This window comes from Bacteroides sp. RTP21281st1_H5_RTP21281_210402 (assembly GCF_040918965.1).
GTDB classification, from domain to species: Bacteria; Bacteroidota; Bacteroidia; order Bacteroidales; family Bacteroidaceae; genus Bacteroides; species Bacteroides congonensis.
This window is the reverse complement of sequence record NZ_JBCOWR010000018.1, coordinates 57,672-102,190: the sequence shown is the minus strand read 5'-3', so window position 1 is coordinate 102,190 and position 44,519 is coordinate 57,672. Positions and strand designations below refer to the sequence as shown.

The following is a 44,519-nucleotide window of genomic DNA, read 5'->3' as shown; positions in this document are numbered from 1 at the left end:
AAAAGCCAGACGAAGTACGTCTGGCTTTTGGCTTTATTATAGCTTGGAAAGAAACACGCACAAGGCCGAATGCTTACACTTGGAACTAACAGTTTCAAGGCATGAAACACTTTGTTCCAACGTTTGAAACATTCGACACCTAGCAATGTAAGAGTAGAAAGCCATAGTAAACCGGTCAATAGAAACATAGGGAATGGCATAAGCATCTCCGCGAAGGCAAAAAACGGGTGATAGGTGATAGATGCGGTGATAGGTTATAAACACAACCTATCACCAGGCAAAGCATTATAAATGAATGATTTGTAACATCAGGTGATAGGTTGAAAGAGAAAATGCATTTTTTACTATGGGAAAGAGGGAGAAGTATCCCAAAACAATAAAAAAAGAGCGAAAACATTTGTTTGGATTGAATAAAAACAGTACTTTTGTGCCCGATTATTCCGCAACGGGTTCGATAAAGAGCTCTTTAAGTGATTAAAGACCACCCGCCGGAGCTAACTTATACATTATATATAAGATGTACGCAATTGTAGAAATTAACGGTCAGCAGTTTAAAGCAGAAGCTGGTCAGAAATTGTTCGTTCACCACATTGAAGGTGCAGAAAACGGTTCAACAGTAGAATTTGAAAAAGTTCTTTTGGTAGACAAAGACGGAAACGTAACTGTAGGTGCTCCTACTGTAGAAGGCGCAAAAGTTGTTTGCCAGGTTGTATCAAACTTGGTTAAAGGCGACAAAGTTCTTGTTTTCCACAAGAAAAGAAGAAAAGGTTACAAAAAACTGAACGGTCACCGTCAACAGTTTACTGAATTAACAATTACAGAAGTAGTAGCTTAATCATTTTAAAAAGTAAGAAGAAATGGCACATAAGAAAGGTGTCGGTAGTTCTAAGAACGGCCGCGAATCACAAAGTAAGAGATTAGGCGTTAAGATATTTGGTGGCGAAACTTGCAAAGCAGGTAACATCATCGTTCGTCAAAGAGGTACTGAATTCCACCCGGGTGAAAACATGGGAATGGGCAAAGACCACACTCTTTTCGCTTTAGTAGATGGTACAGTTAACTTCAAAGTAGGCAAAGGAGACAAAAGATCTGTTTCTATCATTCCTGCAACTGAAGCATAATTGCACAACCGAAAATATTTAAGAGAAGGAGATGTAATCCAAAGGATTGCATCTCTTTTCTTTTTATACCAAATTCACTTCATTGTATCAGATAATACACATATACTTGCTCGATTATTCGTTTTTTCTTTATCTTTGTAGCCTTAAATAAGAAAGTTCATAAAAAGTATAGATATGCTTACCATTAAACAAATTACAGAAAACACAGAGGCGGTACTCCGCGGACTGGAAAAGAAGCATTTCAAGAATGCAAAAGAAACAATCGATCAAGTGATCGCTCTAAACGACAAGAGACGTAGCACACAAAATCTATTAGATAAAAACCTGGCAGAGGTTAACTCGCTTTCGCGCACTATCGGTCAATTCATGAAAGAAGGCAAGAAAGAAGAAGCTGAATCTGCACGCGCCCGCGTCGCCGAACTGAAAGAAGGCAACAAGGAACTGGATGCCGTCATGACACAGGCTGCAACTGATATGCAGAATATACTCTATACCATCCCTAACGTTCCTTATGATGAAGTGCCCGAAGGTGTAGGCGCCGAAGATAACGTCGTAGAAAAAATGGGTGGCATGGAAACCGAACTTCCCAAAGACGCACTTCCTCATTGGGAACTGGCCAAGAAATATGACTTAATCGACTTTGACCTGGGAGTTAAAATCACAGGTGCAGGTTTCCCCGTATATAAAGGTAAAGGCGCGCAACTTCAACGTGCACTTATCAATTTCTTCCTCGACGAAGCACGCAAATCAGGATATACTGAAATCATGCCACCGACAGTAGTCAACGCCGCTTCCGGTTATGGAACAGGACAGCTTCCCGACAAGGAAGGACAAATGTACCATTGCGAAGTAGATGATTTATATCTGATTCCTACGGCAGAAGTTCCTGTTACCAACATCTATCGTGATGTAATCCTGGAAGAAAAACAATTGCCGATCATGAACTGTGCATATACGCAATGTTTCCGTCGCGAAGCCGGTTCTTATGGCAAGGATGTACGTGGGCTGAATCGTCTGCACGAATTTTCTAAAGTTGAATTGGTACGCATTGACAAGCCGGAACACTCTAAGCAATCTCATCAGGAGATGCTGAATCACGTAGAAGGACTGTTGCAGAAACTGGAACTTCCATATCGTATTCTTCGCCTTTGTGGTGGTGACATGAGCTTTACCGCTGCGCTCTGCTTTGACTTCGAAGTATATTCCGAAGCACAGAAACGTTGGCTAGAAGTAAGTTCCGTTTCCAATTTCGATACGTATCAGGCGAACCGCCTGAAATGCCGTTATCGTAACGCAGACAAGAAAACCGAACTCTGCCACACATTGAACGGTTCGGCACTGGCATTGCCGCGTATCGTTGCCGCTTTACTCGAAAACAACCAGACTCCGGAAGGCATCAGAATTCCGAAAGCATTGGTTCCGTACTGCGGTTTCGACATCATAGACTAAACTTTCACCACAGATTACACGGATTTTCACAGATGAATTAAAAAGGCATCGTGCAAGTGTTTATTGAAAAATTTGTGAGAACCAGTGCAATCTGTGGTGAAAACATTATTTACATAACCTTTTAACACATTTACCCCCATGACAAAAAACACAAAAAGTTTTGTATTGCCTTTGACATTCATCGGCATCATGTTCTTCGCGATTGGTTTCGCACTAGGTATTAATTCATTGTTAGTTCCCGTACTCCAAAAATCTCTGGGAATCTCAAACACGGCATCTTACCTTATTATCGCTGCAACCTTTATCCCATTTCTGGTATTCGGTTATCCTGCCGGGCTTACTATCAAGGCGATTGGTTACAAACGTACCATGTCACTGTCTTTCTTCATTTTTGCTGTGGCATTTTACCTGTTTATCCTATCGGCATCACAGGAAAGCTTCACCTTATTCCTGTTGGCATCTTTCATTAGCGGAGCCGCCAATGCGTATCTGCAAGCATCTGTAAACCCTTATATCACCATCTTGGGACCATTGGACAGTGCCGCAAAACGTATCAGTATTATGGGTATCTGCAACAAATTGGCGTGGCCTATTCCTGCCATCTTCATTGTATGGTTACTGGGCAAAGATGTCAGCCTGATTGGCATTGAAGACTTGAGCAAGCCGTTTATCATCATCATTTGCGCTTTCGTCGCTTTGGGTGTTATGGCATTCTTCGCACCGCTGCCCGAAGTAAAAGCTGCCGGAGAAGATGAAAGCGAGGACGAAGCCGAAGCCTGTCCATATGCTGCAAGTAAAACTTCCGTTTTCCAGTTCCCGCACTTGCTGTTGGGTTGCCTTGCTTTGTTCCTTTATGTAGGCGTTGAGACAGTTTCACTCGGCACACTGGTCGATTATGCCAAAGAACTCGGCTTGGAAGGTGCTGCCAACTATGCATGGATTGCTCCTATCGGTATTGTCATCGGTTACATCTGCGGTATCATCTTTATCCCCAAATACCTCAGTCAGGCAACAGCCTTAAAGATTTGCTCCATTCTGGCAATTATCGGTTCACTGCTGGTTGTACTCACACCAAGTCATATTTCTATCTATTTCATCTCGTTTATGGCATTGGGATGCTCGCTGATGTGGCCGGCTTTGTGGCCGCTCGCTATGGCAGACCTCGGCAAGTTTACCAAAGCAGGCTCGTCATTACTCATCATGGCAATGTTCGGCGGAGCCGTTATCCCTACCCTCTACGGTTGGCTGAAAGACGTAGCCACCCCGCAACAGGCATACTGGCTGTGTCTCCCCTGCTTCCTGTTTATCCTATATTACGGAGTAGCCGGATACAAGATCAGAACGAAATAAACAGGGGATATCTACTCATATATGGAGAGCCACTCATCAAAAGAGTGGCTTTTCTTTTTGTTTTTCGTAAATAAGCCGTATCTTTGCCGAAATTTATAACATTCTGCTAGCAGTTACGTAATAAAACCAACAAATTAATTAGATAATGAACAAAATCATTAGCAAAGAACGTTTTTCGGAGAAAGTATTCAAATTTGAAATTGAAGCTCCTCTAATTGCTAAATCCCGCAAGGCCGGACACTTCGTCATTGTACGTGTAGGCGAAAAGGGAGAACGTATGCCTTTGACTATCGCTGGTTCCGATGTAAAGAAGGGCACTATCACTTTGGTTATACAGGAAGTCGGGCTGTCCTCTACCCGTCTTTGCGAACTGAACGAGGGTGACTATATTACTGACGTAGTAGGCCCGCTCGGACAAGCTACACACATTGAGAAGTTCGGGACAGTAGTCTGCGCCGGTGGTGGTGTAGGTGTAGCTCCGATGCTCCCTATCGTACAGGCTTTAAAGGCTGCCGGCAACCGTGTGATTACCGTACTGGCAGGACGCAACAAAGACCTTATCATCCTGGAGAAAGAAATGCGCGAAAGCTCTGACGAAGTTATCATTATGACAGATGACGGTTCATACGGTCGCAAAGGCTTGGTAACGGAAGGCGTGGAAGAAGTTATCAAACGCGAGAAGGTTGATAAATGTTTCGCCATCGGCCCTGCCATCATGATGAAATTCGTTTGTTTGCTGACTAAAAAATATGAGATTCCGACTGATGTTTCGTTAAATACCATCATGGTAGACGGAACAGGTATGTGCGGTGCCTGCCGTATCACCGTAGGCGGAAAGACTAGATTCGTTTGTGTAGACGGCCCTGAATTTGACGGTCACCAAGTGGATTTCGACGAAATGCTGAAACGCATGGGTGCGTTCAAGAAAATCGAACGCGAAGAAATGAACAAGTTACAGCCCGAATGTGAAGCTACCAAAGAAATCGACGAAAAGAGCCGCAACGCTGCCTGGAGACAGGAATTGCGTAAATCAATGAAAGCAAAGGAACGCACGGCTATTCCCCGTGTCGAGATGAACGAACTTGACGCGGAATACCGCTCACATAGCCGCAAAGAGGAAGTAAACCAAGGCTTGACAGCAGAGCAAGCGGTTACAGAATCTAAACGCTGCCTTGACTGCGCCAATCCGGGATGTATGGAAGGTTGCCCGGTAGGCATAGACATCCCCCGTTTCATCAAGAATATTGAACGTGGAGAATTCCTCGAAGCTGCCAGGACACTGAAAGAGACAAGTGCACTTCCGGCTGTTTGCGGTCGTGTTTGTCCGCAGGAAAAACAGTGTGAATCCAAATGTATCCATCTGAAGATGAACGAAAAGCCGGTAGCTATCGGTTACCTCGAACGCTTTGCAGCCGATTACGAACGGGAAAGCGGACAGATTTCCGTTCCTGTTATCGCAGATAAGAATGGCATCAAAATAGCTGTTATCGGTTCGGGGCCTGCCGGATTGGCATTTGCCGGTGATATGGCAAAGTTCGGATATGACGTAACCGTATTCGAAGCGCTGCACGAAATTGGCGGTGTATTGAAATATGGTATCCCTGAGTTCCGTTTGCCTAACAAGATTGTAGATGTGGAGATTGACAACCTTTCCAAGATGGGGGTCAACTTCGTCAAAGACTGCATCGTAGGAAAGACTATCAGTGTAGAAGACCTGAAAGAAGAAGGTTTCAAAGGTATATTCGTGGCTTCCGGCGCCGGTCTGCCCAACTTTATGAATATCCCCGGAGAAAACTCTATCAATATCATGTCTTCCAATGAATATCTGACCCGCGTCAACTTGATGGATGCTGCCAGCGAAGACTCTGACACTCCGGTAGCTTTCGGTAAGAACGTAGCTGTGATTGGTGGCGGTAATACCGCTATGGACTCCGTCCGTACAGCGAAACGTCTGGGAGCTGAACGTGCCATGATTATTTATCGCCGTTCGGAAGAAGAAATGCCCGCACGTATCGAAGAGGTGAAACATGCCAAGGAAGAGGGAGTGGAATTCCTGACACTGCACAACCCTATCGAATATATTGCTGACGAGCAGGGTTGCGTGAAGCAGGTAGTCCTGCAAAAGATGGAATTAGGCGAACCGGATGCTTCCGGACGTCGTAGCCCCGTAGCTATTCCCGGCGCGACGGAAACGATTGACATTGATTTGGCTATCGTAAGTGTCGGTGTATCTCCTAACCCAATTGTTCCAAGTTCCATCAAGGGACTGGAATTGGGACGAAAAGGGACGATTGCCGTTAATGAAAATATGGAATCTTCCATTCCTATGATTTACGCGGGTGGCGACATTGTTCGCGGTGGAGCTACTGTGATTCTTGCTATGGGAGACGGCCGCAAGGCTGCCGCTGCCATGAACGAGCAATTACAAGCGAAGTAAAGCAATACACGGGCTGAAATTCAGTCCAAAAACAGATAAGAAAATCCCCGTCTACATCGAGTAAACGGGGATTTTCTTATTATTAAAATATCAGAGATACTTTCTTATTTCACCACTTTGTTCGTCGCAGGATCCGGAAAGATAACAGCCGGCTTAAACGACTTGGCTTCCTCAAAATCCATCAATGCGTAAGACATGATGATGACAATATCATCCGGTTGCACCTTGCGGGCAGCAGCACCATTCAGGCAAATCTTGCCCGAACCGCGTTCACCTTTGATAATGTAGGTTTCAAAGCGTTCGCCATTATTATTATCAGCGATATACACTTTTTCTCCCGGAATCATGTTCGCAGCATCCAGCAAGTCTTCATCAATCGTGATGCTACCCATGTAGTTCAGATTCGCTTCCGTGACACGTGCGCAATGAATTTTCGACTTCAACACTTCAATCATCATAAGGTTTCGTCTTTTTAGTTATTCTTTATATTTAATGTTATCAATCAGCCGGACTTCTCCGCAGAATACCGTGATGCATCCTACTGCATAAGAGGTATCTTCCCAACTATCTATTTTCTGCAATGTATTTCCGTCTACGATTTCAAAATACTCCAAACGCAAGCCCGGAGCGGCTTCAATCGCATCTTCCACCATCTTCAGCGTTTCGCTCACTGTGTGAGTGGCTGCAAAGTTACGACTTTTAAATAATGTGCGTGAAATATTTAAAGCATTTTCACGTTCTTGCGCAGATAAACGCTTATTCCGGCTGCTCAATGCCAGTCCGTCCTCTTCGCGTACAATCGGACAGCCTACGATTTCCAACTTATATCCCAGTTGGCGCACCATCTCACGAATAATCGCCAGTTGCTGGAAATCTTTTTCTCCGAAGTAAGCCTTGTCAGGCTGCACAGCATCAAACAACTTGCTGACAATCTGGCAAACACCGTTGAAATGTCCCGGACGAAACGCACCTTCCATTACCGTATCCAACGGAGCATAGCTGAATTGGCGGGTATCCGGTTCGGGATACATTTCACTTACGGAAGGAGCAAATACAAATGCAGCCCCACATTCTTCCAATAAGCTGCAATCAGCATCCAACGTACGCGGATATTTCTCTAAGTCGTTCTTATCGTTAAACTGTGTGGGATTTACAAAAACACTCACTACAGTTACACCATTCTCACTTACGCTGCGCTTTACCAGAGATGCATGTCCCGCATGTAAAGCACCCATTGTAGGAACCAGTCCCACCGTTTCACCTTGGGCTCTCAGAGCAGTCAATTCCGCCTGTAAGTCCTTGATAGTGTGCACTATTTTCATTTTCGTCAATTGGTTTATGTTTTACTCGTTTGCAAAAACTCTGCAAAATAAACTAATATTTGCCACATAAAGAAAGAATATCTTATTTAATGTGTCTTTTTTTTCGTATCTTTGCAGAATATTATAGTGAACTATCGTTATTATGACAAAGGCGAATAAAGTTTTATTTATTACTCAAGAGATTACACCTTACGTTTCAGAATCCGAAATGGCCAATATAGGTAGAAACCTTCCACAGGCGATACAAGAAAAAGGCCGTGAAATCAGAACATTTATGCCCAAATGGGGAAACATCAACGAGCGCAGAAACCAACTGCACGAAGTGATCCGCCTCTCCGGTATGAACCTGATTATCGACGATACTGACCACCCACTGATTATAAAAGTCGCTTCCATCCAATCCGCACGCATGCAGGTATATTTCATCGACAACGATGATTATTTCCAGAACCGTATGCAGACAGCGGACGAAAATGGCGTGGAATACGACGATAATGACAGTCGTGCCATTTTCTATGCACGTGGCGTACTGGAAACAGTGAAGAAGCTTCGTTGGTGTCCGGATGTTATCCATTGCCATGGTTGGATGACGGCTTTGGCTCCTCTTTATATTAAGAAGGCCTACAAGGATGAACCTTCTTTCCGTGATGCCAAGGTAGTTTTCTCTGTTTATGAAGACGACTTCAAGAATACGCTTAGCGACGACTTTGCAACAAAGTTGATGCTGAAAGGTATTTCAAAGAAAGACTTGGGCGACTTGAAAGAACCGGTAGATTACGCTGCTCTTTGCAAACTTGCTGTTGATTATTCCGACGGAATAATTCAGAACAGTGAAAAAGTAGATGAATCCATCATTGAATACGCCCGCCAATCAGGCAAATTGGTGCTTGACTACCAAGATCCGGAAAACTATGCAGAAGCCTGCAATGAGTTCTACGATCAGGTATGGGAAGCCACTTCCAACAACGAAGAAGAAGAATAAAAAAATCAAGATACGACGATCATGAAAGCAAAATACGCCTTAATCGCTTTACTGGCAATCACTTTTTTCGGTTGTGATGATAACACAGCAGGATTGGGACTGGGAATGTTTCCGGGAAGCGACCAGAACATTAATGGACAACTGACGACATATGATGTTACAACGGAATCCGTTCCTGCAGGTCAGATTTATGCGAAAAGTAACATCGGCTATGTAGGAAAGTTTACTGATGAACTGTTTGGTACTTATCAGGCCGGATTTTTAGCTGAGTTGAATTGCGTGGAAGGAACGACATTTCCCGGAGCATATAATTATGAAAAGAATACATCTTTCAACAACAAAAACAAACCTACTCTAACGATGGTAGGGCCGGGCGGAAATGAAGCGGATAAAAAGGATATTACTTTTGTGAAGGATAAAGAAGGTAATATAATAGGTAATATCCACACAATTGAACTTTATTTATGGTACGACAGTTATTTCGGAGATTCATTGACCGCTTCCCGTTTAAGTGTTTACAAATTAGGTGACGCGGCAAAAGAGTTAGATGAGGGTAATGCGTATTATACTAATATTAAGCCTGAAGAATTTTACAATCCCAAAAACCTGTTAGGAACTAAAGCTTACACAGCGGTTGACCTGTCAGTTAAAGATTCTATTCGCAATCTTAGTTCGTATGTTCCTAGTGTACATGTATCTTTCAAAGAAGAAGCCGCAAAAGAAATAGGTGCAAAGATTATAAGAAAAGCCTATGAATCAGGAGCCAACTTTGATAGAAAAGCACTTAAAGAGGCTTTTGAAGGGATCTACGTAAAAAGCGATTATGGTGACGGTACAATACTCTATATAGATCAGGTTCAAATGAACGTAGTATATAAATGCTATGCTATAGACTCTATCAGTGGCAAAATATTACCCAAAAAGGCAGCAGTAGAAGAAGGGGAAAGCAAAGACTCCACATATTATGGATATCGCATGTTTAACTCCACCCGCGAAGTTATTCAAGCAAACAGTTTGGATAATGACCAAACTGCTATGGAGAACTGCATCAGCAATCCGGATTTGACTTATATAAAAAGCCCTGCAGGTATTTTCACTCAAGTAACTATTCCTGTTAGTGAAATAGCGGAAAAGCTACAAGGAGACACTCTGAATGCTGTAAAACTGGGAATTCCTATTTATAACGAAACAAGTGAGAAGAAATTTGGAATGACCAAACCGAGAAGTGTCTTATTGATACGCAAAAAGTATAAAGATACTTTCTTTGAAAAGAATCAACTTAGTGATGGTACAACTTCATCTTTGTTCAACTATGCAGATAATTCACTTAGCTTTACCCAATATACATTCAACAATATCACTCAAATGATAAATAATTGTTTGGCAGATAGGGAAGCAGCGAAGAATGCATTGCCGATGACATTTAAAGTCATTAATCCGGAAACTAATGTTGAAGAAACAAAAACAGCAACGACTATCGAAAAATGGGAAGAATATAGTGAGTGGAATAAGTTCGTACTTATCCCCGTACTTGTTACCAAAGATTCTTCTTCAAGTAATAGTTATTATGGAACTTCCGCTAATGTAATAAGCATACAACATGACTTAAAACCGGGATATGTACGCTTGAAAGGCGGTAGTAAAAAAGGTGCTGATGGTAAGCCGGATCCAAATAATGTATTAAAACTTGAAGTTGTTTCTACAAACTTTGGAACAAAATCGAAATAAGAAATAAATAGAGACACATCTATAAAATATCAGCGCGGATTACTTGAATGTAATTCGCGCTATTATTTTATAGAAATATTCAAAAGACAATGATACAATGAAAAAGCCGTGAACTTGACCTTCATCAGATTCACGGCTTTTTATATTAAGAGCGACTTATCTTATCCTTCTTTCTTTGCTGTAGTTTTCTTAGCTTTTGCAGCCGGTTTCTTTGGTTCAGCAGCCTTTTTAGCGGTAGCTTTCTTGGCGGCAGGTTTATCAGCTTTAGCAACAGACTCTTTTACTACAGGTTCAGCAGCAACCGCGGTTGCCTTCTTTGCAACAGTCTTTTTTGCGGCAGCTTCCTTTGCAACCTTTGCTTGCAATTTCTCAACTTCTTTCTGTAATCCGGTTATTTCATCACCTTGATTCTTAATCGTAGTCAATAAAGAATTAAGTTCTTCGCTATCCACATCCGAAGGATATAATGAATCCACCCGTTTGATGAAGTCAGCGAGAATATTCATATAGTTAGTGAAAGCATCATAAGGAGAATCATAAATACCACGGTTCAGCCAAATACCGGTATTTTTCGTAGTCATGAAACGGAAGTTGTTGCTAGCCTGCAAATAATCCCAGTCCTGCTTGATACGACGGTCGTCACTCAAGTGAACACGTTCTGCCACACTATACAACTTATTGAAAGCTTCACGCTGCATAACATTACCCAACCAGCAGCTAGTATCTCTCTCCTCATCTACCCATGACATCGGATAAGCGACATCAAGTTGGGATACGGATTTCAACTTCGTTACGATTTCAGTCGGTGTAGAGAAAGTTATACCTTTCGCTTTCGCACATTCCGGCAGAGCTTTCAGGAATTCGAGAATATTGGAAGACAAAGGTTGAGCCATACCAAGCGCACTCAATTCCATAAAGATATTGATAACTTGTTCTTCCTGTGGAAGTGCATCAATCCAACTGATATATTTGTCTGCAAACAAAGGATATTCCGCCCAATCCGAATTAGAGAAACGCAAACCTATATCATCCGACAATTTGAAGTCCCGCAACAAAAGTTTAAGGCTCGGAGCCTGATTGCAATGATATACATAGTGCGGACTCTTCCAACCCAATACATGCTTGGCACCTTCCGTCAACATTCCCTTGAATCCCAAAGAAGCTACCAAACCACCGATTTCATCTGAATAAATCAAACTGGAGTTACGGAACACTTTCGGTTCCTTGCCAAACATCTGCTTCATCTTATCACGCTGACGAATCACTTCTTCACGGAAGCAATCTTCATTAGCAAGTGAAGACAGACCATGCGAATAAGGCTCGCAAAGGAATTCACAACAGCCGGTATCATTCAGTTGATGCAACAAGTCGATCACTGCCGGAGCATGAATTTCCAGTTGCTCCAACGCCACGCCTGAAATAGAAAGCGCAACTTTGAAAGCACCGCCCGAATTCTTCACCATTTCAATCAGTGTACTGAGGGCAGGAATATATGAACGCTCGGCAACTTCATTCATACTCATTTCGTTCGCATAATCATCATAATAATAATGATCATTACCAATATCGAAGAAACGATAGCGTTTCAGATGTATAATTTGATGTATCTCAAAATAAAGACAGATAGTTCTCATTTTTGTATATTGTTTCGTTATTTACCATAGTTTCTTAACACATCCTCGTAAAGAGCACGGATTCTCAAGCCGACTTTTTCCCACGTAATTCCGTCAACCTCTCTCTTCCCTTCTTCCTGAAGATATTGGAAAAGAGACGGATTGGTACAAATGGAATAGATAGCGTCTGCCATCGCATGAATGTCCCAGTAATCGGTCTTGATCACCTTATCGAGAATTTCACCACAACCCGATTGCTTTGAAATGATGGAAGGCGTTCCACATTGCATAGCTTCCAACGGAGCGATACCGAAAGGCTCCGAGACAGAAGGCATGACAAATACATCACTATTCTTATAGACCTCATATACTTGCTTACCTTTCATAAAACCCGGGAAGTGGAAACGATCGGCAATGCCCCGCTCTGCCACCAGATTAATCATGGCATTCAGCATATCGCCCGAACCTGCCATCACAAAACGGATGTTACGGGTGCGTTTCAATACAAGTGCGGCAGCTTCCACAAAGTACTCCGGCCCCTTCTGCATGGTGATACGTCCGAGGAAAGTAACCACTTTCTCTTTAGAATGATCGGGACGCGGAATATCCAAAAGTTCCTGTGACAATGGATAAACGGCATTGTGCATGGCAAATACCTTTCTCGGGTCTTGATGATACTCGTTAATAACCGTGCGGCGAGTCAATTCGGACACACACATAATACAGTCGGCATGATCCATACCATTCTTCTCTATCGAATAAACAGTAGGATTGACTTTACCGCGGGAACGGTCGAAATCTGTTGCATGCACATGGATACAAAGCGGTTTGCCGCTTACCATCTTGGCATGTACACCGGCAGGATAAGTCAACCAGTCGTGTGCATGAATAATGTCAAATTCCTGCTGGCGGGCAACTACTCCGGCTATTATGGAGAAATTGTTGATTTCTTCATGCAAGTTTCCGGGGTAACCACCGGCAAACTCCATACATCCCAAATCATTGACATGCATATAAGAAAAATCGGCATAGATATGATCACGGAAAGAGTAATACTCTTCTGGCGACATCTCCAGCAAACGGGATTTCAAGTAGTCATAATTGACATCACGCCACACGATAGGCACTTGATTCATACCGATGATTTTCAAGAACTTTTCTTCTTCTCCACAAGGCTTGGGCATACAGAAAATTGTTTCCATATCACCTTGCAAACTCAATCCTTTAGTTATTCCGTAAGAAGCAACTGCAAGACCACCATATATTTTTGGGGGGAATTCCCAACCAAACATTAAAACTTTCATCTTCGTTCCTCCTTTCTTTAATAATATTTAGACAGCAGCTTCAAAACACGCAGGATTTCTGCCGTATTCATCGCAAATGACACAGCGCCACGTCCCCTGAAAGGTGGATTCCCGTCAAACAGTTCGGCTATGGAACCAATACAATGGCTCGTCATCTCATCATCATAACCAATCAACTGGCGTTCGACAAATGACAGTCCACTCATCTTATAAATCCGAAGATAAGCTTCCAGATAGAATCCCATCAGCCAAGGCCATGCCGTTCCCTGATGATATGCATAGTCACGCTGTACCTGCGGGCCTACATAATTCGGATTATATCCCCCGCTCTTCGGACTCAAAGAACGGATTCCTTTAGGAGTCAGCAATTCTTTAGTCACAATATCAAGCACTTGTTTCTTTTGCGCCCGGTCTAACGGAGAGTAATCAAATGCTGCGGCAAATATCATATTGGGGCGTACACTCCAATCCATCATATTACCATCCACATAGTCGAGCAGATATCCGTATTCGTTACGGAATACATCGACAAATGACTTTCCTGTCACTTCTGCCTGTGCATCAAGCGCATCTGCCAGATATACATCACCGCCTTCACGTACCAAATCGGCCACAAAACGCAGTGCATTATACCACAAAGCATTAAATTCAACAATATATCCTGTACGCGGAATCACCGGATGGCCATTCACAGTAGAATTCATCCATGTAATCGCTTTTTCCGTACCATTCGCATAAAGCAGTCCGTTTTCATGCAAGAAAAGATTATCATGTTTCCGTTGACGGATAAATTCCATGATATCTTTCAGGAGTTCTCCATATTTCTGACGGCATTGTTCGCGGGAAGTCTCCTTTGTATACTGCTGCAAAGCCCAGACAGCCCAAAGCAACACATCAGGATGCTCCATTTCATAAATCTTGTACCCGACAGGCTCTTCGTTAATGAAGTTACGGATTGCCTTTTCCGCCGTTTTCATCACGTCTTCAAACTCGTCGACCTCATCAAGAGCGAGTGTCAGTCCCGGCAAAGCTATAAACATATCACGTGCACGACATTTGAACCAGGGATAACCGGCAAGAATATAATGCTCACCTTCCTGTTTGTTATGGAATTGATGGGCAGAGTTCTTCAGACAGTGGTAGAAACTGTCACGCGGCGTACGGTCGGCCACTTCCGCCTCAAAGGTTTGTTTCAGTTTACGCGGAGTTGTTTCTGAAATTCCGGCAGAGAATACGATACTCTCTCCTTTCTTGATATCCACCTCGAAATATCCCGGAACGTACAGGTCCTCATTGAAGTCGTACCCGCGTTCCTGCTCTTTCGGATATTCAATGCCGCGATACCAATCGGGCTGGAAATGGAATTCGCACTTTTTGTTCAACTGCATATAAAGTTCCGGATAGCCGGGATACATGCAAGTCTTTATACCATTTTCCACAAGTTGATACTCACGGCTTGCCTGTGCATTCTCGTGGGTATACTCGCGTACGCTTCTGAAAGCGAGGAACGGACGGAAGCGCAAAGTCGTTGCCGAGTGCGCGTCAAGTAAAGTATAACGAATCAGGATTCTGTTTTCATGATGTACAAAGATTTTTTCTTTGCGGAGAACCACACCTCCAACACGGTAAGTTGTCGCCGGGATATGCTCACAATCAAACTCACGGATATACTTGTGCCCATTCGGACTAAAGTTGTTTCCTTGATATTTATGCAATCCCAGGTTAAACTCTGCACCGTGTTGAATTACCGTTTCATCAAGAGAAGATAGCAGCACATGATTTTCATCGTCGAGATTGGGAACCGGAATTACCAACAGTCCGTGATATTTGCGTGTGTTACAATCAACAATCGTTGTACAATGATAAGCTCCTGCCTTGTTCGTCCGGAGAATTTCTCTCTGAAGAGATTCTTCCAGATTCGTCATGAGGGTCTTGTCAAATCGTAAATAACTCATAGTTGTGCATTATTTAAAGGTTAATTATTGGTCATTATATCGCACCTGTATTTATCGCCACATTGTATACCGAATAGCTGTAGCACCATACATAACAGGTATAACGCCCAAATGTACAAATTATAGATAAAAACAAAAATAAAAAGGCTTTTTATTTTCAGTTTTTGTGCAAATATTCGTAGTATTGCGTAAAATATCTAAAGAAAAGAATGTCATGAAGCAAGATATTCAGCGTATCATGGTGGCTGCAGCAAAGCCTTTGTTTCTAATTTTTATCTTATATATACTCAAGTTCCTGGAAGTCGGGATGGGCTGGGACTTCTCTCACGCGGGGGTATACCCTATGGAGAAGCGAGGTTTAACCGGCATTTTAACTCATCCGTTGATACACAGCGGGTTCAGTCATTTACTGGCAAATACACTTCCTTTATTCTTTCTTTCCTGGTGTCTTTTTTACTTTTACCGGGGAATAGCTGGTAAGATTTTTATTCTGATATGGCTTGGCAGCGGCATGCTTACTTTCCTTATCGGAAAACCGGGATGGCACATCGGTGCCAGCGGACTTGTCTACGGACTTGCCTTTTTTCTCTTTTTCAGTGGTATTCTCCGTAAATATGTCCCGCTTATTGCCATTTCCCTACTTGTCACCTTTTTATATGGTGGAATTATATGGCATATGTTTCCCTACTTCTCGCCTGCGAATATGTCATGGGAAGGGCATCTAAGCGGCGGAATCATGGGTACGCTCTGTGCTTTTACTTTCATAAACCACGGGCCGCAACGACCGGAACCTTTTGCGGATGAACAGGAAGAAGACGAGAAAGAAGAAGAATCTGAAATCTTGAAAGAAGAAAAGGAAATTATACAAGAAGAACAAACCATATCTTAAAATAAATCCGGTATCAATGGAATCCTGTTCCACTCATACCGGAATAATCGACTGCAAAATATAGTTTTCTATCTATAAATACATAAATTCAGACTAATTCTTTGTGGACAATATCTCTTTTATGGCATTCTCCAACTTATAATCATGCAAATTACGGACCGCAATCTTACCTTTCCGATCAATAACAAGGATAAAAGGAATCGCACTTATAGCATAATCTTTGGTTATCGTACCCTTCCAGCCTTTTAAATCGGAGATTTGCGGCCAAGGGATCTGGTGTTTTTTCACAGCAGCTTCCCATGCACTTTTCTTGGTATCCAAAGAAACACTCACAATATCCAATCCCTCCTCATGATAAGTTTGGTACAGAGATTTCAGGAAAGAAAGTTCCTGTACACATGGCACACACCAGGATGCCCAAAAATCAACCAAAGTCACACGACCCGGGTGAATATAATCCGAAAGGTTCACATCCTTCCCCTCTATATCCATGCAGGCAAAGTCGCGATAAGGATAGCCGACCTCTGTTATTTTCACAGATTCCTTCCAATGTGCAGCAGCCTCTTTTTCCTTTTCTTTCTTCAATTCCGATTTGTGACGATAACCCTCATCTACCGATGCTAATAGTTTCGCATATATCTCAGCCGGGTAATAGCTCTCCGGATAATAAAAGAAAAAGAAAGCTCCCACTTCAGTCCCGATATAATCAGAAACAAAACAGATATGAGCCGGTTGCAACTCTTTATACAACGCACCGATACGTTGATTATAGGTATCCATTTCCTCTATACTCAAAGTGCGTAGTTTACCCAAAGAATCTCTTTCGGCCACAATGTTATTATTCCTTTTCTTGATTTCCCGAGTCTTGGCCAATATCCGGTTATCATATTGCTGATTCAGGACTCCCCCTTTCAATTGTGTCCCCAAAGGAGTATAGTCCAGTTTCACATTCCCTTCCTCCACAATACAATAACAATCCGGCAAACCATACATAAAATGATCATCCTTGAGTGGAAGTGCCAATGTTGCCACAAATGGTTCACCGGTAACGTGATATTCAAAGCTAAAATGTCCATCACGTATCAACGCACTATCCACTTTCAGGTCATCCTCTCTCGAAACGACATCTGTATGAGTGAGATAAATATACAACCCGTCATACTCATTCGTATGCACATCCGCCTCCAATTTAAAAATTGAAGACTGTCCGCATGAGGACAGACAAGCACATACCATAAGAATATTCATTACTATACATTTCATATCAATTATTCTCTTTTAAAATCATCCGATAATCTTCTGAAGTATTCATTATTTCACACGCTTTTTGCACAAACGGGTCCGCAAAGTTCAATATGCGATAGTAATATTCATTTTCATTGAACAATTCGCGCGCAACCAAGGCTTTCACTTGTACCTGCAAAAAGTTTTTTGACCTTTCATATTCTTCTTCAGAAAAAACAATATTCGCTTCTTCCGCTACCCGACATATTTCCTGCAACAGTGCACCGCCATCAAAGTTTTTCCGAAAAGCTTCGAATGTTTTATACTTTTTCAGCAACTCCGACCGGCAACCTACAACATAGTCGCGTGTTACCTGCTTTTGTACACCACTATACACCAACATATTATACCATCTCGTAAAATGTACTGTATCGGCAGATACAAAAATATCCGGCACAATTCCTCCCTCACTCTTCAAAACACGATGAGTACGCAAAGACTCATAGGCCTTGCCGGATTGAGCAGACAACTGCCCACTCCCATAAGGTTTTTGAATAGACCGTCCGCTTGGTGTGAAATAACGCGCCACCGTCAACCTAAGCGCCGAGCCATCTTCAAAAGGAAAGGTGTCCTGAATCATTCCTTTTCCGAAAGTAGAACTTCCTACCAGCACACCGCGGTCCCAATCTTGCAACGCACCCGCCAAAATCTCCGCTGCCGACTTTGTCTGCCCGTTTACCAATACCACCAAACGACCTTGTTCAAACAGTCCTTTGACAGATGCCTGAAACGTCATCCTTTCCATATGGATGCCATCCGCATAAACTATCGGTTTGTTACCGTCTAATAATTCGTCTGCTATCGCTACTGCCTCATCAAAAAGACCACCTTCGTTCTTCCGGATATCCAGAATCAGATTTTTCATTCCCCGCCGAAGTAAGTTCTGAAGCTGTTTACGAAAATCTTCCGCTACATTCTTCGAAAAGACAGAGATTGAAAGATAGCCAGTTTCACTATCTATCATATAAGCAGATTTCACACCGGAAGATGGTATATAAGTACGAACTATCTTCCGTTCAAAAGGCGGCTTTTTTCCACGCTTGATTTGCAAATTGACCACACTCCCCTCTTCACCATTCAATAAACGGAAAATCTGTCCATTCTGCAATTGTTCCACTGCTTTCCCATCTACTGACAGGATTTCATCTCCGGCACGGATACCTTGCCCCCAAGCACTTCCCTTCTTTTCCACAAAAGACACATAAAAATGCCCGTCTTTCCAGGCCCCTTCCATTCCGACTCCCGCAAAAGCTGCCATACCACCCAATGCCTGCTCATTACCTTTTAACTCCACAGGAGGCAAATATTCAGAAAAGGGATCCAGTTTTCCCACCATTTCCGCAATGGTATGGTTGATATACGCCTCTTTCGGAATAGAATCTACATAAAGATTGGTAATCGCATACAATGTCTGCATCAGCTTCTCCTCTGGGGTAGACTGTGCCTTCAGGTTACAGCAAACTCCCCCCAACAGTATTCCAAACAATATTGCTCTCATACTTTATTATCCTACTTATTATTATCCCCTTTCATCCATTCCGGCATAGGCGCATCTTTCAGATAGTAATCAAAAAAGCCGATTAACCGCTGCATAAAATCACGGCACTCAACATCTCCGCCCATCTGATGTCCTACATCCCGATAATTCAGCAACCAGGCAGGACGTCCCAACCGACGCATTGCAAAATAGAGAGCCATGCCTTGATATATGCGTACACTTGTGTCTTTCTCACCATGGAATATCAACAAAGGAGTATGAATCTTATCGGCATGCATAACCGGAGAATTCTCAAGATAAAGTTCCCGGTCTTCCCAAAGTGTTTTGCCCAAACGGCCTTGTGCATCCTCTTCAAAATACATATTAGGCTGACCGGTTCCGCGAAGCATCAGATAATCTGCCACCTGATCCGTAACCGCAGAACAAGGAGAAGCACATTTGAATATATCAGTACGCGTCACCAACCAGGCAGTCTGCGAACCGCCCCAGCTATGACCATTGATTCCGATGCGTTCCTTATCGGCAATTCCATCTTTAACTAGCTGTTCCACACCACTTATCACCGCATTATAACAACTCTCGTAAGGAGCACCGATACGATAGCTGATATCCGGACAGAAAATGATATATCCATTACTTACGAACCATGGAATATCAATCGTCGCGCTACTATACTCCGGTAAACGATAACTATTAAGCCCCTGTGACATCTTCTCATAGAATAGTACGATGACAGGATAACTTTGACCTTCCCGGTAATTCTCCGGCAAAAACAGAATTCCTTCATTTTTCTTGCCTTCCAGATTCGTCCAAGTATAAAGCCGGGTAGTTCCCCAGTTAATATCTTTCACCTGAGGATTGGAGTCCGTCACCCGCTTCGGATTTCGCAGAGTCAGATCAGAAACCCAAAAATCTCTTTCTCCGTAATTTTCCTTTGTCCAAAGTACTACTTTACCATTGTCCGTATTAGCTTTTACAACCAGATTCGATTGAGAATCAACAGCCATGTCACGCAGGTTCTTACCCGCCAGCAGGTACAATCCTTTCGTTTTACTTTTCTCATCAAATCCTTCGAGATACAATTTATCTCTTGAAGAAACCGGATGCTCAGCCTTGCGGAATGTTATCCGCTCTTCTCTACCCTTTCCTTGTGTCAGACAAACAGGAGCTTTCCCGCCTTTCAAATCCAGACTCCACAAATCATATCGGTCGTATATGACCACAGTGTAATTGTCCGGATTCCAATGTGCCACTCCATAAGGTGCAGCATCAAAAGAATAGTCATGATCTTCTTCATATACCGGATAAGGCATTTTTCCCGTAGTCAAGTCACGGTCACTCCCCGTAGCCATATCAATCAGCCGCCATGCTTTCAGGGCAGGATCGTATAACAAAGCTTTGGTTCCATCGGGACTCCAACTTAAGCCATATTTTCCATGACTTGCCAGCTTCTTCTTCTCGCCATTCATTCCGATATAATAAATATCGTCATTGGGAGACATCGTCCAGTCGGATTCCTTATACCAGGGAGTAGCGTCGAAGGCAATACATCCTTTGACCTCTTCTCCCTGCGGAAAAGCCAAGGAAGACAAACCTTTTGTAGGCAAAGTAAAACACTTCCCGGCAGCAATATCATAGACATACTTGTCATACTGAGACGCATCAAAACCTGAGCGTTTGAAAGACCGGCGAGGAGAAATGTTCTCGTCCCACACCCATAGTTCCAAGTTTACCTGATCTGTTTCCCTTTTCACCTGCGGATAAGCTACCGGCTCCAAATCAATCAACAACTGAGTCTTATTATTTATCAATCGAGACATAGAAGAAACTTTCGTCCCCTCAGGCAGACCTGTTATATCCCGATAGGACAACAGTTTCGAACAAATACGTTTATTCAAATCATATGTATAGATAGAGGTTACATCAAAACGAGTATCATAAGTAGAAGCACATGATAAAGTTCCACGTCCTTTGGCATCCGGATTAGCGATACTTGCAATATAACCGGGAACTTCTCCTATTTGCGTTTTTCTCCCTTTCTCCCACAGATACAAAGTCGATTTCAAACTGTCCGCCACACTATAAAGCAACCTGCCTGCCTCTACCTGCCCGAAGTTATTGATATCCGCAATGTACTGTTCCTCTCCCGTCAGCAAATTTACAAAAGTAAAGTCTGTCTTTCCGGTTGGCTTATATTGTACATAATAAGCCATGTCTGTTCCTGCTATAGGGACCAAAAAGATATTCTTAGCCCATTGTTTCTCTTGCTGCGTAAGCAAATTTAATGTATAAACAGATGGGCGTCCCGAATTATCTCCTTCTTCCTTCTTTTCATATTTCAGCAACTTGCCGTTAGCCATAAACGAAAAGTTAGAAAGCCCGGCTTTACAAGTCGTTTCTCCCGTCTGTACATTATATATATAAGTTGTATCAAGGTCCTGACGGTACAAGGCACGATAGTTGTAAACGACCCATTTCCCGTCTGCCGATAATTGTATCTGATCTACCGAACGCCACAATTTACAGTCGTCCAGTTTCATCGGACGTTTCTGAGAAAATGCTCCCTCTGCACCCAGCAGGAGAAGCAATGTCAAATAAACATATTTCTTCATTTATTTCTTCCGAATTAATTCGACTGCATAACTAATCTCATCAGCCAATTGTGAGGGACTTCCAGAATATCCTTCAGCCGTATAAAGCATCCTACCGTTCTTTAAAATTACTTTACGAGGAATACCGGATGAATTGAATTGACGGGAGAAAATACTGAAAGCCTTGTTATACCCTTTGGTTCCTTCCTTTAAAGTATCGAACAATACTTTAAAATGTGAGTATCCATTATTATTCAAATACTTCTCGACTGCCGGTTTTCCCTTAATTCCGAAATCCATGGTATTTACGAAATAGAAAACAACCTCCGGATCGTTCGTATATGCGTCTACTGCAAGTTTCATTCCCTCAAACGCACGTTTACAAGGCGCGCACCAGTTTGCCCAAAAATCAATCACTACAATCTTATCTTTGAAACTGTCACTGCTCACAACATTCCCGTCCATATCCAGCAATTCGAAAGTAGGGATTTCGACATCTGTCATATGAGATTTCACTTCCTCATATAACGCCTCTTTCAGTGCCGCACCTTTCAATTTATCAAGATAGACTTTGAACTCGGCATCAGATGCAGGTTTCACTTCCTCACGCAGAGCAGTCATCATATCAGTGGTAATCGTATTATATTTCACCGATTTTTTCAAAAGCTCCAATGCTTGTTCTTTCTTTCCGGCAGCTGACAAAATCTCATAACGTGCCTGGTTGACTGTAGCATCCGCATAAGACAATACATCATCCTTATAATAAGAAAACCATGTCAAAGCCTCGTCATTCTTATTCAAATCCTTTAATAATTGCAGATAAATTCCCAAACGTTCGTAAAACTGAATATCAAGTAATTCCTGTGCTTCTTTCGGAGTGTATCTTAATTCTTCCATATTATTAGAAAGGTCATTCCGTTTTTGCACCATTTGTTCCATCAAGGCTTTCGCCACCGGATAGACTGCGTCATTCTTTGCCAACCGCAATTTATAGGCACGGAATATATTCCACCGGAACACTTCACTCAAAGTCACAAAGTTCATTGACGGCAAGGCAGCAATAAGTTTGTCATAATGTTTTCCGTCAAACAGAAAAGAAGCATAGGGGCGGGTCAGATTATAATACATATAAGCTTGTTTACGGGAGAACGGATCTTCTATACATTTGTCATATGGATACATTCTAAAAAATTCTTCAGTCTTACTTATCCGTTCTTCGCCCACCTGCATAGCCTCCACCTGGTGAAACATTTGTGCACGAGCAGAAAAACCGTGAGGATATTGTTTTAACATAATACTCTTTATCGAGTCTGCCTTTGCCTGATCCTGTAACTTGAAACGATAAATATTCTCAAACGTAGAGTAGATGAACTCGGTCATAGCAAACTCTTTATTGATTTTCTGAAAGAAGAAATCAACAGCTTTCCGATTCTTTTCTCCCATACGTAAAGCTACCATATTCATATAAACATTTACGAACTTCGGCAAATTTGCAGCATAATGCTCCATCTCCTTAGTTGTCCACATCTCTACCGCCTCATCCTGAATATCAAACTTTTGGAAATAACTTCCAATATGGAAACAAGAAGGTTTGCGGAATGTCCCCCACCCCAAATAACCACCGGGTAACATTTTCCCCTGTGCATCTAGTGTCGTAAACACATATCCTCCGTTCTCGTCATTATTATCTATCGTACGATTCCATGCTTCACCAGCTAAAAATGACAAAGCGAACAAGGCACAATTATCAGCCAACTGATAATTTCCTTTCCACTGATTCTTTTCACTACGGATTAAAATCACATCGTCCATCCTCCATAAATAATCCTCATAGAGATAGATCGTACAAGATAATGTATCCCGGTTTTCCAATGGTCCTCCTGATGCCTGATAATTAAATGAGATCAAAGAACCTGCCTGTGGCTTTTCAATACCGGACAAACGAGACTGTGCATAAGTGCTTATAAAGTACGCACAGAAAACAAACAATATAAATAATTTCTTCATTTAGTTTTATATCTTATTCTTCTACATTTCAATTATTGTAATTGAGAAATTCTGGCGCCAATCTCATGAAGATCAATACCTAAAGTATTTTTAAAATACTCTATCACTGCTTCATATTTATTACGTATCGGATAACCCTTTATAGGATTCCAAGAGGCATCATACTGGATTCCGCAATCAAATTCTTCGGTCAAAAACTTATTCTCAAATTCTTCCTTACTCATCATAACCAAGTATTTTACGAATAATCCAAAATCATAATAATAATCCATTCCACCATCACGATACTCCAGACAACCTCCGCCATTATATCCCCATTCACCTTCATAATCACCTCCACTATGATCTATATACTCGTCATGGTATGTCTGAAACTTTTCAGGAACTTCCATCTTACCTTTTGAAGTAGCATAACCAGTAATAGCAAAAGCAACCTCGCCAATCAGTTCCTTTTTTTCCGCAACAGAAAGGGAAGACAAGCTACTATTCACTGCACCAAAAGTCAGATGGTTAAGACCATACATCGCTTCTTTAGGAATCTTTTGATAGATTTTATTTCCCTCATCATCATACTGATACGTATCCTTTAAACTATAAATTTCGGAAGCTAACAGGATTCTATATGGCATATATTTTCTCAGAAAATCGTCACTCCAGATAGACAAACAATTCTCTTTCAGGAAGTTCCATCCTTCACCTATAGAGGAAGTTTCGGCTTCTACTGCATGGTAAGGTATATATTCTGTAATATTCCAACGGAAATCAGCCTCGGCAAACCTATACAGTACCTGCACCCCATATGTATTATAGAATTCAACTATTTCACGGTCATATGAAGCATTTCCTTGAGGAAACTCTCCGAAACTCATCGGTTCGGAAGGTGTCAAAGCATCTTCCCCACATGAGCATACTCCAACCAAGAGCAAACAAGATATTAAATATATAAACTTCTTCATATTACTATTCTATTTTATTGTTCCATATTTACTATTTAATTTACCTCGCCTACACGCTCCGGAGCCAATTCATTTTGTTTTAAAGCTGAATTTGTATCCATTGCATCTTGCGGAATAGGTAATACATAACCCAAATCTTTCTCCTTCAATGTATATACGGTACGGTTTCCTGATGCATCATACCATGTATGTTCAATAGAAGGCATACCATAACGACGGAGATCAAACCAGCGATGTGATTCAAAACAAAGTTCACGGCGACGTTCTTCATGACAAAATTCCATCAGAGCTGCAGGCGTGGTTAACGTATAAGCCACAAAATTCGACAAACGTTTACTGCGAAGAGCATCCAAGTCATCGACAGCCTTTTGTCCACAAGAGTTATCTCCTGCCATATATTTAGCTGCATAAGCTTCCGCACGATTTAAATAAAGTTCTGCAGTACGCCATACAAACCCCTGTTCCTGAGTTCCACGTTTAGCCATCCAATATTTATAATACAAAAAACTCATATCACTAAAAAATATATTTCGACGGGCATCCGAAGAATCATATAGTCTCAATAAAGCATTCGAACCGCTGTCAGACACCCTGATCAACGTACCTTCTGTTTTTATATGTCTGGCCATACCTCCAATAAATACAACTTCCGGAAAATTCCTGGAAATAATATTATTAGTGGCATACTGCGGTGAAGCTGCATTACTCAGTTGATATGTAGTCAGATCAACTAATGCCGGAGCACCAGTCAAAGCTGCATCAGCATGTTCTATCACCTTATCCCAATTTTCCATATATAAATAAATCCGTGAAGCTAAAAGATGAGCTGCTACATTATTAATACGGAACAATCCGATCGTGTTACCTGTTTTTCCATCCAGCAAACTACAGGCTTCTTCAATATCCTTACATATTTGAGTATACACTTCTGCAACTGTATTACGTGCAATTCCCTCATCCCTAATTTCCGGTTTAATAACTAGAGGTACTCCCAAAAGACTCTCCGGAGTAGTTCCTGCACAATTATAGGGCATAGCATATAAATTCACCAATAAGAAATAATAATAAGCGCGTAGCGACAATGCCTCACCTCTTGTCTGCGTTTTTTCATCTTCTGTTCCGTCCGCAGTCGTCAGCCCGTCTACAACCAGATTACAAGCCATAATGCATTTATAGAGATTCTGATATGTGTGTAAGAGATTAGTCATATTGTAATCACTCAACAACAAATACATATTAGATTGCCACGTATAGACTGCGCGATGAGCCAAGTTTTCATCTGTGTAATTATAAGATTGTCCCTGGGCTCCTTCTACATCATCAGTCAATATATCTGTAATAGGATCGAAACAAATGGTAGTTGAATATCCCTCTCCATTCAACAATTCTTGAAAAGCAGAAGCTGTTTTCGGTTCAAACTCATCTTGCGAAACTTCTTTCAGAAAATCACTGCAAGAGGAACATATACACATTATGTATATAGAGAATAATATCAATATATATTTACTATTCATAATCTACAAAAGATTTTTAAGAATTAAAAATTAAGACTTACCGAGAACGAATAAGTTCGTGTAATAGGCAATGCAACACTTCCGGTAGAAGCTACCTCCGGATCTTGTCCATTAAATCTTGAGCTACACAATGTGAAAAGATTGGTCACATTAAACGAACAGGACATACCTGCGATATTTAACGGTTGAAGCCATTTATCCGGCAAAGTATAAGTCAACATCAGATTACGGCAACGAAAGAAATCGGCTTTTACTACACGTACATCCGAATAATTATACATATCGTACGTATTCTGTTGAGTTGCATTTGCAATCGGAGTATAGACATAATAATTCTGTGCCTCACCAAAAGCAATACCCGGAATATCAGTATGCTCCTCATCGCCCGGTTCTCGCCAGCAATGCAAGAAATCTGTCGTCAGATTTGTTTGCGGAGTAGGCATCTTCATTGTTCCGCTGAAAAGGAAATTCAAACGTTTCACATGCCCGAAAGCATAAGCAAACTGAGCATTCAATATAAAATTCTTATAACGTAACGAAGTTGAAAGTCCCCCGTTAAACTTCGGATCAGTCGAACCACAATATTTCAGGTAACTTTTCGGATCATTACTTTTCTCTACTTCTGATTCATTTGTCGAACAATGTTCAAACATTGCACGGCCTGTTTCATGATCTAACCCTTTGAACTCCCAGGCATACAATGCATTTACAGGCTTTCCATTTTCAAAAGCATTACCAGCCAGATAATCCAGATAAGTATAATCCTGCTTGGTAGTATTGCTTATGTTATTGGTGTTTTTCGAATAAATCGGAGTTAGCGTCCAAGTAAAGTCACGTGTTTGAACAGGAATAAAAGTCAACCCCACTTCAATACCATAATTTTTCATACTGGCACCATTACGGAAAGTTTGAGTCGTTCCATACTCACTGGCTACCGGCAAACTAAAAATCAAGTCTTTACCTTTACGTACATAATAATCGACAGTACCCGAGATTCTGCCGTTCAACAAAGAAAAATCCAATCCATAATTAGTTGTAACCGTCTTTTCCCAACGCAAATCAGGATAAGGCAGACGTTTAATTCCCAATTGGTAGTTCCCTGAAAAACGGTTAACCGCAAGCGCCATGTATTGTGCTACAAGATTTGGTCCTACAGAAGTAGGAATATTACCCTGTTGACCATAAGAAAAACGTATACTGAAATCATCCAAAGCTTTCCAGTCTCTAAACCAACTTTCATCATTTATCTTCCACCTTGCTGCCAAACTCCATACAGGAAGAAATTTATGATTTGTGTATTGTCCAAAACGATTGGAAGCATCCCCACGCAAATTAGCATTAAAAATATAGCGGTTCTTCAACGCATAAACCAAAGTCGCATAAGCAGACACTGCATTATTTTTCGTATTCTTACGAGACACAGTATGTTTTTCCAATGAAGAATTATTCAGGACCGAGCTTCCGGCACTTTCCTTATCATATTCATAACTGACAGCCATCCCACGATCCGGATAATATCCATATTCTACATCATTAAAACCGTCATATTGATTGGAGGTTGCCTCATAGCCAATCATACCATTAATGGCATGTTGCTGCATCTCTCCAAAGGTGGTAGCATACGAAAGTTGAGCACGAGCTGTATAACCCACATTATTCACCGAATTATAATTTAAAATTCCTCCATGAGGCAATTTACTTTTCTTTTCTTCTTCACCGTTGGGAATCACCGTACCATAATCATATCCACGAATGCCTGCAATATAATAAGAACGTTCGTCCGCCCACTGATAATTAGTAGAGTTAACATAACGTAGACCAAAAAGCGTCTGAAGCGTCAATCCTTTCCATATTTTCACATCAATGCCTACATTACCACTGAAATTACGGGATTTTGCCTCATTACCGGTATGTGCCAGCTCATTAAATATATTATATGTCAACGGATAATTATTGGATAACCCATCAATAGTATTAATCTGAGTCGTGTAATATTCATCAGGGCCAATAGCACGAGTAGTTTGCAACGCATAAGTATAAGGGTTCGTGGTATAAAAACCATCACTTTTCTGCTCTGAGAAACTTAAACGAGTATAAGCTCTGACTTTTTTAGTCAGATAGGCTGAGATATTAGAAGTCAAACTATAACTGGTTGAGTTATCTCCTTTAGTAGTTCCCTTGGAATTATTATATCCGATAGATGTATAATAATTGACTCTCTCGTTACCTCCTGAAATACTGGCACTATAATCTTGATTGAAAGCGTTCCGACAAAGAAGCTTGAACCAGTCGGTATTCATAGTTTCATATTTAGCCACTTGCTCGTCAAATTCGCTTTTTGTAATTTTCATGTTATAAAAATCAAACAAAGCACCTTCGAAACCGGTAGCATAGGGCATATAATCATATAAATATCCTTTCTCTGCCACTTCTCTTGAAATGCCTACACGCTCTTTCGAATTCATCAGATTATACTGTGAATAGCGAGGACGTCCTGTAAATCCTAAAGATGCGGAAAAACTAATTGCAGGTTTCCCTATTTTACCTTTCTTGGTAGTCAGCACAATCACCCCATTGGCAGCACGTGTACCATATATAGCTGTGGCTGAAGCATCTTTCAAAAACGTAATAGATTCAATATCATTGGGATTTACCCCTGCTATCGCATTGCCTAACAAACTGCGAGTAGCATTTTGATTCACCTGATCAAGCATATCGCTTCCCATCAACACATTATTGAGTTCGTCATTAGACAAATCAATAGGATCTTCATAAACAATCCCATCTACCACCCACAACGGAGAAGCATTACCGTAAATCGTCGAGGAACCACGCATACGGATACGTGGAGTTGCATTAGGAGAACCGGAACTGTTTTGCACCATCAATCCCGGTATAGTACCTTGCAACATCTTATCTACAGAATTGATAGTCGGTATCTTTATGTCATCCATCTTCACCGTAGAGGTAGCACTTGCCATCAAACGCTTGTCCATCACTTGATAACCGGTAACCACCACCTCATCAACTGCGTTCACCATTTCTTCCAGTTTCACCTGTACTCCCCAACCGTCATTCACCATTTTTTCCACTGTCTTTTTGCCTATAAAAGAAAAAGTCAGCATAGCACTCTGTCCTTCCTTTACGGGGATAGAAAAACAGCCATTCAAATCCGTCAGTGTACCTGTAGAACGACCATTCTTCACCCTGACAGACACACCGGGCAGCGGTTCATCATTTTCATCCACTACCTGCCCTCTTAATAATCCTTTCTCTAAAGCTTCCTTTTTATCTTTTTTTAGAAACACATGGATATATCTGCCATCAACCGAACTTTTAACTGGCTGACCGGCAATGAGTTTTTTCACAGCTTCCGGAGCTGTCAACTCCTGAATAGAAGCATTAACACGAATGGAGTGGAGTTCATTGTAACTAAATACAATTTTGTAACTAGATTGCTTTTCTACCCTTTTTAAAGCATCTGTCAACTTCTCATTCACGCATTTCATCGTGACCTTTTTCTCTTTCTCCTGCGCTGCCAATCCTGTAACAAAGGCAAACATTAACAGGAAACCGACCAGATACTTCCAACTCTGTATACACGGTCTTTCTCTACGCTCTTCATTCAATCGTTTCATCATATACTATTTGCTAATTTAAATGTAAAGTCACAAATAATACGTAATCAACGATAATCGGGTACCAAGTTTTAAAAGAAAAACATCAAAAAGTTAACAGATGATAGATTTTACTGAATTATTATTCGGTTTCCATCCAAAGTTACATAAAATATACCGAGTGCATTCAAGTTACGGACTGCATACATCAGACTTTCCGTACGACTGGCCACAAAATGCATTTTATAATCGAGCATCTCATCATTCTCAAATACCACATCTACATTGTACCAACGTCCCAACTCCTGCATTATCTCTACAAGCGACACATTGTCAAAATAGAAATAGCCGTTCTGCCATTCCAGATAGGGGTAAATGTCTACCGCTTGTTTTCTTAACATCCCATCTTCCGTCAGCGACGCTTGTTCTTCCGGCTGTAAAGTCAACGCAGGCGCCATATCGTTGGCAACAGTCACTTTACCTTCCAATAAAGTAACATGAGCATCAAGTTTAGAGTAGGAACGCACATTGAACTTTGTTCCGAGAACTACCGTTTCAAAATAGTCCGTTTTTACAATAAAAGGATGTTCTTTATCAGGAGCTACATCAAAATAGGCTTCTCCTTTCAAATAGACAATGCGCTGTTCTTTCACAAAAACATCCGGAAAAATCAATTGACTGGCAGCATTAAGCAAAACAGTAGTCCCGTCGGAAAGAGTAACCGTATAATCCTGCCCGCAAGGAGTGGTCAACGTTTGTAATTGCTCTTCAATAGGCAAGGTTGCAGCTTTCTTTGTACTCAAATCAATAGATTTACGGGTAGCAATTATTCCATGAGCATATAACTCTTGGTCCGGTGTTTCTTCCTTAATTATATAAGTAATATCTCCAAAATTCAACTTTGGATCCACTGCCGATTTATCGGCAGCAAATACTTGAACCTGCACTACAGAAGGATGATAAAAGAAGACACCTAAAAATAATCCGAGAAAAAGTACAGCCGCTACCGATGCAACAATACACCAGCGTTTCAAACGTAACATCTTAATATTTACGTTCTGTTGCATTTCATGGGAGGAGGGACGCACTTGTTTTTGCTTCTCCCAAAAACGCTTCCGCTCCTCTTCCATATCAGGAAGAGGAACCTTATCCATAGCCATGGCCCGTTTATAATCTAATATCAGGCGAATATCTTCTTTATCATTTATATCTTCTATCATATTACTACAACTGTCTTTTATATTTATACGGAGTCGATCCTTTTTGAGGTACTTTTTTTACGGTTTTATAACAGATAAACGTTCACGAAGTATAGCCAGCGCCTTCATAATATGTTTCTTTACCGCACTCGAAGTGACATCGAGAATTTCTGCTACTTCCCTATATTTTTTATTATTAAAATAACACTGTTCCAAAACAAAACGCGTACGAGGCGGTAATTCCGATATAATCTGTTTCACATTGTTCATTCGTTCCTCGTATTCCTCCGGAGTCAATCCTTCTTCATCTTCTACTGCCTCTTGCAAATATTCCGCATACTGCCGGGCAGCCTGGTCATGTCTCAAATAATCAATACATTTATTCCGTACGCACGAATACAGGAAACTACCTACAGTAGCATTTTCCAAACGCTCTACATTTTCCCATGCCTGACCGAACACATCTGATACAATATCACGACAGATCTCTGAGTCTTCCACAAAACCATAGGCATAGTAAAAGAGTTGAGGATAATATTTATCATATATCCTGTCAAATTCATCCATCGTAATCTTCGAACTATCTTTATGCGTCTTCATCTGCGAATGATTTGGTGGTTTATTTTTTCGAGTTAATTACTTTCAAGAAAATACCGTGACTTTATACTGCTTCACCGATTTCTTGATAACTCAACGTCCTCACTTCAGTGAGAGTTCGAGTAAAACCGCCAAATATATAAAAAGAACAAGTAAAAAGCAAAAAAGAGGGAAAATAATACTTAGGATTTATGTAACGCTTCAATCAGCAACGTTATATTTGCCGTAAACAGCCTCACTGAAATAGCCAGCAGGATAATACCGAAGAATTTACGGATAAGATAGATACCGCCTTTTCCGAGAAAACGTTCCACACGCCCGGTCATACTAACGACGAAATACACCCAAATCATATTCAAAACCAATGCAATGATGATATTAATACTGGCATATTCCGCCCGAAGAGAAAGCAATGTAGTGAAAGCTCCGGCACCTGCCAGCAAAGGAAAGACAAGCGGTACTAGAGTGGCTTCTTTGATAGGTCCTTGATTCTTGAAAATTTCAACGTCCAGAATCATTTCCAAAGACATGAGGAAAATAACAAACGCACCGGCAACGGCAAAAGATTCAATATCTACATGGAAGAGTTTCAGCATCATATCTCCCGCATAGAAAAATCCTATCAAGAGGGCAAAAGAGATGACAGTAGCTTTCGTTGCATTCACATCCTTCCCTTTTTCCTTTAGGTTTATTATAATAGGTATGGAGCCAATAATATCTATTACCGCAAAAAGTACAATAAATGCACTGACCATCTGCTGCCAATCAAAACCTGCAAACATAATTTCCTCCTTTTTTCTGCAAATATACTCTATTTTTATGCATTCAAACAATAAAAAAAACAAAAAGAAAAGGTATATATTGACAGTAGTATTGTATTATGAGTAAATTTGTACGATTAACAAGAGATTACGACGTATGGAAACAATGTTCGACACTTTGCTCCAATTGCCTTTATTCCAAGGTCTTTGTCATGAAGATTTCACCAGTATACTGGATAAGGTAAAGCTACACTTTATCAAGCATAGAGCGGGAGAAACTATCATTGAAAGTGGTACTCCTTGTACACAACTCCGCTTTCTGCTAAAAGGCGAGGTTTCAATTGTCACCAATTCTAAAGAAAACATTTACACTGTCATTGAACAAATGGAAGCGCCCTACCTGATAGAGCCGCAGTCGTTATTCGGAATGAATACGAATTATAATTCTTCTTATATAGCGCACACGGAAGCACATACAGTAAGCATCAGCAAAGTGTTTGTACTCAGCGACCTGTTCAAATACGAGATTTTCCGGCTCAACTACATGAATATTGTCAGCAACCGGGCACAAAATCTTTATTCACGCTTATGGGAAGAGCCTACACAGGATTTAAAGGATAAAATCATTCGCTTTTTCCTGCTACATTGCGAGAAGCCACAGGGAGAAAAGATATTCAAAGTAAAGATGGACGACCTTGCCCGTTATTTGGATGATACGCGGTTGAATACTTCCAAAGCGCTTAATGAATTACAAGATAGTGGTTTGCTTGAATTACGCCGGAAAGAGATTCTTATTCCGGATGCACAAAAGTTGACAAGCGAATAAGTTCAGGCACGGATTTCACGGTATTCATTTAATCAGAACCGTGTTATCCGTGAAATCCGTGCCCAAATAAAAAAATCAAAAGGAAGCTTTGAAGCTTCCTTTTTCTATAACCGGTATTTGTTATTCCCATTCAATGGTTGCAGGCGGTTTGGAACTGATATCATAGGTTACACGGTTCACGCCTTTCACCTTATTAATAATATCATTCGAAACTTTACCCAAAAATTCATAAGGCAAATGCGCCCAGTCGGCAGTCATGGCATCCGTAGATGTCACGGCACGCAAGGCGACCGCCCTTTCATAAGTACGTTCATCCCCCATTACACCGACAGACTGCACCGGCAACAGGATAACTCCTGCCTGCCAGACCTTATCATACAATCCCCAGTCACGCAATCCCTGAATGAAGATATCGTCAGCATCTTGTACGATACGCACTTTCTCCGGAGTAATATCACCCAAAATACGTACAGCCAGACCCGGCCCGGGGAACGGATGGCGGGTAATCAGATGTTCAGGCATACCTAATTCGCGACCTACACGGCGAACTTCATCCTTGAACAACAAACGAAGCGGCTCACACAACTTCAGATTCATCTTTTCGGGAAGACCACCTACATTGTGATGGCTCTTAATCACCGTACCTGTGATAGACAATGACTCGATACAGTCCGGATAAATCGTACCTTGAGCCAGCCATTTCACATCTTTTATCTTGTGAGCTTCTACATCGAACACGTCAATAAAGCCCTTACCTATAATCTTGCGCTTTTTCTCCGGTTCAGCCACACCAGCCAATTCCGAAAAGAATTTCTCACTGGCATCCACCCCGATTACGTTCAGACCGAGACATTCGTAATCAGTCATCACATTCTTGAATTCATTCTTACGCAGCATGCCATGGTCTACGAAGATACAAGTCAGGTTCTTACCGATAGCCTTGTTCAGCAATACCGCAGCTACGGAAGAATCAACTCCACCGCTCAAACCGAGTACTACCTTATCGTCACCCAACTGCTCTTTCAATTCAGCTACTGTGCTTTCAATGAAAGAAGCCGGCGACCAGTCCTGCTTGCAACCGCAAACATTCACCACAAAGTTCTTCAGAATTTGTGTCCCATCTTCACTATGGAACACTTCCGGATGGAATTGCACGCCCCACACATTTTCACCCTCTATCTGATAGGCCGCAATCTCCACTTTATCCGTCGAAGCTATTTTCTTGAAATTATCAGGGATAGCAGTAATCGTATCCCCATGACTCATCCATACCTGCGAACCCTCACGAACTCCTTTCAACAACACATTATCCTTGCAAAAAGAAGCCAGATGTGCACGTCCGTACTCACGTGTACCGGCCGGTTCAACTTTTCCGCCATTGGTGTACGACAGATACTGCGCACCATAACAGATACCTAATATGGGATATTTGCCACGAATTTCACTTAAATCGACTTTAAAAGCATCTTTATCATAGACTGAAAAAGGACTTCCGGAAAGAATGACTCCCTTAACCGAGATGTCATCTTTAGGAAATTTGTTGTAAGGAACTATTTCACAATACGTATCCAATTCGCGGACACGACGGCCTATAAGCTGTGTCGTCTGCGAGCCGAAATCAAGAATTATTATCTTTTCCTGCATATTAATGGTTGGATTTTAAATAAATTGGTTTGCAAAAGTAGAAAAAAGTGCGCAATCTATATTAATAATGAAGAGAAAAATAAGGAGATTCACAAGATAACACTTGGAATCTCCTTATTTTATTAGGTTCAACTATTCTTTTCTTTCAGTAAATCGCGAATCTCCGTCAGCAATATTTCCTCTTTCGTCGGCACAGGAGGAGCGGGAGGTGCTGCCGCAGCTTCTTCTTTTTTCTTCGTTGTCAGCTTAGTCAGCAAACGTATAAATAAGAATATAGCAAAAGCAATGATAAGGAAATCAAAAGTAGCCTGCAAGAACTGACCGTAATCCAAAGATACCGCCGGCGCAATCTCCTTGCCGTCGGCTCCTACCTCAGCCGCTTTCATTACCCATTTCAAATCCGTAAAGTTCACACCACCAACCAATAAACCGATCGGGGGCATGATTACGTTAGCCACCAATGACGATACGATTTTTCCAAACGCACCACCAATAACTACACCGACAGCCATGTCGATAACGTTGCCTTTCATTGCAAACGCCTTAAAGTCCTGTAAAAATGTACTCTTTCCCATCTTTTTCAATATTTAATGTGAATTTAATGTGCGAATATAAAAACATTTTTGTAATTTTGCACCGCATTTGAAAATAAAACAAGTGCGGAGGCTGAGAGATATTTGAACAAATATTATAAAACCCTTAAAAGTTTAAACAAAATGATTAAAGTAGGTATTAATGGATTCGGACGTATCGGACGTTTCGTTTTCCGCGCTGCAATGAAAAGAAACGATATTCAAATCGTAGGTATCAATGACCTTTGCCCGGTTGATTACTTGGCTTATATGCTGAAATATGATACAATGCACGGTCAGTTCGATGGTACTATCGAAGCAGATGTTGAAAACAGTAAATTGATTGTTAACGGTCAAGCTATCCGTATCACAGCTGAAAGAAATCCGGCTGACTTGAAATGGAATGAAGTAGAAGCTGAATACGTTGTTGAATCTACAGGTTTATTCTTGAGCAAAGACAAAGCTCAGGCTCACATCGAAGCTGGTGCAAAATACGTTGTAATGTCAGCTCCTTCTAAAGATGATACTCCGATGTTCGTTTGCGGTGTAAACGAAAAAACATACGTGAAAGGTACTCAATTCGTATCTAACGCTTCTTGTACTACTAACTGTCTGGCTCCTATCGCTAAAGTATTGAACGACAAGTTCGGTATCCTTGACGGTTTGATGACTACAGTTCACTCTACAACTGCTACTCAGAAAACAGTTGACGGTCCTTCTATGAAAGACTGGAGAGGTGGTCGTGCTGCTTCTGGCAACATCATCCCTTCTTCTACTGGTGCTGCTAAGGCTGTAGGTAAAGTTATCCCTGCATTGAACGGCAAACTGACTGGTATGTCTATGCGTGTTCCGACTTTGGATGTATCTGTAGTTGACTTGACAGTTAACTTGGCTAAACCTGCTAGCTACGCTGAAATCTGCGCTGCTATGAAAGAAGCTTCTGAAGGCGAATTGAAAGGTATCCTGGGTTACACTGAAGATGCAGTAGTTTCTTCTGACTTCTTGGGTGACGCTCGTACTTCTATCTTCGATGCTAAAGCTGGTATCGCTTTGACTGATACATTCGTTAAAGTTGTATCTTGGTATGACAACGAAATCGGTTACTCTAACAAAGTTCTTGACTTGATCGCTCACATGGCATCAGTTAACGCTTAATTAGAAGATTAACATATAAGAAACCGCTGCGGGTAACCGTGGCGGTTTTTTTGTATTCATTTTATATATTGTTAAAAAGCAAGCGGTTATCCGTTGAATCAGCCACAATTTTAGTAGTTTTGTATTTCTATGGAGAGATTATTAATAACATTGATACTAGTTTGCACCATGAACAATATAACAAATGCCCAGAATCCTTTCTTCGGGCAATACCAGACACCGCACGGAACCGTGCCCTTTGACCGGATAAAAACCGAACACTATGAACCTGCCATCCTTGAAGGAATCAAGCAGCAGAATGCAGAAATAGATGCTATCATACAGAATCCGGAAAAAGCGACTTTCAGCAATACAATAGAAGCTTTCGAAAATTCGGGAGATTTATTGGATAGAGTGGCAGCCGTTTTCGGGAATATGCTCAGCGCAGAGACAAACGATGACCTGCAGGAACTGGCTCAAAAAATCATGCCGTTACTTAGCGAGCATAGTAACAACATCACGCTGAACGAAAAGCTTTTCGCACGCGTGAAAGAAGTGTATAACCAAAAAGAAAACTTAAAACTTACACAGGAGCAAAGCAAGCTACTGGAAAATGCCTATAACAGTTTCGTCCGCCACGGTGCCAATCTGGAAGGCGAAGCACGGGAAGAATACCGCCGGCTGACAACGGAATTGAGCAAACTGACGCTTGACTTCAGCGAAAACAACCTGAAAGAGACGAACCGTTACCAGATGTTGTTGACAAAAAAGGAAAGTCTTGCCGGATTACCCGACATTATCGTAGAAGCCGCTGCTGAAACAGCGAAAAACGAAGATAAGGAAGGATGGGCGTTCACGCTTCATGCACCAAGCTATGTCCCTTTTATGACATATGCAGATAACCGCGACTTACGCCAAAGACTGTATATGGCTTTTAATACTAAATGTACGCACGATAATGAGTTCAACAACATCGAAATCGTGAAGAAGATAGCCAATACACGCATGAAGATAGCCCAACTGTTGGGATATAAAGATTATGCGGAATATATGCTCGTGAAAAGGATGGCTGAAAACAGTGAATCTGTATATAAGCTACTCAATCAACTTTTGGAAGCATATACCCCCACCGCACAGCAGGAATACAAAGAAGTACAGGAACTGGCCCGTCAGGAGCAAGGAGACGATTTTGTGGTAATGCCTTGGGACTGGAGCTATTATTCCAACAAGCTGAAAGACAAAAAATTCAATATCAACGAAGAAATGCTCCGCCCCTACTTTGAACTCGAACAAGTAAAGAAAGGGGTATTCGGACTGGCGGAAAAGCTGTATGGAATCACATTCCGGAAGAATACGGAAATTCCTGTTTACCATAAAGATGTAGAAGCTTTCGAAGTATTCGATAAAGACGGAAAATTCCTGGCTGTCTTATATACAGACTTCCATCCACGTCTCGGAAAACGTTCGGGTGCCTGGATGACAAGTTACAAAGACCAATGGATAAATCAACAGACGGGTGAGAACAGCCGTCCGCATGTATCTGTAGTAATGAACTTCACCAAGCCGACCGAGAACAAACCTGCCCTGTTGACATTCAACGAAGTGGAAACATTCCTGCATGAATTCGGGCATAGCCTGCATGGCATGTTTGCCAACTCTACCTATAAGAGTTTAAGCGGTACAAATGTATATTGGGACTTTGTAGAACTTCCTTCACAGATTATGGAGAATTTCGCCATTGAGAAGGACTTTCTGAATACTTTCGCCCGTCATTATCAGACTGGAGAAATCTTGCCGGATGAATTAATCAAGCGTCTGGTAGACGCTTCGAATTTCAATATTGCATACGCCTGCCTGAGACAGTTAAGTTTCGGACTGCTTGATATGGCATGGTACACTCGCACTACCCCTTTTGAGGGAGATGTGAAAGCCTATGAACAGGAAGCATGGAAAAAGACGCAGATACTGCCGATAGTACAAGAAGCTTGTATGAGCACTCAATTCTCACATATCTTTGCAGGTGGATATGCCGCAGGATATTACAGCTACAAATGGGCGGAAGTACTGGATGCTGATGCTTTTTCACTATTCAAGCAAAAAGGGATATTCAATCAGGAAGTTGCTGACTCGTTCCGCACCAATATCCTGTCTAAAGGGGGTACGGAGCATCCGATGACGCTTTACAAACGCTTCCGCGGGCAGGAACCGACTATTGACGCTTTATTAATCAGAAACGGAATTAAGAAATAAGTATCAAGTATTAAATATTAGGTATGAAGAAGAATATATTTCAAATAGTAGGTTTATTCCTATTGCTTCCCTTATTTGCAGGGTGCAACGATACAGATGATGTAGCTGCCATCTTTACAGGAAAAACGTGGAAATTGAACTATATCACAGTGGATGGTGGTCACGAAATGTTCGGTTTTTGGGAGAATGAAGCGGAAAAAAAGAAAAGTATTGAAGAGCTTAATAAAAATGGAACATACAATGTCATATTTGAAGGCGTAGCTGAAGGAGATCTCATCAGTGGAAAAATAAGAGGAACTGTAGTCGCTTCTTATTCCCTTGCAGGAACCTGGAGCGCAAACGGCAAAAACAATGACTTCAACGCCAATATCACCGAAGGAAATGATGGTGGAGACAAACTAGCCAAAAGCTTCATACAAGGCCTCAACAATGCGACATCGTATGAAGGGGATAATAAAAACTTATACCTTTTATATAAGCCTGCCGGAAGCCAACAAACTTTCCGTATGGTTTTCCGTGTAGTAAATAACTAATCAGCAAAACGACATGGACTCAGAAAAGAAACAATTAGAACTTGACAAACGTTATATACGTATGGCTAGCATTTGGGCTGAAAATTCCTATTGTCAACGCCGTAAAGTAGGAGCCTTAATCGTTAAGGATAAAATGATTATCTCCGACGGGTATAACGGAACGCCTTCCGGCTTCGAGAACGTATGCGAAGATGAAAACAACTTGACAAAGCCATACGTCCTGCATGCGGAAGCAAACGCCATTACTAAAATAGCACGTTCAAACAACAGTAGTGACGGAGCCACGATGTATGTCACGGCTTCCCCCTGCATCGAATGTGCAAAGTTAATCATACAGGCAGGAATCAAGCGGGTAGTTTACTCCGAGCATTATCGCCTGGAAGATGGAATAGAGTTATTAAAACGGGCAGGAATTGAGGTCATCTACACAGAACCGGATGATAATTCTGCTTCGAACAAATAATAAGACGAACGTTTTAAAAAAGGAATAGACATGAGTACAAAAAACTCTTCACGTTTCACACCTGTCATCATAGCAGTCAGCGTGGTTCTCGGGATTCTTATCGGCACATTTTATGCCAAGCATTTCGCCGGCAACCGCCTGGGTATCATCAACGGCTCTTCCAACAAGCTGAATGCGTTGCTGCGAATTGTAGATGACCAGTATGTAGACACTGTTAACATGACCGATCTCGTAGAAAAAGCGATGCCACAGATTTTGGCCGAACTTGATCCGCATTCAACTTACATCCCGGCCCAGAATCTTGAAGAAGTCAACTCAGAACTGGAAGGCAGCTTTAGCGGAATCGGAATTCAATTCACCATACAGAATGACACCATCCATGTAAATGCGGTCATTCAGGGCGGCCCTTCCGAAAAAGTAGGACTGATGGCGGGCGACCGTATCGTCATGGTAGACGACAGTCTCTTTGTCGGTAAAAAGGTGACTAATGAACGGGCGATGCGTACCCTTAAAGGGCCTAAAGGTTCCCAAGTGAAGCTAGGAGTCAAGCGTATGGGAGAGAAAGATCTATTGAACTTTAGTATCACCCGTGGAGACATTCCTCAAAATACGGTTGATGCAGCCTATATGGTAAACGATGATATCGGCTACGTAAAAGTCAGCAAATTCGGCCGTACCACTCATGTAGAACTGCTCAATGCATTGGCTCAACTCAACCATAAGAAATGTAAAGGGCTGATTATCGACCTGCGCGGTAATACCGGTGGATATATGGAAGCCGCTATCCGCATGGTTAATGAGTTCCTGCCTGAAGGAAAACTGATTGTATATACTCAAGGCCGCAAATATCCGCGTGCGGAAGAATTTGCCAACGGCACAGGTAGCTGTCAGAAGATGCCGCTCGTCGTATTGATTGACGAAGGTTCTGCCTCTGCCAGTGAAATCTTCACCGGAGCTATTCAGGACAACGACCGGGGTACAGTAGTAGGACGCCGCTCCTTTGGCAAGGGACTGGTTCAACAACCTATCGACTTCAGCGATGGTTCGGCTATCCGCCTGACGATTGCCCGCTACTACACTCCATCCGGACGCTGCATCCAACGTCCTTACGAAAGTGGAAAAGACCGTAACTACGAACTCGACTTATACAACCGTTACGAACATGGTGAGTTCTTCTCTCGCGACAGCATCAAGCAAAATGAGAAAGAACGTTATAACACGAGCCTGGGACGTACTGTATATGGCGGCGGCGGCATCATGCCCGATATATTCGTGCCACAAGACACGACAGGAGTCACTTCCTATCTTTCTACAGTCATCAACCGTGGGCTGACTATTCAGTTTACATTCCAATATACGGATAATAACCGGAAAAAACTCAGCCAATACGAGACTGAAGAAGAGTTACTGAACTATCTCCGTCATCAGGGTCTGGTTGAACAGTTTGTCCGTTTTGCCGACAGCAAGGGAGTGAAAAGAAGAAACATTCTTATCCAGAAATCCTACAAGCTACTGGAAAAGAATATCTATGGCAACATCATCTACAATATGCTAGGGTTGGAAGCCTATCTCCAATACTTCAACAAGACAGACGCCACTGTCAATAAAGGTATCGAGATACTCGAAAAAGGAGAAGCCTTCCCTAAAGCTCCGGTAGCAGTGGAAGAGGAAGAAGTGACAAAGGACAAGAAAGATGGAAAGAAAAAAAGAACTGCGCAAGTATATAGCATCACTGAAGACCCGTCACGAGGGTTCAGCTATGCTGAAGTTGCAATCAGCTAAAGTACTTGCCGCCCTCGAAGCCCATCCGGCTTTCAGGGCGGCAAATACTATATTGCTCTATCATTCGTTGAAAGACGAAGTAGACACACACACGTTTATCCGGAGATGGAGTAATGAAAAACGGATTCTGCTTCCGGTAGTCGTAGGCGATGATTTGGAATTACGCATATATAGCAGCCCTGAAGACATGGCAACCGGTAGTTACGGAATAGAAGAACCTACCGGAGAAGTATTCACAGACTATGCCAGTATAGACTTTATTGCCGTTCCCGGAGTTGCTTTTGATGCCAAAGGTAACCGGTTGGGACGGGGAAAGGGATATTATGACCGCCTTCTGCCACGTATTCCGTCAGCCTATAAAGCAGGTATTTGTTTTCCGTTTCAATTAGTAGAAGAAGTTCCTGCGGATTCATACGATGTACGCATGGACATAATCATAACAAACAATGAGGACGAATTATCACACCCATACCACCCGCTGCCATCATGCGACAGGGAGTGACGAAGAATTTGTTTTAAGCGCCATCAAAGGCGGTTATCAGGAATTAGGATTCTCTGACCATACCCCGTGGAAATACAATACCAATTATGTATCCGACATCCGCATGACTCCCGAAGAACTGCCGGAGTATGTAGAAAGCCTCCGTTCGCTGCGGGAAAAGTACAAAGAACAAATCAGCATAAAAATAGGGCTGGAATGTGAATATTTCCCGGATTACCTGTACTGGTTGAAAGGAGTCGTCAAGGAATATCAATTGGATTACATCATCTTCGGAAATCACCATTTTCATACAGATGAAAAATTCCCCTACTTCGGTCGGCATACAGATACAGTAGACATGCTCGAACTTTACGAAGAGAGTGCCATTGAAGGGATGGAAAGCGGATTATTCGCTTACTTGGCACACCCGGATTTATTCATGCGTTCCTATCCCCGATTCGACCGTCACTGCAAATTAGTCAGCAGACATATCTGCCGGACAGCGGCACGGTTAAACCTTCCGTTGGAATATAACCTCGGCTATGAAGATTACAATGACGAACATGGAATTACCACCATTCCCCACCCTGATTTCTGGGAAATAGCCGCTCACGAAGGCTGTACTGCCATTATCGGAGTAGACGCACATAATAATCAGTATTTGGAAACACCATTCTATTATGACCGTGCAGTCGAAACACTCAAGAAGTCGGGAATAAAGGTAACAGACACGATACCTTTCCTCACCGGAAAATGATATTTGTAATAACCGTAGCCCCCACTTTTTCATTGAGTGCACGTACCAGCATTTCGCGTCCCATCATCAATTCCTGACGAAGAGCTGCGGAAGTGAGATGCACATATAAAGTCTGGTTACGAATATAAAGATTGTTGGTATAAGCCGCCGCAGGTCCCAGGATTTTGGGCCAGGCATCCAGCAATCTTTGTTCGTTCAACGGAGATTCCAAACTCTCCTGACGAAGAAACTGCTGAATCAGTTTTCCTATTGGTTCTGCATCGTTACGTTTCATTATTCAGCTTCCATTTCGTGAATTACTCCTGCTTCCACACGGAAAATCTTAAAATCACTGCCTACCTTATGCAAGATGCGATCCAAATGTTCCCGGTTCGTATCCGTTATAAATATCTGCCCGAAGTTATCTCCCGCAACCAATTTAACGATCTGTTCCACACGCGAAGCGTCCAGTTTATCGAAAATATCATCCAACAATAATAAAGGAACAGTCCTTCCGGTACGTTTCAAAAAGTCAAACTGTGCCAATTTCAATGCCACCAAATACGTTTTATTCTGGCCCTGCGACCCTTCCTTCTTTATTGGAAACTCGCCCAGCATCATATTCAGCTCATCTTTATGAATCCCCCGCAAGGAGAATCCCATAATCTTGTCCCGTTCCCTGCTTTGCTTCAGCACTTCCATCAAAGAAGCATCCCGTGCATGAGACTCATAAGACAATCCGACCTGTTCCTTATCCTGTGAAATGAAAGAATAGAAAGACTGGAAGATGGGAATAAACTCTTTGATAAACGCCTCACGTTTCCTGAATACGACTTCACCCGCCTGCGCCATCATTTCTTCCCATACCAGAAACAATTCTTCTTCCACAGGGAACTCACTTTTCAATAAAGTGTTGCGTTGTGTCAATGCTTTGTTATACCGTATCAACGCATCCAGATACTCCTTATCATACTGGGAAATCACGACATCCATAAACCGACGACGTTCATCACTTCCCCCGGCTATCAATTCAGAGTCGGCAGGCGACACCATCACCAAAGGCAGAAAACCGATGTGATCGGAAAAACGGCTATACTCCTTCTTGTTACGCTTGAACTGCTTCTTTGAACGACGCTTCATCCCGCAATATATCTCCTCAGGAGTTCCGTCCTCAGCTTCATAAAAACCCTGGATAACAAAGAAGTCCTGTTCGTGACGAATATTCTGTGAATCAATCGGATTGCCGGAACTTTTGCAGAAAGACAAAAAATACACTGCATCCAGCAGATTCGTCTTTCCCATCCCATTCTGCCCGAAAAAACAATTCAGTTTGGCAGAGAATCCCAACTCCACCTCTTCCAAATTCTTATAGTTTAATATGGATATTCGTTTCAGTATCATTATGTACGCGTTAATTTGCTCACAAAAGTAGCAAGATTTTCGTGGTTTTCGGGTGTAAAACAAAAAAAGATGGCTCTAAATTTCATTTGTAGATATAAAAAAACTAATTTTGCGAGTCGAAATATCAAACCGTGAATAATAACAAAAAGAATCATATAAAATGGCAGAACAGAAAAATCAGAATGAACATCTGAACGTAGAAGATGCACTGACACAATCGGAAGCATTTCTTATCAAGTACAAAAACGCAATCATCGGCGGTGTTGTTGCTGTAATCATTATTGTAGCAGGTATTATCATGTACAAGAACCTCTATGCTGAACCACGTGAAGAAAAAGCACAGGCAGCCCTCTTCAAAGGACAGGAATACTTTGAGCAGGATGCTTTCGAGCAAGCACTGAACGGTGACAGCATCGGTTTCGTCGGTTTCCTGAAAGTAGCTGACGACTACAGCGGAACAAAAGCAGCTAACCTGGCAAAAGCATACGCAGGTATTTGCTATGCACAACTCGGCAAATACGAA

Annotated in this window: 36 protein-coding genes (1 of these 36 only partly in view); 17 read left to right on the top strand and 19 right to left on the bottom strand. The window is 41.8% G+C overall.

Translation table 11 applies throughout. From position 1 onward, the window contains the following. Window positions 1-517: 517 nt before the first annotated feature. The 5 genes from rplU to AB5443_RS21125 all read left to right on the top strand — a co-directional run bounded on the left by rplU (window position 518) and on the right by AB5443_RS21125 (window position 6,357). On the top strand, window positions 518-835 hold the full coding sequence (gene rplU / locus AB5443_RS21145; protein WP_277135373.1) for a 50S ribosomal protein L21: 318 nt from the start codon (window positions 518-520) through the stop codon (window positions 833-835). A 22-nt stretch (window positions 836-857) separates the two neighbouring features. Continuing rightward, window positions 858-1,121 (top strand): 50S ribosomal protein L27, encoded by a 264-nt coding sequence (gene rpmA, locus AB5443_RS21140; RefSeq protein WP_044657263.1) that lies wholly within the window; start codon window positions 858-860, stop codon window positions 1,119-1,121. 174 nt (window positions 1,122-1,295) lie between these two features. Continuing rightward, window positions 1,296-2,570, top strand: a complete 1,275-nt coding sequence (gene serS / locus AB5443_RS21135; protein WP_073347785.1) for a serine--tRNA ligase — start codon at window positions 1,296-1,298, stop codon at window positions 2,568-2,570. Window positions 2,571-2,708: 138 nt separating this feature from the next. Continuing rightward, window positions 2,709-3,920 (top strand): glucose/galactose MFS transporter, encoded by a 1,212-nt coding sequence (gene gluP, locus AB5443_RS21130; RefSeq protein ID WP_022136460.1) that lies wholly within the window; start codon window positions 2,709-2,711, stop codon window positions 3,918-3,920. A gap of 145 nt (window positions 3,921-4,065) precedes the next feature. Next, window positions 4,066-6,357: a bifunctional dihydroorotate dehydrogenase B NAD binding subunit/NADPH-dependent glutamate synthase gene (locus AB5443_RS21125; protein ID WP_277135374.1), complete on the top strand. Its 2,292-nt coding sequence runs from the start codon at window positions 4,066-4,068 to the stop codon at window positions 6,355-6,357. 104 nt (window positions 6,358-6,461) lie between these two features. Here AB5443_RS21125 and panD read toward each other — a convergent pair whose 3' ends face one another. Both panD and panC read right to left on the bottom strand, forming a co-directional pair. Then, window positions 6,462-6,815 carry an aspartate 1-decarboxylase gene (gene panD, locus AB5443_RS21120; RefSeq protein ID WP_004301789.1) on the bottom strand — a complete coding sequence of 118 codons (354 nt, stop codon included), beginning with the start codon at window positions 6,813-6,815 and terminating at the stop codon, window positions 6,462-6,464. Window positions 6,816-6,833: 18 nt separating this feature from the next. Further along, window positions 6,834-7,679, bottom strand: coding sequence for a pantoate--beta-alanine ligase (gene panC, locus AB5443_RS21115; RefSeq protein ID WP_022136458.1), 846 nt, complete (start codon window positions 7,677-7,679; stop codon window positions 6,834-6,836). A gap of 142 nt (window positions 7,680-7,821) precedes the next feature. Here panC and AB5443_RS21110 point away from each other — a divergent pair, with 142 nt between their 5' ends. Both AB5443_RS21110 and AB5443_RS21105 read left to right on the top strand, forming a co-directional pair. Further along, on the top strand, window positions 7,822-8,661 hold the full coding sequence (locus tag AB5443_RS21110) for a glycogen/starch synthase (RefSeq protein WP_044655046.1): 840 nt from the start codon (window positions 7,822-7,824) through the stop codon (window positions 8,659-8,661). A gap of 21 nt (window positions 8,662-8,682) precedes the next feature. Next, window positions 8,683-10,389, top strand: a complete 1,707-nt coding sequence (locus AB5443_RS21105; RefSeq protein ID WP_368114334.1) for a DUF4270 domain-containing protein — start codon at window positions 8,683-8,685, stop codon at window positions 10,387-10,389. Between the two features lie 161 nt (window positions 10,390-10,550). On the opposite strand, the gene AB5443_RS21100 is transcribed toward AB5443_RS21105, so the two are convergent. Genes AB5443_RS21100 through AB5443_RS21090 form a run of 3 tightly spaced genes read right to left on the bottom strand, consistent with a single transcriptional unit; the run spans window position 10,551 to window position 15,261 of the window. Further along, on the bottom strand, window positions 10,551-12,023 hold the full coding sequence (locus AB5443_RS21100) for a glycoside hydrolase family 57 protein (protein WP_195662997.1): 1,473 nt from the start codon (window positions 12,021-12,023) through the stop codon (window positions 10,551-10,553). A gap of 17 nt (window positions 12,024-12,040) precedes the next feature. Then, window positions 12,041-13,306, bottom strand: coding sequence for a glycosyltransferase family 4 protein (locus AB5443_RS21095; RefSeq protein ID WP_073347781.1), 1,266 nt, complete (start codon window positions 13,304-13,306; stop codon window positions 12,041-12,043). 17 nt (window positions 13,307-13,323) lie between these two features. Further along, window positions 13,324-15,261, bottom strand: a complete 1,938-nt coding sequence (locus AB5443_RS21090; protein WP_368114335.1) for a glycogen debranching enzyme N-terminal domain-containing protein — start codon at window positions 15,259-15,261, stop codon at window positions 13,324-13,326. Between the two features lie 214 nt (window positions 15,262-15,475). On the opposite strand from AB5443_RS21090, the gene AB5443_RS21085 reads away from it, so the two are divergent. Next, the gene (locus AB5443_RS21085) at window positions 15,476-16,150 is read left to right on the top strand and encodes a rhomboid family intramembrane serine protease (protein ID WP_195405953.1); all 675 of its coding nucleotides are present in this window, start codon (window positions 15,476-15,478) and stop codon (window positions 16,148-16,150) included. A 93-nt stretch (window positions 16,151-16,243) separates the two neighbouring features. Here the strand turns inward: AB5443_RS21085 and AB5443_RS21080 are convergent, their stop codons facing one another. From AB5443_RS21080 to AB5443_RS21035, 10 genes are all read right to left on the bottom strand, one after another. Next, window positions 16,244-17,413: a thioredoxin-like domain-containing protein gene (locus AB5443_RS21080; RefSeq protein WP_368114336.1), complete on the bottom strand. Its 1,170-nt coding sequence runs from the start codon at window positions 17,411-17,413 to the stop codon at window positions 16,244-16,246. Between the two features lies 1 nt (window position 17,414). Continuing rightward, complete coding sequence (locus AB5443_RS21075) at window positions 17,415-18,932, bottom strand: S41 family peptidase (protein WP_277135379.1); 1,518 nt, start codon at window positions 18,930-18,932, stop codon at window positions 17,415-17,417. A gap of 11 nt (window positions 18,933-18,943) precedes the next feature. After that, window positions 18,944-21,544, bottom strand: a complete 2,601-nt coding sequence (locus AB5443_RS21070) for a prolyl oligopeptidase family serine peptidase (RefSeq protein ID WP_022137996.1) — start codon at window positions 21,542-21,544, stop codon at window positions 18,944-18,946. Then, window positions 21,545-23,530 carry a TlpA disulfide reductase family protein gene (locus AB5443_RS21065; protein WP_277135380.1) on the bottom strand — a complete coding sequence of 662 codons (1,986 nt, stop codon included), beginning with the start codon at window positions 23,528-23,530 and terminating at the stop codon, window positions 21,545-21,547. Between the two features lie 32 nt (window positions 23,531-23,562). Further along, entirely contained in the window at window positions 23,563-24,486 is a 924-nt protein-coding gene (locus tag AB5443_RS21060; protein ID WP_022137994.1) for a hypothetical protein, read from the bottom strand. A gap of 35 nt (window positions 24,487-24,521) precedes the next feature. Beyond that, on the bottom strand, window positions 24,522-26,000 hold the full coding sequence (locus AB5443_RS21055; protein ID WP_277135382.1) for a RagB/SusD family nutrient uptake outer membrane protein: 1,479 nt from the start codon (window positions 25,998-26,000) through the stop codon (window positions 24,522-24,524). Window positions 26,001-26,023: 23 nt separating this feature from the next. Continuing rightward, complete coding sequence (locus tag AB5443_RS21050) at window positions 26,024-29,641, bottom strand: SusC/RagA family TonB-linked outer membrane protein (protein ID WP_277135384.1); 3,618 nt, start codon at window positions 29,639-29,641, stop codon at window positions 26,024-26,026. 107 nt (window positions 29,642-29,748) lie between these two features. Further along, window positions 29,749-30,837 carry a FecR family protein gene (locus tag AB5443_RS21045; RefSeq protein ID WP_277135385.1) on the bottom strand — a complete coding sequence of 363 codons (1,089 nt, stop codon included), beginning with the start codon at window positions 30,835-30,837 and terminating at the stop codon, window positions 29,749-29,751. Window positions 30,838-30,894: 57 nt separating this feature from the next. Then, a complete protein-coding gene (locus AB5443_RS21040; protein WP_022137990.1) occupies window positions 30,895-31,416 on the bottom strand; it encodes an RNA polymerase sigma-70 factor in 522 nt (173 codons plus the stop codon). A gap of 179 nt (window positions 31,417-31,595) precedes the next feature. After that, window positions 31,596-32,195 carry a MarC family protein gene (locus AB5443_RS21035; RefSeq protein WP_022137989.1) on the bottom strand — a complete coding sequence of 200 codons (600 nt, stop codon included), beginning with the start codon at window positions 32,193-32,195 and terminating at the stop codon, window positions 31,596-31,598. A 136-nt stretch (window positions 32,196-32,331) separates the two neighbouring features. On the opposite strand from AB5443_RS21035, the gene AB5443_RS21030 reads away from it, so the two are divergent. Then, the gene (locus AB5443_RS21030) at window positions 32,332-33,000 is read left to right on the top strand and encodes a Crp/Fnr family transcriptional regulator (protein WP_277135386.1); all 669 of its coding nucleotides are present in this window, start codon (window positions 32,332-32,334) and stop codon (window positions 32,998-33,000) included. A 120-nt stretch (window positions 33,001-33,120) separates the two neighbouring features. On the opposite strand, the gene guaA is transcribed toward AB5443_RS21030, so the two are convergent. Then, entirely contained in the window at window positions 33,121-34,644 is a 1,524-nt protein-coding gene (gene guaA / locus AB5443_RS21025; protein ID WP_277135387.1) for a glutamine-hydrolyzing GMP synthase, read from the bottom strand. A gap of 128 nt (window positions 34,645-34,772) precedes the next feature. Beyond that, window positions 34,773-35,219: a large-conductance mechanosensitive channel protein MscL gene (gene mscL / locus AB5443_RS21020; protein WP_277135388.1), complete on the bottom strand. Its 447-nt coding sequence runs from the start codon at window positions 35,217-35,219 to the stop codon at window positions 34,773-34,775. 141 nt (window positions 35,220-35,360) lie between these two features. On the opposite strand from mscL, the gene gap reads away from it, so the two are divergent. The 7 genes from gap (at window position 35,361) to AB5443_RS20985 (ending at window position 42,616) form a co-directional block, all read left to right on the top strand. Continuing rightward, a complete protein-coding gene (gene gap / locus AB5443_RS21015; protein ID WP_073347768.1) occupies window positions 35,361-36,371 on the top strand; it encodes a type I glyceraldehyde-3-phosphate dehydrogenase in 1,011 nt (336 codons plus the stop codon). Between the two features lie 168 nt (window positions 36,372-36,539). Beyond that, window positions 36,540-38,600: a M3 family metallopeptidase gene (locus tag AB5443_RS21010; RefSeq protein WP_195662988.1), complete on the top strand. Its 2,061-nt coding sequence runs from the start codon at window positions 36,540-36,542 to the stop codon at window positions 38,598-38,600. A 23-nt stretch (window positions 38,601-38,623) separates the two neighbouring features. After that, window positions 38,624-39,133: a DUF4847 family protein gene (locus AB5443_RS21005; RefSeq protein WP_022140420.1), complete on the top strand. Its 510-nt coding sequence runs from the start codon at window positions 38,624-38,626 to the stop codon at window positions 39,131-39,133. Window positions 39,134-39,146: 13 nt separating this feature from the next. After that, window positions 39,147-39,596, top strand: a complete 450-nt coding sequence (locus AB5443_RS21000) for a dCMP deaminase family protein (RefSeq protein WP_277135389.1) — start codon at window positions 39,147-39,149, stop codon at window positions 39,594-39,596. Between the two features lie 30 nt (window positions 39,597-39,626). Beyond that, window positions 39,627-41,378 (top strand): S41 family peptidase, encoded by a 1,752-nt coding sequence (locus AB5443_RS20995; protein ID WP_022140422.1) that lies wholly within the window; start codon window positions 39,627-39,629, stop codon window positions 41,376-41,378. After that, on the top strand, window positions 41,356-41,880 hold the full coding sequence (locus AB5443_RS20990) for a 5-formyltetrahydrofolate cyclo-ligase (RefSeq protein ID WP_277135394.1): 525 nt from the start codon (window positions 41,356-41,358) through the stop codon (window positions 41,878-41,880). Before AB5443_RS20995 ends, AB5443_RS20990 begins: the two co-directional genes overlap by 23 nt. Further along, a complete protein-coding gene (locus AB5443_RS20985; RefSeq protein ID WP_022140424.1) occupies window positions 41,825-42,616 on the top strand; it encodes a histidinol-phosphatase in 792 nt (263 codons plus the stop codon). The genes AB5443_RS20990 and AB5443_RS20985 overlap by 56 nt, the downstream gene beginning before the upstream one ends. Here AB5443_RS20985 and AB5443_RS20980 read toward each other — a convergent pair. Together AB5443_RS20980 and AB5443_RS20975 are read right to left on the bottom strand one after the other, a co-directional pair. Continuing rightward, window positions 42,603-42,890 (bottom strand): DUF721 domain-containing protein, encoded by a 288-nt coding sequence (locus tag AB5443_RS20980; RefSeq protein WP_022140425.1) that lies wholly within the window; start codon window positions 42,888-42,890, stop codon window positions 42,603-42,605. The genes AB5443_RS20985 and AB5443_RS20980 overlap by 14 nt on opposite strands. Next, complete coding sequence (locus AB5443_RS20975) at window positions 42,890-43,996, bottom strand: DNA replication/repair protein RecF (RefSeq protein ID WP_167962763.1); 1,107 nt, start codon at window positions 43,994-43,996, stop codon at window positions 42,890-42,892. The genes AB5443_RS20980 and AB5443_RS20975 overlap by 1 nt, the downstream gene beginning before the upstream one ends. 160 nt (window positions 43,997-44,156) lie before the next feature. Here AB5443_RS20975 and AB5443_RS20970 point away from each other — a divergent pair, with 160 nt between their 5' ends. Continuing rightward, window positions 44,157-44,519, top strand: partial view of a tol-pal system YbgF family protein gene (locus AB5443_RS20970; RefSeq protein WP_022140427.1) — the 5' portion only. It continues 321 nt past the right edge of the window; 363 of the gene's 684 nt are visible here — the first part of the coding sequence; its start codon is at window positions 44,157-44,159; its stop codon lies off the right edge, out of view.

Coding starts and splice junctions, on each gene's coding strand:
- AB5443_RS21080 (WP_368114336.1), bottom strand. CDS start 17,413: ATGAAATGTATAGTAATGAATATTCTTATGGTATGTGCTTGTCTGTCC.
- AB5443_RS21105 (WP_368114334.1), top strand. CDS start 8,683: ATGAAAGCAAAATACGCCTTAATCGCTTTACTGGCAATCACTTTTTTC.
- AB5443_RS21040 (WP_022137990.1), bottom strand. CDS start 31,416: ATGAAGACGCATAAAGATAGTTCGAAGATTACGATGGATGAATTTGAC.
- AB5443_RS21125 (WP_277135374.1), top strand. CDS start 4,066: ATGAACAAAATCATTAGCAAAGAACGTTTTTCGGAGAAAGTATTCAAA.
- AB5443_RS21090 (WP_368114335.1), bottom strand. CDS start 15,261: ATGAGTTATTTACGATTTGACAAGACCCTCATGACGAATCTGGAAGAA.
- mscL (WP_277135388.1), bottom strand. CDS start 35,219: ATGGGAAAGAGTACATTTTTACAGGACTTTAAGGCGTTTGCAATGAAA.
- AB5443_RS21075 (WP_277135379.1), bottom strand. CDS start 18,932: ATGAGAGCAATATTGTTTGGAATACTGTTGGGGGGAGTTTGCTGTAAC.
- AB5443_RS21005 (WP_022140420.1), top strand. CDS start 38,624: ATGAAGAAGAATATATTTCAAATAGTAGGTTTATTCCTATTGCTTCCC.
- gluP (WP_022136460.1), top strand. CDS start 2,709: ATGACAAAAAACACAAAAAGTTTTGTATTGCCTTTGACATTCATCGGC.
- AB5443_RS20975 (WP_167962763.1), bottom strand. CDS start 43,996: ATGATACTGAAACGAATATCCATATTAAACTATAAGAATTTGGAAGAG.
- AB5443_RS21100 (WP_195662997.1), bottom strand. CDS start 12,023: ATGAGAACTATCTGTCTTTATTTTGAGATACATCAAATTATACATCTG.
- AB5443_RS20990 (WP_277135394.1), top strand. CDS start 41,356: ATGCTGAAGTTGCAATCAGCTAAAGTACTTGCCGCCCTCGAAGCCCAT.
- AB5443_RS21000 (WP_277135389.1), top strand. CDS start 39,147: ATGGACTCAGAAAAGAAACAATTAGAACTTGACAAACGTTATATACGT.
- AB5443_RS21045 (WP_277135385.1), bottom strand. CDS start 30,837: ATGATAGAAGATATAAATGATAAAGAAGATATTCGCCTGATATTAGAT.
- AB5443_RS21065 (WP_277135380.1), bottom strand. CDS start 23,530: ATGAAGAAATTATTTATATTGTTTGTTTTCTGTGCGTACTTTATAAGC.
- rpmA (WP_044657263.1), top strand. CDS start 858: ATGGCACATAAGAAAGGTGTCGGTAGTTCTAAGAACGGCCGCGAATCA.
- AB5443_RS21050 (WP_277135384.1), bottom strand. CDS start 29,641: ATGATGAAACGATTGAATGAAGAGCGTAGAGAAAGACCGTGTATACAG.
- AB5443_RS21055 (WP_277135382.1), bottom strand. CDS start 26,000: ATGAATAGTAAATATATATTGATATTATTCTCTATATACATAATGTGT.
- rplU (WP_277135373.1), top strand. CDS start 518: ATGTACGCAATTGTAGAAATTAACGGTCAGCAGTTTAAAGCAGAAGCT.
- panC (WP_022136458.1), bottom strand. CDS start 7,679: ATGAAAATAGTGCACACTATCAAGGACTTACAGGCGGAATTGACTGCT.
- AB5443_RS21060 (WP_022137994.1), bottom strand. CDS start 24,486: ATGAAGAAGTTTATATATTTAATATCTTGTTTGCTCTTGGTTGGAGTA.
- AB5443_RS20995 (WP_022140422.1), top strand. CDS start 39,627: ATGAGTACAAAAAACTCTTCACGTTTCACACCTGTCATCATAGCAGTC.
- AB5443_RS21095 (WP_073347781.1), bottom strand. CDS start 13,306: ATGAAAGTTTTAATGTTTGGTTGGGAATTCCCCCCAAAAATATATGGT.
- AB5443_RS21110 (WP_044655046.1), top strand. CDS start 7,822: ATGACAAAGGCGAATAAAGTTTTATTTATTACTCAAGAGATTACACCT.
- AB5443_RS21085 (WP_195405953.1), top strand. CDS start 15,476: ATGAAGCAAGATATTCAGCGTATCATGGTGGCTGCAGCAAAGCCTTTG.
- AB5443_RS21010 (WP_195662988.1), top strand. CDS start 36,540: ATGAACAATATAACAAATGCCCAGAATCCTTTCTTCGGGCAATACCAG.
- panD (WP_004301789.1), bottom strand. CDS start 6,815: ATGATGATTGAAGTGTTGAAGTCGAAAATTCATTGCGCACGTGTCACG.
- serS (WP_073347785.1), top strand. CDS start 1,296: ATGCTTACCATTAAACAAATTACAGAAAACACAGAGGCGGTACTCCGC.
- AB5443_RS21035 (WP_022137989.1), bottom strand. CDS start 32,195: ATGTTTGCAGGTTTTGATTGGCAGCAGATGGTCAGTGCATTTATTGTA.
- guaA (WP_277135387.1), bottom strand. CDS start 34,644: ATGCAGGAAAAGATAATAATTCTTGATTTCGGCTCGCAGACGACACAG.
- AB5443_RS20985 (WP_022140424.1), top strand. CDS start 41,825: ATGAGGACGAATTATCACACCCATACCACCCGCTGCCATCATGCGACA.
- AB5443_RS20980 (WP_022140425.1), bottom strand. CDS start 42,890: ATGAAACGTAACGATGCAGAACCAATAGGAAAACTGATTCAGCAGTTT.
- gap (WP_073347768.1), top strand. CDS start 35,361: ATGATTAAAGTAGGTATTAATGGATTCGGACGTATCGGACGTTTCGTT.
- AB5443_RS21070 (WP_022137996.1), bottom strand. CDS start 21,544: ATGAAGAAATATGTTTATTTGACATTGCTTCTCCTGCTGGGTGCAGAG.
- AB5443_RS21030 (WP_277135386.1), top strand. CDS start 32,332: ATGGAAACAATGTTCGACACTTTGCTCCAATTGCCTTTATTCCAAGGT.